Annotated in this window: 58 protein-coding genes and 2 pseudogenes (2 of these 60 only partly in view); 34 read left to right on the top strand and 26 right to left on the bottom strand. The window is 60.8% G+C overall.

The window, feature by feature from the left end; genetic code table 11:
• The 3 genes in view from gmtX to greB (ACWKWE_RS01090) are tightly spaced (at most 29 nt apart) and all read left to right on the top strand, a layout consistent with a single transcriptional unit that may run on beyond the window.
• A protein-coding gene (gene gmtX, locus ACWKWE_RS01100; protein WP_483849330.1) for a gamma-mobile-trio protein GmtX crosses the window boundary here: on the top strand, window positions 1-177 show its 3' end. It extends 297 nt beyond the left edge of the window; 177 of the gene's 474 nt are visible here — the last part of the coding sequence; its start codon lies off the left edge, out of view; the stop codon is at window positions 175-177.
• Window positions 178-200: 23 nt separating this feature from the next.
• Entirely contained in the window at window positions 201-341 is a 141-nt protein-coding gene (locus tag ACWKWE_RS01095; RefSeq protein WP_483849962.1) for a hypothetical protein, read from the top strand.
• 29 nt (window positions 342-370) lie between these two features.
• Window positions 371-874, top strand: coding sequence for a transcription elongation factor GreB (gene greB, locus ACWKWE_RS01090; protein ID WP_483849329.1), 504 nt, complete (start codon window positions 371-373; stop codon window positions 872-874).
• Window positions 875-1,019: 145 nt separating this feature from the next.
• On the opposite strand, the pseudogene greB (ACWKWE_RS01085) reads toward greB (ACWKWE_RS01090), so the two are convergent.
• The 5 genes and pseudogenes from greB (ACWKWE_RS01085) to ACWKWE_RS01065 all read right to left on the bottom strand — a co-directional run.
• Window positions 1,020-1,166 (bottom strand): annotated as a pseudogene (gene greB / locus ACWKWE_RS01085) (transcription elongation factor GreB); the annotation flags it as partial.
• Between the two features lie 79 nt (window positions 1,167-1,245).
• On the bottom strand, window positions 1,246-2,037 hold the full coding sequence (locus ACWKWE_RS01080) for an ABC transporter ATP-binding protein (RefSeq protein ID WP_166595449.1): 792 nt from the start codon (window positions 2,035-2,037) through the stop codon (window positions 1,246-1,248).
• Between the two features lie 17 nt (window positions 2,038-2,054).
• A complete protein-coding gene (locus ACWKWE_RS01075; RefSeq protein WP_166595448.1) occupies window positions 2,055-2,792 on the bottom strand; it encodes an ABC transporter permease in 738 nt (245 codons plus the stop codon).
• A 13-nt stretch (window positions 2,793-2,805) separates the two neighbouring features.
• Entirely contained in the window at window positions 2,806-3,525 is a 720-nt protein-coding gene (locus ACWKWE_RS01070) for an ABC transporter permease (RefSeq protein ID WP_341964234.1), read from the bottom strand.
• A gap of 282 nt (window positions 3,526-3,807) precedes the next feature.
• Window positions 3,808-4,704: a LysR substrate-binding domain-containing protein gene (locus tag ACWKWE_RS01065; protein WP_166595446.1), complete on the bottom strand. Its 897-nt coding sequence runs from the start codon at window positions 4,702-4,704 to the stop codon at window positions 3,808-3,810.
• Window positions 4,705-4,839: 135 nt separating this feature from the next.
• On the opposite strand from ACWKWE_RS01065, the gene ACWKWE_RS01060 reads away from it, so the two are divergent.
• From ACWKWE_RS01060 to proP, 3 genes are all read left to right on the top strand, one after another.
• The gene (locus ACWKWE_RS01060; protein WP_166595445.1) at window positions 4,840-5,655 is read left to right on the top strand and encodes a HalD/BesD family halogenase; all 816 of its coding nucleotides are present in this window, start codon (window positions 4,840-4,842) and stop codon (window positions 5,653-5,655) included.
• 71 nt (window positions 5,656-5,726) lie between these two features.
• Window positions 5,727-6,584, top strand: a complete 858-nt coding sequence (locus ACWKWE_RS01055; RefSeq protein WP_166595444.1) for a transporter substrate-binding domain-containing protein — start codon at window positions 5,727-5,729, stop codon at window positions 6,582-6,584.
• Between the two features lie 524 nt (window positions 6,585-7,108).
• On the top strand, window positions 7,109-8,614 hold the full coding sequence (proP, locus tag ACWKWE_RS01050) for a glycine betaine/L-proline transporter ProP (protein WP_166595443.1): 1,506 nt from the start codon (window positions 7,109-7,111) through the stop codon (window positions 8,612-8,614).
• A 10-nt stretch (window positions 8,615-8,624) separates the two neighbouring features.
• Here proP and ACWKWE_RS01045 read toward each other — a convergent pair whose 3' ends face one another.
• The 5 genes from ACWKWE_RS01045 to ACWKWE_RS01025 form a co-directional block, all read right to left on the bottom strand.
• Window positions 8,625-9,866 (bottom strand): CaiB/BaiF CoA transferase family protein, encoded by a 1,242-nt coding sequence (locus ACWKWE_RS01045; protein ID WP_483849328.1) that lies wholly within the window; start codon window positions 9,864-9,866, stop codon window positions 8,625-8,627.
• A gap of 19 nt (window positions 9,867-9,885) precedes the next feature.
• On the bottom strand, window positions 9,886-11,202 hold the full coding sequence (locus ACWKWE_RS01040) for an MFS transporter (protein WP_166595441.1): 1,317 nt from the start codon (window positions 11,200-11,202) through the stop codon (window positions 9,886-9,888).
• 70 nt (window positions 11,203-11,272) lie between these two features.
• Complete coding sequence (locus ACWKWE_RS01035) at window positions 11,273-12,262, bottom strand: acyl-CoA dehydrogenase family protein (RefSeq protein WP_483849327.1); 990 nt, start codon at window positions 12,260-12,262, stop codon at window positions 11,273-11,275.
• Window positions 12,263-12,271: 9 nt separating this feature from the next.
• Window positions 12,272-13,414: an acyl-CoA dehydrogenase family protein gene (locus ACWKWE_RS01030; protein ID WP_483849326.1), complete on the bottom strand. Its 1,143-nt coding sequence runs from the start codon at window positions 13,412-13,414 to the stop codon at window positions 12,272-12,274.
• 10 nt (window positions 13,415-13,424) lie between these two features.
• Window positions 13,425-13,889 carry a MaoC family dehydratase gene (locus tag ACWKWE_RS01025; protein ID WP_483849325.1) on the bottom strand — a complete coding sequence of 155 codons (465 nt, stop codon included), beginning with the start codon at window positions 13,887-13,889 and terminating at the stop codon, window positions 13,425-13,427.
• Between the two features lie 104 nt (window positions 13,890-13,993).
• Here ACWKWE_RS01025 and ACWKWE_RS01020 point away from each other — a divergent pair, with 104 nt between their 5' ends.
• The gene (locus ACWKWE_RS01020) at window positions 13,994-14,905 is read left to right on the top strand and encodes a LysR family transcriptional regulator (RefSeq protein ID WP_483849324.1); all 912 of its coding nucleotides are present in this window, start codon (window positions 13,994-13,996) and stop codon (window positions 14,903-14,905) included.
• Window positions 14,906-15,074: 169 nt separating this feature from the next.
• Window positions 15,075-16,814 (top strand): dipeptidase, encoded by a 1,740-nt coding sequence (locus ACWKWE_RS01015; protein WP_483849323.1) that lies wholly within the window; start codon window positions 15,075-15,077, stop codon window positions 16,812-16,814.
• A 427-nt stretch (window positions 16,815-17,241) separates the two neighbouring features.
• Here ACWKWE_RS01015 and ACWKWE_RS01010 read toward each other — a convergent pair whose 3' ends face one another.
• Window positions 17,242-17,601, bottom strand: a complete 360-nt coding sequence (locus tag ACWKWE_RS01010; RefSeq protein WP_483849322.1) for a MerR family transcriptional regulator — start codon at window positions 17,599-17,601, stop codon at window positions 17,242-17,244.
• A gap of 75 nt (window positions 17,602-17,676) precedes the next feature.
• On the opposite strand from ACWKWE_RS01010, the gene ACWKWE_RS01005 reads away from it, so the two are divergent.
• The 7 genes from ACWKWE_RS01005 to ACWKWE_RS00975 all read left to right on the top strand — a co-directional run bounded on the left by ACWKWE_RS01005 (window position 17,677) and on the right by ACWKWE_RS00975 (window position 23,161).
• Window positions 17,677-18,093, top strand: coding sequence for a hypothetical protein (locus ACWKWE_RS01005; protein ID WP_483849321.1), 417 nt, complete (start codon window positions 17,677-17,679; stop codon window positions 18,091-18,093).
• A gap of 151 nt (window positions 18,094-18,244) precedes the next feature.
• On the top strand, window positions 18,245-18,379 hold the full coding sequence (locus ACWKWE_RS01000) for a hypothetical protein (protein ID WP_483849320.1): 135 nt from the start codon (window positions 18,245-18,247) through the stop codon (window positions 18,377-18,379).
• A 130-nt stretch (window positions 18,380-18,509) separates the two neighbouring features.
• A complete protein-coding gene (locus ACWKWE_RS00995) occupies window positions 18,510-19,580 on the top strand; it encodes a helix-turn-helix transcriptional regulator (RefSeq protein WP_483849319.1) in 1,071 nt (356 codons plus the stop codon).
• Window positions 19,577-21,100 (top strand): hypothetical protein, encoded by a 1,524-nt coding sequence (locus ACWKWE_RS00990; protein WP_483849318.1) that lies wholly within the window; start codon window positions 19,577-19,579, stop codon window positions 21,098-21,100. The genes ACWKWE_RS00995 and ACWKWE_RS00990 overlap by 4 nt, the downstream gene beginning before the upstream one ends.
• Window positions 21,101-21,148: 48 nt before the next feature.
• Window positions 21,149-21,727 (top strand): hypothetical protein, encoded by a 579-nt coding sequence (locus ACWKWE_RS00985; RefSeq protein WP_483849317.1) that lies wholly within the window; start codon window positions 21,149-21,151, stop codon window positions 21,725-21,727.
• Between the two features lie 10 nt (window positions 21,728-21,737).
• On the top strand, window positions 21,738-22,763 hold the full coding sequence (locus ACWKWE_RS00980) for a hypothetical protein (RefSeq protein WP_483849316.1): 1,026 nt from the start codon (window positions 21,738-21,740) through the stop codon (window positions 22,761-22,763).
• 86 nt (window positions 22,764-22,849) lie between these two features.
• Window positions 22,850-23,161 carry a YkgJ family cysteine cluster protein gene (locus ACWKWE_RS00975; RefSeq protein WP_483849315.1) on the top strand — a complete coding sequence of 104 codons (312 nt, stop codon included), beginning with the start codon at window positions 22,850-22,852 and terminating at the stop codon, window positions 23,159-23,161.
• A gap of 79 nt (window positions 23,162-23,240) precedes the next feature.
• Here the strand turns inward: ACWKWE_RS00975 and ACWKWE_RS00970 are convergent, their stop codons facing one another.
• From ACWKWE_RS00970 to ACWKWE_RS00950, 5 genes are all read right to left on the bottom strand, one after another.
• Window positions 23,241-23,972, bottom strand: a complete 732-nt coding sequence (locus ACWKWE_RS00970) for a class II aldolase and adducin N-terminal domain-containing protein (RefSeq protein ID WP_483849314.1) — start codon at window positions 23,970-23,972, stop codon at window positions 23,241-23,243.
• 61 nt (window positions 23,973-24,033) lie between these two features.
• Window positions 24,034-24,867, bottom strand: a complete 834-nt coding sequence (locus tag ACWKWE_RS00965) for an ABC transporter substrate-binding protein (protein WP_166595428.1) — start codon at window positions 24,865-24,867, stop codon at window positions 24,034-24,036.
• A gap of 27 nt (window positions 24,868-24,894) precedes the next feature.
• Window positions 24,895-25,767 (bottom strand): phytanoyl-CoA dioxygenase family protein, encoded by an 873-nt coding sequence (locus ACWKWE_RS00960; RefSeq protein ID WP_483849313.1) that lies wholly within the window; start codon window positions 25,765-25,767, stop codon window positions 24,895-24,897.
• A 37-nt stretch (window positions 25,768-25,804) separates the two neighbouring features.
• On the bottom strand, window positions 25,805-27,328 hold the full coding sequence (locus ACWKWE_RS00955; RefSeq protein WP_483849312.1) for an amino acid ABC transporter permease/ATP-binding protein: 1,524 nt from the start codon (window positions 27,326-27,328) through the stop codon (window positions 25,805-25,807).
• A 415-nt stretch (window positions 27,329-27,743) separates the two neighbouring features.
• A complete protein-coding gene (locus ACWKWE_RS00950) occupies window positions 27,744-28,718 on the bottom strand; it encodes a LysR family transcriptional regulator (RefSeq protein ID WP_483849311.1) in 975 nt (324 codons plus the stop codon).
• A 318-nt stretch (window positions 28,719-29,036) separates the two neighbouring features.
• On the opposite strand from ACWKWE_RS00950, the gene ACWKWE_RS00945 reads away from it, so the two are divergent.
• The 6 genes from ACWKWE_RS00945 (at window position 29,037) to ACWKWE_RS00920 (ending at window position 33,545) form a co-directional block, all read left to right on the top strand.
• Window positions 29,037-30,287 (top strand): flavin-containing monooxygenase, encoded by a 1,251-nt coding sequence (locus ACWKWE_RS00945; RefSeq protein WP_483849310.1) that lies wholly within the window; start codon window positions 29,037-29,039, stop codon window positions 30,285-30,287.
• Between the two features lie 192 nt (window positions 30,288-30,479).
• Entirely contained in the window at window positions 30,480-30,905 is a 426-nt protein-coding gene (locus ACWKWE_RS00940) for a RidA family protein (protein WP_341964221.1), read from the top strand.
• A 31-nt stretch (window positions 30,906-30,936) separates the two neighbouring features.
• Window positions 30,937-31,371: a TOBE domain-containing protein gene (locus ACWKWE_RS00935; protein WP_166595422.1), complete on the top strand. Its 435-nt coding sequence runs from the start codon at window positions 30,937-30,939 to the stop codon at window positions 31,369-31,371.
• Between the two features lie 66 nt (window positions 31,372-31,437).
• Window positions 31,438-32,445, top strand: a complete 1,008-nt coding sequence (locus ACWKWE_RS00930) for an NAD(P)H-quinone oxidoreductase (RefSeq protein WP_483849309.1) — start codon at window positions 31,438-31,440, stop codon at window positions 32,443-32,445.
• A gap of 14 nt (window positions 32,446-32,459) precedes the next feature.
• Window positions 32,460-33,074, top strand: coding sequence for a glutathione S-transferase (locus ACWKWE_RS00925; protein WP_483849308.1), 615 nt, complete (start codon window positions 32,460-32,462; stop codon window positions 33,072-33,074).
• A 15-nt stretch (window positions 33,075-33,089) separates the two neighbouring features.
• Window positions 33,090-33,545 (top strand): type II 3-dehydroquinate dehydratase, encoded by a 456-nt coding sequence (locus ACWKWE_RS00920; protein WP_166595420.1) that lies wholly within the window; start codon window positions 33,090-33,092, stop codon window positions 33,543-33,545.
• On the opposite strand, the gene ACWKWE_RS00915 is transcribed toward ACWKWE_RS00920, so the two are convergent.
• Genes ACWKWE_RS00915 through kaiC form a run of 4 tightly spaced genes read right to left on the bottom strand, consistent with a single transcriptional unit; the run spans window position 33,542 to window position 37,546 of the window.
• Entirely contained in the window at window positions 33,542-35,173 is a 1,632-nt protein-coding gene (locus ACWKWE_RS00915; protein ID WP_483849307.1) for a response regulator, read from the bottom strand. The two genes, ACWKWE_RS00920 and ACWKWE_RS00915, sit on opposite strands and share 4 nt — an antisense overlap.
• Window positions 35,170-35,466, bottom strand: a complete 297-nt coding sequence (locus ACWKWE_RS00910; RefSeq protein WP_166595418.1) for a circadian clock KaiB family protein — start codon at window positions 35,464-35,466, stop codon at window positions 35,170-35,172. The genes ACWKWE_RS00915 and ACWKWE_RS00910 overlap by 4 nt, the downstream gene beginning before the upstream one ends.
• Window positions 35,467-35,501: 35 nt before the next feature.
• Entirely contained in the window at window positions 35,502-35,834 is a 333-nt protein-coding gene (locus ACWKWE_RS00905; protein ID WP_483849306.1) for a circadian clock KaiB family protein, read from the bottom strand.
• The gene (kaiC, locus tag ACWKWE_RS00900; protein WP_483849305.1) at window positions 35,831-37,546 is read right to left on the bottom strand and encodes a circadian clock protein KaiC; all 1,716 of its coding nucleotides are present in this window, start codon (window positions 37,544-37,546) and stop codon (window positions 35,831-35,833) included. Before kaiC ends, ACWKWE_RS00905 begins: the two co-directional genes overlap by 4 nt.
• 373 nt (window positions 37,547-37,919) lie before the next feature.
• Between kaiC and ACWKWE_RS00895 the strand changes: the two are divergent.
• The 3 genes and pseudogenes from ACWKWE_RS00895 to ACWKWE_RS00885 all read left to right on the top strand — a co-directional run.
• Window positions 37,920-39,977: pseudogene (locus ACWKWE_RS00895) on the top strand (ATP-binding protein); the annotation flags it as partial.
• Between the two features lie 93 nt (window positions 39,978-40,070).
• Entirely contained in the window at window positions 40,071-40,490 is a 420-nt protein-coding gene (locus ACWKWE_RS00890) for a GNAT family N-acetyltransferase (RefSeq protein ID WP_483849304.1), read from the top strand.
• A gap of 99 nt (window positions 40,491-40,589) precedes the next feature.
• Window positions 40,590-40,928 (top strand): hypothetical protein, encoded by a 339-nt coding sequence (locus ACWKWE_RS00885; protein ID WP_166595413.1) that lies wholly within the window; start codon window positions 40,590-40,592, stop codon window positions 40,926-40,928.
• 76 nt (window positions 40,929-41,004) lie between these two features.
• On the opposite strand, the gene ACWKWE_RS00880 is transcribed toward ACWKWE_RS00885, so the two are convergent.
• From ACWKWE_RS00880 to ACWKWE_RS00860, 5 genes are all read right to left on the bottom strand, one after another.
• Entirely contained in the window at window positions 41,005-41,712 is a 708-nt protein-coding gene (locus ACWKWE_RS00880; protein WP_218576169.1) for a peptidoglycan-binding domain-containing protein, read from the bottom strand.
• 427 nt (window positions 41,713-42,139) lie between these two features.
• On the bottom strand, window positions 42,140-43,474 hold the full coding sequence (locus ACWKWE_RS00875; protein ID WP_483849303.1) for an MFS transporter: 1,335 nt from the start codon (window positions 43,472-43,474) through the stop codon (window positions 42,140-42,142).
• Window positions 43,475-43,563: 89 nt separating this feature from the next.
• A complete protein-coding gene (locus ACWKWE_RS00870) occupies window positions 43,564-44,409 on the bottom strand; it encodes an NAD(P)-dependent oxidoreductase (protein ID WP_483849302.1) in 846 nt (281 codons plus the stop codon).
• 11 nt (window positions 44,410-44,420) lie between these two features.
• Window positions 44,421-45,422, bottom strand: a complete 1,002-nt coding sequence (locus tag ACWKWE_RS00865; RefSeq protein ID WP_483849301.1) for a transketolase family protein — start codon at window positions 45,420-45,422, stop codon at window positions 44,421-44,423.
• 1 nt (window position 45,423) lies between these two features.
• A complete protein-coding gene (locus ACWKWE_RS00860; protein ID WP_483849300.1) occupies window positions 45,424-46,308 on the bottom strand; it encodes a transketolase in 885 nt (294 codons plus the stop codon).
• A gap of 189 nt (window positions 46,309-46,497) precedes the next feature.
• On the opposite strand from ACWKWE_RS00860, the gene ACWKWE_RS00855 reads away from it, so the two are divergent.
• The 9 genes from ACWKWE_RS00855 (at window position 46,498) to csgH (ending at window position 54,649) form a co-directional block, all read left to right on the top strand.
• Entirely contained in the window at window positions 46,498-47,382 is an 885-nt protein-coding gene (locus tag ACWKWE_RS00855) for a LysR substrate-binding domain-containing protein (RefSeq protein ID WP_483849299.1), read from the top strand.
• Between the two features lie 230 nt (window positions 47,383-47,612).
• The gene (locus ACWKWE_RS00850) at window positions 47,613-48,302 is read left to right on the top strand and encodes a GNAT family N-acetyltransferase (protein ID WP_483849298.1); all 690 of its coding nucleotides are present in this window, start codon (window positions 47,613-47,615) and stop codon (window positions 48,300-48,302) included.
• Window positions 48,303-48,425: 123 nt separating this feature from the next.
• A complete protein-coding gene (locus ACWKWE_RS00845) occupies window positions 48,426-50,144 on the top strand; it encodes an ATP-binding protein (protein ID WP_483849297.1) in 1,719 nt (572 codons plus the stop codon).
• A gap of 447 nt (window positions 50,145-50,591) precedes the next feature.
• A complete protein-coding gene (locus tag ACWKWE_RS00840) occupies window positions 50,592-51,035 on the top strand; it encodes a CsgE family curli-type amyloid fiber assembly protein (protein ID WP_166595406.1) in 444 nt (147 codons plus the stop codon).
• 12 nt (window positions 51,036-51,047) lie between these two features.
• Window positions 51,048-51,470 (top strand): curli assembly protein CsgF, encoded by a 423-nt coding sequence (locus ACWKWE_RS00835; RefSeq protein WP_483849296.1) that lies wholly within the window; start codon window positions 51,048-51,050, stop codon window positions 51,468-51,470.
• Between the two features lie 145 nt (window positions 51,471-51,615).
• Window positions 51,616-52,893, top strand: coding sequence for a hypothetical protein (locus ACWKWE_RS00830; RefSeq protein WP_483849295.1), 1,278 nt, complete (start codon window positions 51,616-51,618; stop codon window positions 52,891-52,893).
• A 49-nt stretch (window positions 52,894-52,942) separates the two neighbouring features.
• Window positions 52,943-53,842: a CsgG/HfaB family protein gene (locus tag ACWKWE_RS00825; protein WP_166595403.1), complete on the top strand. Its 900-nt coding sequence runs from the start codon at window positions 52,943-52,945 to the stop codon at window positions 53,840-53,842.
• Entirely contained in the window at window positions 53,826-54,338 is a 513-nt protein-coding gene (locus ACWKWE_RS00820; RefSeq protein ID WP_341964199.1) for a curlin-associated protein, read from the top strand. Before ACWKWE_RS00825 ends, ACWKWE_RS00820 begins: the two co-directional genes overlap by 17 nt.
• A 5-nt stretch (window positions 54,339-54,343) precedes the next feature.
• Complete coding sequence (csgH, locus tag ACWKWE_RS00815; protein ID WP_166595402.1) at window positions 54,344-54,649, top strand: curli-like amyloid fiber formation chaperone CsgH; 306 nt, start codon at window positions 54,344-54,346, stop codon at window positions 54,647-54,649.
• A 3-nt stretch (window positions 54,650-54,652) separates the two neighbouring features.
• On the opposite strand, the gene ACWKWE_RS00810 is transcribed toward csgH, so the two are convergent.
• Window positions 54,653-55,480, bottom strand: a complete 828-nt coding sequence (locus tag ACWKWE_RS00810; RefSeq protein ID WP_483849294.1) for a helix-turn-helix transcriptional regulator — start codon at window positions 55,478-55,480, stop codon at window positions 54,653-54,655.
• A 98-nt stretch (window positions 55,481-55,578) separates the two neighbouring features.
• Here ACWKWE_RS00810 and ACWKWE_RS00805 point away from each other — a divergent pair, with 98 nt between their 5' ends.
• Window positions 55,579-56,335 carry the 5' portion of an SDR family oxidoreductase gene (locus tag ACWKWE_RS00805; protein ID WP_483849293.1) on the top strand. Its footprint extends 131 nt past the window's final position, so only the first 757 of its 888 coding nucleotides appear in the window; the start codon lies at window positions 55,579-55,581; its stop codon lies off the right edge, out of view.

Below are 56,335 nucleotides of genomic sequence, written 5' to 3'. Positions count from 1 at the left end.
CGTAACCCAGCCCCGTCAGATTGGCTGGATGCAATAAAAGATGTAAAAGTTAAATTTCTAGCGCGCGCCATGGAGGCAGAAAATTACCGGCTTCGAGGTCTCTTAAAAGAAATAACTCCTCCCAATCTTGAAATTCGCGTTGATGATCGACCCCGTTTTCAGCCCAAAATAAGTTAACAGAGGTAGAACGCAGGGCTCTTCTGTATTTAATATCGGAAGAATTCAGATTACAATGGGGATTCACATTGGGCAAGCACGGCGATTTGATTGACAAAACAGGATCAAAAATCTTTCGCCCAGGAACACTTGACGCAATGGAGAAAGCTCTCAAGGTAATGTGACAAAATTTAGAATCGAAAATAGGCGAAAAATGGGTACTAATCTAATCACTGAAGCTGGCTATCGATCCTTAAAAGATGAATTGGATTGGCTTTGGCGTGAAGAGCGTCCGGAGATCACTCGAAAGGTTTCTTGGGCGGCGTCTTTGGGCGACCGAAGTGAAAATGCAGATTATCAATACAACAAAAAAAGATTGAGAGAAATAGACCGCCGTGTAAGATACCTCCGAAAGCGAATTGAAGATCTTCGTGTAGTTCCGTACTCGCCGTCTCAGGAAAATAAGATTTACTTTGGCGCCTGGGTAACTATTGCGAATGAGGAAGATGAGAGCAAGAAATTTCGGATTGTAGGCGCCGATGAGATTTACCATCGAAAAGATTTTATCTCTATTGACTCCCCGATGGCACGTGCGTGCATTGGCAAGATTGTAGGGGATGTGATTGTGGTAAGCACTCCAACTGGCAATGCTTATTGGGATGTTTTAGACATTCAGTACAGTGCGGTGGAAGGCGCACCACGTTTCTTAAGACCCTGAAGCGCCTCGAAACCGTTCGGTGCTCGTTGAAATGAGCCTGCGGTGATGAGCGTTATAAATAGTACAACCAATAGTACAGTACTATTATTAAAGTTCACAAATATCAATGAGTTAGTAGAATTAGTATGGATGATTGGGGCACTACTTTCCAATCGGCGTTTTCACTGCGGTCGCCGAGGGACGCCGCCCAGGCCACCTTCTGCGTGATCTCCGGGCGATACACCCGCCACAGATGGTCCAACTCCGCCTTCAAGGCAGTGTGGCCTTCTCTGGTAATGATGTTCGTCGCCATGGCCGGGCCTCTCGTGGGAAAGGCGCTAGCTTACGGCGCTCCTGGCGCCCCAGCAAATGCGCGGGGCGCCAGGCAGCGATCACTCTGCGGCGCGCTGGTTGTGGCTGGCGACGAACTGGCGGAAACGCTCGGTCGGCAAGCCTTCGAACAATTCATCCGGCGTGCCCTGGGCATCAATCAGGCCCTGGGCCATGAACACCACCCGATTCGACACGTGCCGAGCGAAGCCCATTTCATGGGTCACGACCAGCATCGTGCGGCCCTCTTCCGCCAGCGAGCGCATGACCCGTAACACCTCGCCCACCAGTTCAGGATCCAGCGCCGAAGTCGGCTCGTCAAACAGCATCACCTGCGGGTTCATCGCCAGCGCGCGGGCGATCGCCACCCGTTGCTGCTGACCGCCCGACAGGTGCGCCGGGTAATAATCGCGGCGATCGTACAGGCCGACCTTGTGCAGCAGTTGTTCGGCTTCTTCGACGCACTCGGCGCGGGAGCGTTTGAGCACACGCATCGGGCCTTCGATGATGTTCTGCATCACGGTCATGTGCGACCACAGGTTGAAGCTCTGAAAGACCATGCCCAGTTTGCTGCGCATCGCCTCGACCTGCTTGGTGTTGCTGGGCATCAGTCGCCCACTGCCGTTCTGCTTCATCTCGATAACTTCACCGCCCAGCACGATCCGGCCTTCGTCAGGAGATTCCAGCAGGTTGATGCAGCGCAGGAAGGTGCTCTTGCCCGAGCCGCTGGCCCCCAGAATGGAAATCACGTCGCCGCGATGGGCGTCCAGCGAAATCCCCTTGAGCACCTGAACCGAGCCGAACGATTTGCAGATGTTGGTGACCGACAGCGCGGTCTCGATGGTTGAATTCATGACGGGCTCCGCAGTGTTCAAAGGGATGGAGGCGTTTCAGCGGCCGGGGTGGCCACCGGCTGTACAGGGCGTTCGCGCAGGTGCGGCGAGAGTTGGTACTCGATCCACGACATGAAGCGAACGATGAGGAAGTTCAGCACCAGATAAATCACCGCCGCGCAGAGGAACACTTCCATCGTGCGGTAGGTGCGCTGAATGATTTGCTGCGCGACGCCGGTCACGTCCCACACCGTCACCAGGCTGGCAATGGCCGTGGATTTGACCATCAACACCGCTTCGGTCGAATAGGCCGGCAAGGCCTGACGCAAGGTGACCGGACCAATCACCCGGTACAGCAAGGTCCAGCGGCTCATGCCCACGGCCTTGCCCGCTTCGATCTGGCCCTGAGGCACGGCGAGCAGTCCGCCGCGCAAGATTTCAGCGGTGTAACCCGCCGTGCACATCGCCAGCGAGACCACCGCGCAACCATAGGGCGAGCGCAGGATTTCCCACATGAAGCTGCTGCGGATGGCCGAGAACTGGCCCAGGCCGTAATAGATGAGGAACATCTGGATCAGCAGCGGCGTGCCGCGAAACAGCCAGATGTAAAAGCGTGCCGGGTAGCTCAGAAATGGCCAGCGGCTGACGCGCAACGAGACCACGCCCACGGCGAGCAACAGGCCGATGGACAGGCTGGCGAAGAACAGGCTCAGGGTGGTGGGCAACGCCGCCAGCAGCTTGAGCATCGTGTCACTGAGAAAGGCAAAATCGATCATCGTGGTTCCCCTCTCAGGCGTTCGGGTTGCGGCGCTGGGTGCGCTGCACGCGGTTTTCGGCAATGTTGAACAGGCGTCCTGACAGCCCGGTGAGGATCAGGTAACACGCGCCGCCGACGATGTAGAACGTGAAGTATTGGCGCGTGGAACCGGCTGCCACCTGACTGGCGCGCATCAGTTCGACGAGGCCGATCACCGAAATCAGCGCCGAATCCTTGAGGGTCATCTGCCAGACGTTGCCCAGCCCCGGCAGCGCGTAACGCCACACTTGCGGGATCAGCACGCGACGGATGCGCATGCCCTTGGTCATGCCGATGGCCAGCGCGGCTTCAAGTTCGCCCTTCACAATGGCGAGGTAGGCGCCCCGGTAGACTTCCGCCTGATAGGAGCCGGAGATCAGCCCGACCGCCAGCGCGCCGACCAGAAACGGTGGCGTGTCGACGAACCCTTCGCCGCCGAACCAATGGTTGACGGCCCCCATCACGGTGGCGCCGCCGAAGTAGAACAGGTAGATGACCAGCAATTCGGGAATCCCGCGAAACAGGATCGAATAAGCGTCGCCGAGGTAACGCAACGAGCGACGGCGCGAGAGCTTGGCCGCCGCAACGGCACTCCCGGCCACCGCCCCCACCAGCAACGCCGCCAATGTCAGCACCACCGTCATGCCTGCGGCCTTGAGCAAGGCCGCGCCCCACCCGCCGTTACCGAAGCTGAGCAGCTGTAAGAGATCCATAGCGTCATTCCCGCCGCAAACAGTTCAAGGTCCGGTGTCTGGCGACACCCCCAACTCATACATACTTGTCTTTACAAGCATATGCAATTTGATTGCCAGATCGTTTGGGGTCGTTGCCGATCGGGCTGCGACCCCTCTGTTCAGGCGTTTGAAGGGGGATAAGGTTCCATGACAGGGTATGTGGGTATTTTCTTCCGGCTGCGTAGGACGCATCGGTTTGGGGCGGTGGGAAACATCTGGCGCCATTGAAGTGCGTCGGGGTGTAACAGGTGGGTTGGCCCATCACCCCTCCCCCAACACCCCCAAAAAACTCTGCACATTCGCTCGCTTGCGTTTCTCGGTCGGCACAAACGCGCAGTACGGGTGCCCCAGCGGCAGAGAACGCGCAGACAACACGATCAACCGCCCCGCCGCCAGATCAGGCTGGGCGATGAGCTTTTGCCCCAGCGCAATCCCGCACCCGAGCTTTGCCAAGGTGATCGACAGGCTCGACAGCCCGGAGCGTCGGCCCAGTGCCGGGTCCGGCGATGGCTGCCCGACTTCACTCGCGTACCAGTCGCTCCACGTCGGATGTGAGGCGTAATTCGGCCCCCATTGCGTGTGAATGAACAGGCTTTCGTGAATGCGCGTGAGGTCGAATTCGCTGTTGCCGTGGCGATACCACCATTCCGGCGCGCACAGTGGCACGACGTGATCGTGTACCAGCGGAATCGCTTCGAGGCCAGGGTAGTGATAGTCGCCATAGCTGACACGGATATCGACATCGTGCCGGGCCAGGTCCACGGGATCGTCTTCGACCCGCACGTCCACCGACAACTGGGGGTAGCCTTCGAGCAAGGCCGCGAGCTTCGGCGCCAGCCACACTTCGGCCAGGGAGAACGGCACGCTGACGATCAATCGTGTGCGCATTTCCCCTTCCAGAAGGCGAACGGTCATGGCGGCGATGTCATCCAGCGCCCGTGAGGTCTGCGGGAAAATGGCCAGCCCGGCGTCGGTCAGCGACAAGCGATTGCCGCTGCGCACGAAGAGCTTCTTGCCGAAGTATTCCTCCAGATGGCGCACCTGTTGGCTCACCGCTGCGGCGGAAACCCCGAGCTCCTTCCCGGCCGCGACGAAGCTCGCCAACCGCGCCGCCACTTCGAAGGTGCGCACGGCATTCAAGGGTGGCAATCGTTTCATGTGCGTCTTCCCCAAGTTTTTCTAGGGGGAGGCTAACAATTTTTGCCGTTGTTGCGAAGATTTCCCCACGTTAGCTTTAGGCCATACCTCAGCGGCCTTGCGTGAACAGGCCGCCCTTCAACAAGGAGTGCCGACATGAACACTGTCATCAATCTTCAGCGCTACCCGCTCGACCGCGTCGGCAGCGAGGAATGGAACGCACTGGTCGACAAGGCCCGCGCCGAACTGGCCCGCAACGGCATGTTCAGCCTTGAAGGCTTCATTCAGGACGAACACGTCGGACTGGCCGCACGGCAGATTCAACCGACCATGGACGCCGAATCCCACACGCACAAACGCTCGCACAACATCTACTTCAAGCCGGAAATCCCGGAATTGCCCGCCGATCACCCGGCCTTGAAAAAGGTCGAGACGGTCAGCCATACCTTGTGCGGCGATCAGCTCGCCAGCACGGTCGTCACCGAGGTTTACGAATACCCGCCGCTGGTGGCATTCCTCAGCGCGGTGATGGAAAAACCGGCGCTGTACGTCATGGCCGACCCTCTGGCGCGGGTCAATGTGATGAGCTATCGCGAAGGCGAAACCCTGAACTGGCACTTCGACCGTTCGGAGTTCACCACCACGCTGATGCTCCAGGCGCCTGAAGCCGGCGGCGAGTTCGAATACCGCACCGACCTGCGCACGGCGGACGATCCCAATTACGACGGCGTGGCCGACTTGTTGCGTGGAAACGACCCCGAGGTGCAGAAACTGCGTCTCAGCGCTGGCACTCTCAATGTGTTTCGTGGGAAAAATACCGCGCACCGGGTGACGCCGGTACAGGGTCAACGCGAACGGATGGTCGCGGTGTTCTCGTACTACGAAAAGCCTGGCGTGATGTTCAGCGCCGAAGAGCAGATCGGTTTTTATGGGCGTGCGGCCCAGCCAAACACCGAAACCACAGCAGCATAATAAAAACAGACGATTCGCGGCTTTTGATCTAGCTTGACCCTGCCAGTCCTTTCAACCAGATGGGGAAACACATGGGCCACACCTATAACGTCACTAAAAAAATCCTCGCGTGTGCAGCACTGGGCGGCAGCCTGGTTTTCGGCGGAGCGGCTTCCGCCAAGGAATGGACTTCGGTTCGCGTTGCGACCGAGGGCGCCTATGAGCCTTGGAACATCACCCTGCCCAGCGGTGAGATTTCCGGTTTCGAGCCTGAGTTGCTGAAAGACGTCTGCGCCCGCATCAAGCTCGAATGCAAACTGCAAGCGCAAAACTGGGACGGCATGATCGCCGGCCTTAACGCGGGCAAATTCGACGTGCTGATGGACGCCATCGTCATCACCCCCGAGCGTCAGAACGAGATCGCGTTCTCCATCCCTTACGCCAACACTCAGGCCGTGTTCGTCAGCGCCGATCCGAAGATCATCGCCAGCATGCCGAGCAACGAAGTGCTCAAACTGAGCGGCGACCCAACGAAAGACAAAGCCGCCATCGACAAGATGAAAGTGATGCTCAAGGGCAAGACCCTCGGCATCCAGACGGGCACGGCGTACACCAAATTCGTCGAAGACAACTTCACCGGCGTGGCGGACATCCGCACCTACGCCAAGTCCGCCGAGCACCTGCTCGATCTGAACGCCGGTCGCATCGACTTCGCGTTCGACGACGTGACCTTCTTCACCTCCGCCCTCGACACGCCTGATAACGCCGCCGTGAAAATGATCGGCCCGAAAATCGGCGGTGACATCTGGGGCCCGGGCGAAGCGTTGGGCTTCCGCAAGGCGGATAACGACCTGCGCGAGAAGTTCGACGGTGCGCTGAAAGAAGCGCTGGCCGACGGCACCGTAAAACGCCTGTCCGAGAAGTGGTTCAAGGCTGACATTCGTCCTTGAGGCTTCGCAGGACCGGCAGCGCAAGATGCCGGTCCGGTGAAAAAGCTGTGGGAGCGAATTCATTCTGGGCGGCATACCGACGAATGATGGATCAGGCAACAGGGATGTACCGACTGTACGGCCCTCTTCGCGAATAAATTCGCTCCCACAGCTGAACCCGTGCCAGACCCCAAGCTTCGGGGCGGCGCTGGACTTCTGTGGGAGCGAATTCATTCGCGAAAGGTAGGTCAGGCGACAGGGATGTATCGGCTTTACGGCCCCTTCGCGAATGACTTCGCTCCCACAATTTGAACCCGTGTCAGACCCCAAGCTTCGCGGCGGCGCTGGACTTCTGTGGGAGCGAATTCATTCGCGAAAGGCAGGTCAGGCGACAGGGATGTATCGGCTTTACGGCCCCTTTTGGCGAATGAATTCACTCCCCCCGCTGAATTATTTCGTGTCCTCATGTATCTGATCGGTTAGAGCGGTGCCACCACTACGATGGCATCTGCAGGCTAGACCGATTCCGCAACTGAGTGACCCGTATGAAATTAGGCAAGAAAAAAGTCAAACCGATTGGGCTGCAGGACATCACGATTGTCGACGACGCGAAAATGCGTAAGGCGATCACCGCAGCCGCCCTCGGTAACGCCATGGAATGGTTCGACTTCGGCGTGTACGGCTTCGTCGCCTACGTGCTCGGCAAAGTGTTTTTCCCCGGCGCCTCCCCTGGCGTGCAAATGGTTGCCGCGTTGGCGACCTTCTCGGTGCCCTTCCTGATTCGTCCACTGGGTGGCCTGTTTTTCGGCGCGTTGGGTGACAAATACGGCCGACAGAAAGTCCTTGCCGCGACCATCGTCATCATGTCGCTCAGCACCACGGCCATCGGCCTGATCCCCTCCTACGCCTCCATCGGCATCTGGGCGCCGATCCTGCTGTTGCTGGCGAAAATGGCCCAGGGCTTCTCGGTCGGTGGTGAATACACCGGCGCGTCGATCTTCGTTGCCGAGTACGCCCCGGACCGCAAACGCGGCTTCCTCGGCAGCTGGCTGGACTTCGGTTCCATCGCCGGTTTCGTGCTGGGCGCGGGTATTGTAGTGATGATTTCCGCCGTGATCGGCGAAGACAAATTCCAGGAATGGGGCTGGCGCCTGCCGTTCTTCCTCGCCCTGCCGCTGGGCATGCTCGGCCTGTACCTGCGAAACGCCCTCGAAGAAACCCCGGCGTTCCAGCAGCACGTGGAGAAGCTCGAACAGGGTGATCGCGAGGGGCTGTCCCACGGCCCGAAAGTCTCGTTCAAGGAAGTCGCCGTCCAGCACTGGCGCAGCCTGTTGACCTGCATCGGCATCGTGGTCGCGACCAACGTTACGTACTACATGCTACTGACGTACATGCCGAGCTACCTGTCCCACAACCTGCACTACAGCGAAAACCGTGGCGTGCTGATCATCATCGCGATCATGGTCGGCATGCTGTTCGTGCAGCCCCTGATCGGTTTCATCAGCGACAAAATCGGCCGCAAGCCCTTTATCATCGTCGGCAGCATCGCGCTGTTCATCCTGGCGATTCCAGCGTTCATGTTGATCATCAGCGGCAAGATCGGCCTCATCTTCGCCGGATTACTGATCCTTGCTGTGGTGCTCAACTTCTTCATCGGCGTGATGGCGTCCACCCTTCCCGCGATGTTCCCCACGCACATCCGTTACAGCGCGCTGGCCAGTGCGTTCAACGTCTCGGTGCTGATCGCGGGCGTCACCCCCACCCTCGCCGCCTGGCTGGTGGAAACCACCAACAACCTGTACATGCCGGCGTACTACCTGATGGTGGTCGCGGTGATCGGTCTGGTGACCGGCCTGACCATGAAAGAAACCGCCAACAAACCCCTGCGCGGCGCAGCCCCGGCGGCCTCCAACCTTGAAGAAGCCAAAGAGCTGCTGGAGGACTACCACGACAACATCGAACAGAAGATCGAAGACCTCGATCAGCAGATCGCGGAGCTGGAAGCCAAGCGTAAAGAGCTGGTGCAGCAGCATCCGCGGATCAACGAGTAAAGTCCCTCCGCTAGCCCACGACCCCCTCGCGTGCCAGCCGCGCGAGGGTTGGGTCATCCAACTCCAGCGTCCGGCGTAACACATCGTGGGTGTCTCGTGCGAAACCAGGCGGGGCGCGTCGATAACTCGCCGGTGTGGCCGAAAGCTTCGCCGGAAAGCCGATCACTGTCACCTCGGAACCGTCATCGCGACGCATCGTGTGCAACATGTCGCGGGCCTGGACGTGCGGGTCGGCGAGCGCCTGAGCCACGCTGTTGATCGGCCCACCCGGCACCCCGCTCTGGGCCATCCGAGCCAACAGTTCAGCCGCAGGCCACGTCGCGATGCTGTGGGCCAACTGCAGTTCCAGCTCCTTGCGATGCTGACTGCGCCCGGCGTTGTTGCGGTAACGGGGGTCTTCCCCCAGATCGGGGCGTTCGAGTAGCTGGCACAACGCCTGAAATTGCCCGTCGCCCCCGCATGCGACCAGGATGTAATCGTCAGCGGCGGCAAAGTCGCGATACGGCACGACGTTGGGATGAGCGTTGCCCAATCGACCGGGTACTTGCCCACCGACCAGGTAATTCATGCCCTGATTCGCCAGCAACGACACTTGGCAATCGAGCAATGCACAATCGATCGCTTGACCCTCCCCGGTTCGTGTTCGGTGATGCACCGCGGCCAAAATCGAGACCGTCGCGTACAGACCGCAAAACAGATCGCTGGCCGGTATGCCGACTTTCAAGGGGCCCGCGCCGGGCTCGTCATCGCGACGACCAATCACGCTCATCAGCCCGCTCATGCCCTGCACCAGAAAGTCATAGCCGCCCCGAGGGGCATACGGTCCGGTCTGACCGAACCCGGTGATGGAACAGTAAATCAACCGGGGGTTGAGCACCTTGAGGCTCTGATAATCCAGGCCGTACCGGGCGAGCGTGCCGACCTTGAAGTTTTCGATGACGATATCGGCCTTGGCGGCCAGATCGCGAAGGATCTGCGCGCCTTCAGGCTGCGCGAAATCCACGGCGATGGCCTGCTTGTTTCGATTGGTGCAGAAGTAATAAGCGGCATCCCACGGCTTGTCGCCACTTTCCAGGAAGGGCGGGCCCCAGCCACGGGTGTCGTCGCCCCGAGCGGGGTTTTCCACCTTAATCACCTCGGCGCCCAGGTCGCCGAGGATTTGCGTGGTCCACGGACCCGCCAACACGCGGGACAGATCGAGTACCCGCAAACCATCAAGGGCACCCGGTGCAAACAGCGAAGCATCAGTCATCATGTTTTCCTTGAAAAGTTCAGCGCAGGCGTTGGCCTTTGGTTTCCGGCATGCGCCAGAACGCGACGAGGCTGACCAGTGCAGCCGCCGAGACATAAAACAGGAACCAGTCGCCATGCCCTACGCTTTGCAGCCAAGTCATCAAATAGGGGGTGGTGCCGCCGAAAATCGCCACCACCAGGTTGTACGGCAGCCCAATCCCCAAGGCACGGACATCGGTGCTGAACAGCTCGGCTTTCACTGCCGGGGCAATCGCGGAGTACAGGCCGTAGAACAGCAACCCGAACAGCTCCACGGCGAGAATCGTGACGAACGACGCGTTGATCATCGACACCACCGGGTACAGCAACAGCAGGTAGCCGAGGGCAAACAGGATCAATTGCGGTCGTCTGCCGATCCGGTCGGAAAGGAGCCCGAACAGCGGCTGCGACAGCATGAAGATCGCCAGTGCCAGGGTGCTGGCGGCGTAGGCCACCGTCGGCGCCGCGCCCGAGGTGCGGATGGCATGCACCGGGATGTAGCTGACGAACAGGTAGAACGCGAACGCCCCCAGCAGGCTGATGCCGACCATGCGCCGAAGGGCCTGCGGGTGTTCACGCCACAGCGTACGCAGTGGGTGACGCACCACGTGTCCCTGTTTTTTCTGTTGTTGGAAAGCCTCTGGCTCCGCGACTGAGCGACGCAACCAGAGCCCGACGAAGCTGCCAAGGGAACCGATCAGAAACGGGATGCGCCAGCCGTAATCAATCATCTGCTCCTTGCTCAATACCGACGTCAGGAACCAGGCCAATGCCGAAGCGAACAACAGCCCCAACGCGATACTGAAAAACATGAAGCCCGAATAAAAACCCCGTCGGGCCGCCGGTGCGGATTCAGCGAGAAAGGTCGCCGCAGCGCCATATTCCCCGCCCACCGAGACCCCCTGCACCATGCGCGCCAGCACCATCAGAATCGGCGCCGCGATGCCGATGCTCGCGTAGGTGGGCAGCAGTCCAATCAGCAATGACGGCAGCGCCATCATCAAAATCGTCAGCGTAAGTGCCGCACGACGCCCGACCCGATCGTTGAACAGGCCGATCAGCAACCCGCCGACCGGACGCATGCCAAAGCCCACCGCGAACACCCCGAACGTGGCCAGCAACGCCGCTGTTTCATTGTCGGAAGGAAAAAACTGTGGGCCGAAATACAGCGCGAAGGCGGTGTAGATCGACCAGTCGAACCACTCGATGGTGTTGCCGATGCTGCCCGCGACGATGGGTCGCCAGGCGGTCGCCACGGTCAACGGAGCGTCGGTATCGCCCGTCGCGTTCAACACGGTGGATGCGTCATGTGCCATGTGATGAGCCTCAATTGTGATTGTTATCAGGCGTCTTTCATAAAGCGGATGCAGCGGCGCACCGAGATCGTCAGCCGGTCCCGGTCAGTGCGCGCATGAAGTCGAGCATCGGCAGGTCGCTGTCGAGCAGGCGCTGCCCCAAACGCTGTTGCCAATAGCGCTCGCTGCCGAATTGCAGGCGCCAGTCATGCAGGCGTCGCGTGTACAGTTGCAGGTCGTACTCTTCGGTGATGCCGATGGCGCCGTGGACCATGTGACCGATCCCGCCAAGGGTCACCACCGCCTGGCTCGCCCGCGCCTTGGCCAGCGCCGCCAGGTCAGGATCGACCGCCAACCCGCTGCCCCGCAGAGCCAACTGCACGGCCATCCGCGCGGCATACACTTCCTCGGCCAGCACCGACAGCTGCTGTTGAACGGCCTGGAATCGCCCGATGGGCTTGCCGAATTGAGTGCGTTCAGCGGCGTACGCCAAGGACAGTTTCAGGACACGGCTGGCCGCACCGGCGATCAACGCAGCAAAGATCACGGCACCCATGGCCTCCCAGTCATGCCCGCCTCCCAGCTTCCGGGCGTCGGTCGGGAATGAGGTCCACAGCAGGTCGACGCTGAGCCCCGAGCCGGAGCGCTCGGCATCCGTGATCGGCAACACCCATGCGCCATCGTCCAGCAGCACCAGCGCCGATTCCGCCGTGTCACCGAAGGCGACATTGGGACAGCTGACGGATTGCCCTTGGCGATACCCTCGGGCCAATGCAATGCCGCCCATTGGCAGGTCATGCCCTTCCTCGGCCAAGGCCGCCCGCACCCACATCGTGGTGGGCAGGGGCAACGGCAAGGCACACTGGCCGCAGGTCTGCAGGACTTCGGCGACGGTTTCCAGCCCGGCACCCGCGCCGCCCTGGGATTCAGCGACCATCAAGTCGGCAAAGCCGCTGTCGAGCACCGCTTGCCAACCGGTTTCAGTGCCCTGCCCCTGCTCGATGCCTCGTACCCGCTGGCCGTCGAACGTTGCCTCCAGCCACTCGCCGAAGGTATCGGTGATAAAACGATCGATACTCATGTCAAGCTCCTAACGCAAATCCAGGCCGCGCGCGATCACGCCGCGCAAGATTTCCCGAGTGCCGCCGCGCAGTGAAAACGCGGGAGCCACCTGGCATAAATAATCCAGCGTGCGCCTGAGCAACGCGGGTGGGGGTTGGGTGTCGGCACCGATGGCGTCGGCAATCAACAGCGGCACCGACTGTTCGAAGCTGGTGCCTAAGTCCTTGACCAGCGCGGCCTCGATCACCGGGCTATGCCCCGCCGCGAGACGCCCGGTGACCGCCAGAGACAAACCCCGCAGGGTCGTGAGTTCGGCGACAAAACGCCCCAATAAAACCGCGTCTTCTCGCCTGCCCCGCTCCCGCAGCCAGGCCAGCCACGCGTCCAGCAACACCAGACTGGAATACAGCCGCTCCGGCCCGCTGCGCTCGAATGCGAGTTCCGCCGTCACTTGCTCCCAACCCTGCCCTTCGGCCCCGATCAACGCGTCGGCCGACAGATGTACATCGTTGAAGAACACTTCGGCGAAGTGCGAACTGCCCGTGAGGTCACGAATCGGTCGGATATCGATGCCGGGCAACGTCAGGTCAATGATCACTTGGGACAAACCCCGATGGCGATCCTCAGGCGTTCCAGAGGTGCGCACCAGGGCGATCATGAAATCGCTGTGCTGGGCGTAGGTGGTCCAGATCTTCTGGCCGCTGAGCCGCCAACCCTCGCCATCCGGCTGGGCACGGCTGCGCACGCTGGCGAGGTCGGACCCGGCCCCAGGCTCGCTCATCCCGATACAGAAGAACGCCTGTCCCTGGCAGATGCGCGGCAGGTAAAACGCTTTCTGCGCCTCGGTCCCGTAGCGCACGATCAACGGTCCGCTCTGGCGGTCGGCGATCCAATGGGCGGCGACCGGCGCACCCGCGCACAACAATTCTTCGACCACGACGAAGCGCGCGAAGGCATCCAGTTCGGCACCGCCGTAGGCGATGGGCAGCGTCAGCCCCACCCAGCCTCGGGCGGCCAGTGCGCGACTGAAATCGGCATCGAAGCCCTGCCACGTGCGAGCGCGCTGATCGGTCGGGTACGCCGCCATGCGGTCCAGCAAAAAACGCCGCACGTCTTGCCGCAGCGGCTCGTGAACGGAAGGTTCGGCGCAATAATCCAAAGGTTCGAGCATCGCTGATTCCTCAGTCCGGGCGACCGGCTAGCAGGCGCTTGACCGAATACTCCATCACCACCACGGCATGCTGGTTGATCACCGTGACCTGCTGCGTGACCACTGCCCGTTGTAATTTGGACGTCGGGCGAATATCAGTGATCTCCACTACGGCATGCACGCTGTCGCCTACCAGCACCGGTGCCTTGATCACCTGCTGGACTTCCAGCAGGGCCAGGCCGACGTTCTGCAACAGCGTCTGCATGAGAATGCCTTCGATCAGGCTGTAGGTGAGCGCAGAAGGAACCGGCCGCCCGCCTTTGATGGCGCCAGGGTATTCGGCGTCGATGAAGATCACTTCGGTCTGGCCCGTGACGCCGATGAAATGCACCAGATCGGCTTCGGTCAGCGTGCGGCGGAAGGTTCGGAAACGTTGGCCCTTGTCCAGTTCCTGCCAGAACGGACCTTGGCCAAGCAACGGTATGTCGTCATGCATGAGTGGCGTCTCGATGTCGTTTTTATTGAGAAACGAGACTAGCGATGCACCCTTTCCTTTTCTAATATTGTTTTCCAGTCAATTGATAGTGAATCGGTATCAATATGGATATCCGTCAGCTGCGTCAGTTTGTTGTGCTCGCAGAAACCCTTAATTTCCGCAGGGCCGCCGAGCTGCTGCACATCTCTCAACCACCGCTCTCCGTGGCCATCCGCAAGCTGGAAGAAAGCTTTGGCACCGCGCTGTTCGAGCGCTCGACCCGACACGTCAGGCTGACCGAAGCGGGCGTCGCGGCGCTGGAGGACGTGCGCAAGGCGCTGTTTCATCTCGATCAGGCTCAGCGTCACGCCCGAGAAACGGTGGACGGGGTACGCGGACTGCTCACCGTCGGGTGCGTGGGTTCGGCAACCCTGTCGCTCATCCCGCGCATTCTTCCAGACTTCCGCGAGCGCTACCCCGGCGTCGAGTTGGTGCTGCGGGACTACCCGTCCAATCGCATCGTCGAAGAAGTGAAACGCGGCGTGCTCGACATCGGTCTGGTCCGGTCGCCGATCATCGACCGCTATCACGTGTCCAGCGAATTGCTGGAAGCCGATCGTCTGATCGCCGTGGTCCCCGCCAGTCACGAACTCGCCGCTCGGGATCAGGTGGCGTTGGCCGAATTGCGTGATGCGGCGTTCGTGTCGTATTCCCGGGAAGAAGCCACCGGCTTGCATTACGCCGTGAGCAGCGCCTGCCAGGCAGCGGGATTTCTGCCGAGGGTCGTGCAGGAAACCACCCAGATTCAAGCGACGATCAGTCTGGTCGCTGCAGGGCTGGGCGTAGCGCTGGTGCCTTCTCTTCATGGGCGCCGAAGCGTGGACGGCGCGTACTTCTTGGGCCTCACCGACGCGAATCTGGGACCCGATATTGGCCTGTCATTGATCTTCAATGCACAGACCGAAACGCGGATCGCACTGGCGTTCCGGCGAACCTGTCTGGAGGTCATGGGCAAAGAGGCCCCGCAAGGCGTTTAGGGGTTCGCTACTGGCACTCGGTTTTCAAATCTGCGCCACTTCCCCTCGTCCTCGCGACACATCCTTTAACAAAGGTTTCCCCTCCCGCCCCGCGATGTTAGCGTGCAGGCCGTTCTGATCGAACGATCAGGAATCTCTCAAGACTGCCTGCAAAGGAATGCCTTACCTCATGAATGTTTCCCTCAAGCACCTGGCTGCAGCCACGTTGGTGCTGGCGAGCTTTTCGTCATTCAGCCCTGGCGCACTTGCCAATCTCACCGCTCAACAGGGCACCGCGATTCTCTCTTCGTTCAACGATGCATCGGTCAAGGATTTCAGGCAGTTCCTCGACCGTGTCGGCAAGAGCGACCTCGCAAAAACCGACACACTTACGCCCGCCATCACTGGATTTCTCGCCAACAAACCCCTGACCGCTGAGCAGCAGAACGAGATCCACCGTTTGCTCGGCCTGTACGCCCGCGTTAAATACGGCGCGGCGGCCACCGAGACGTTGCGTGAGCTGGTGGCGATCCCCACCGTTCGCCAGGACGGCGTACCACAGCACGAGAACCCCGCGTTCATCGAGATCGCGGCGAAGATCAAAAGCCTCGCCGAATCCTTCCACCTGAATTTCCGCAACATCGACAACCGGGTCTACGAGATTTCCCTCGAAGGCGCGGGCAAGGACGTGGTCGGCATTCACGCCCACGCCGACGTGGTGCCGGTAACGCCGGAGAACTGGGTACTGGAAGACGGCACGCACCTCGACCCGTTCAAGGTCACGCTGATCGGCGACCGCATGTACGGCCGAGGCACCGAGGATGACAAGAACGGCATCGTCGTGGCGCTGTACGCGATGAAGATTATCAAGGAAGAAAAGCTGCCGCTGGCCCGCACGTTCAAGCTGCTGGTGGACACCACGGAAGAAACCGCAGGCGACGCGATTCCCTATTATTTCGAGCGCAACCCGGTGCCGGAATACAACCTCGCGCTGGACGGCAGCTACCCGGTGGTGATCGCCGAGAAAGGTTACGGGACGGTCATGGCGACCTTTCCTCGCCGTGCCGCTGAAGGTCAAGGCGCCGAGGTGACGTCGATGACCGGCGGCATGGCGACGAACCAGATTCCGTCGCGTTCGGTGGCCACCTTCGTCACCGACACACCCGAAGCGCTGGCGGCTGACCTGCAAAAAGCCGGGATCGATTACGTGCAGCACAACGGCGGCAATTTCGACATCAATACCAAGGTCGAGGGCAAGGGTGTCAGCCTGACCGTGACCGGCGTGTCGGCGCATTCCTCCGAGCCGGAATCGGGTGTGAATCCGGTGGCGCGGATGCTGGGTTTCCTCAACAGCCTCGACGGCAAGGTCGCGCTCAAACACAACGCGATCACCGACGCGGCCCGTTATGCGACGGACAACTGGGGGCTCGGTTATCTGGGCGAGAAGTTGGACATTGGTTTTTCGGATGCCTTCATGGGCCCGCTGACGGCTTCGCTGACCTACGTGGCGCAGGACGACAAAGCGTTCAAACTGGCGGTCAACCTGCGCGTGCCGAAGGGCAAGTCGCCGGAAAGCCTCAAGGCCGAGATCGGTAAAAAGCTCGATGCCTGGACCGAGAAAGCGCACATCACTCCGGCGTTCGACGTGTCGATTGCCGAGCCGATGTACCGCAATCCGGAAGGTGAATGGGTCAAAGCGCTGCTGACCGTGGCCAGTGAAAACCTGAACATGGCGCATACATTTGGCACGTCGGCGGGCGCGACCTCGGTCCACGAACTGCCCAACGGCGTGCAATTCGGCCTGGCCCGCCCCGACGTCAAATACACCGGCCACACCGACAGCGAGTTCAAGACCACCGAGCAGTTTTTGTGGGACTTGCAGATCGTGACCGAGATGTTTGGACGGATCGGGCAATTGCCGAAGTTGTGATTCCGTAAACGTCCTGTTTGCCGGCGGCAGCGATCTTGAGTGCGCCACCGCCGGCAAGCCGTGCCGCTACAGAGGCATGGCGTCGGTCACGAAATTCTGGCAATCCACATGACCCTGTAGGGGCGTATTCATTCACGAAGGCGGTAGATCCGCCCCGGATGTGTCACTTGCCAAATCCTTTCGCGAATGAATTCGCTCCCACAGGGAATGGTAGCGTGCCGAAGCCCTTTGAATGATCCACACCCTGCAGCACACCGTGCCGCTAAAAAGTCATCGGTTCAGTCACAAAATCCTGGCAATCCACATCACCCTGTGGGAGCGAATTCATTCGCGAAGACGGTACATCCGACCCGGATGTGTCGCTTGCCAAATCCTTTCGCGAATAAATTCGCTCCCACAGGGATCTGCGGCGTGCCGAAAAACCCTCTCAGTTCGGCGCCAACAACGGACACACCTGCCCTGCCCGTTCCACCAACAACCCGCGCAACACGCTCATCTGCGCGATCCTCGCGTCCAACGCTGCGATCTTTTCGGCGAACAGCTGCGCCAGCACCGGCGCCGACACCGCCTCGCTGTTCCACAAGAGCGGCAAATTTTCACCAATCTCTGCCAGTGAAAACCCCAACTGCTGCGCCAGCTTGATATACCCCACCAACTGCACGGTCTGCTCGGGGTACAGCCGATAACCGTTGGCCGTCCGTTGCGGCTTGATCAACTGCTTCTCTTCGTAAAACCGCAACGCATCCACCGAGACCCCGGTGAGCGCTGCCACTTCGCCAATTCTCATGATGCTCGACGCCCGTATTGACTCTGGACTTAGGACCAGGCTTTAGCCTGCGGGCTCAAACTGTGAGGGATGACGATGGTCAGCGTAAAGCGCAATAAACAGATCGTCCGGGCCAGCGCCGGATATGACTTGGTGGTGACGGCAGGCTTCATGACGCCCTGGACGGCGGCGAGGGTGTTCGAGGGGTTTGCGAAAATGTCCGACACGCTGAGACTGGATCGCCCAATACCGACGCTGGACGTCACGGCCATGCTGCTCGCCAACCTACTCGGCAGCGTGGTGGTGGTCTGGTCCCTGTGGCGCTTGAGACATGCCAGCCGAATCGTGGGCCTCTACGATGCGCTGGCCCGTGGGTTGTTCGCCCTGTGGCAACTGTATGCCGTGGCCCATGGGGCGAGCTTTCTGCTGCTGGGCTTCACCGTGTTCGAGGTCGCGTTCGGGATTGCTCAGAGCTGGCCGGTGCGAGGGAGCAAAGCCTCGAACGAAACATAGGATAAACCGGCTCAAACACGCCAACGGCTTACCTCCGATTCACTCAGCACAAGTTTTTCGTCGGCGCCTACGAAAATTTTTAAACAGCGACACAGGTTGTCGCACCCCTGCCCCAGCATCCGCTCCATCTAATTCCTGCGAGGACATTTGAATGAAAGAACTGACCTGCTTCGCCATAGGGCTGGCCGTCGGCGCACTGCTGATGAAAAAAAGTCGAACAGTCGATGACCTGAAAAAGGAACTGGAGCGTGAACGTTGGCGCAACGACCGTCAGACGAGTGCCTGACATTTTCATATCAAACGTTTTGGGTATTGGCGACTTCTAACCGATAGTGTTAAAAAGCCACCAACGGAATGTTCGCCAAGTCTATGACGTCAGCGAACCAACATCATCAGTGATTGATCGAACGCCTTCCATGTCAGATCCAAAAGACCGATTGTTCCGACACCTGGCCCTTTTGCGGCTGATCCCCCGCGCACCGAAAAGTATTTCCACGACGGAATTACAGGCGCGGCTCAAGGAAGAACGCTTCGACTTCGACCCTCGGACGCTGCAGCGTGATCTGGCTGGTCGACTGGCGCTGGACTTTCCGCTGTTGTGTGATGAGAGCCGCAAACCCTATCGCTGGAGCTTTCCCAAGGACACGCCGCACCTGGAATTTCCTGCGCTGGATACCCCCACCGCGCTGGCGTTCGTTCTGGCACAGGGTCATCTGGACCGTTTGCTACCGCCGAGTGTGGTGAAGCTCCTGACGCCGCATTTTGATCTGGCTCGCCGGCAGCTTCAGGGCTTGCAGCACAACCCACTCGCCCACTGGGTTGATTGCGTCCGTGCACTGCCCAATGGCAAGACGCTGCAACCTGCCGAAGTGGACACGGCTATCTGGTCAGTGGTGGCGGGCGCGCTGCTCGACCGGCGTCAGCTGGATCTCGTTTACCTGAGCCGTAGCAAGGGTCAGCCCAAGTCACTGCGACTGCACCCCACGGGAATGGTCTCGCGCCAATCCATCAGCTATCTGATCGCGGTGGTGGACGGCTATGACGACCCACGCCAGTTCGCCTTGCACCGCATCCAGCAAGCCACCTGCCTTGAAGCACCGGCGCGCGCGTTCCCCGACTTCGTGATCGATGATTATCTGCAAGGCGGCGGCTTCAACAGTTCAGGCCCAACAGGACGTTGCGCACTGGTCGCCGACGTCTCGCCACAAATCGCCTGGCTGCTGAACGAAACGCCCCTGTCAATGGATCAACGTCTGGAACCCATCCCTGGCAGCGACTGGCAACGGGTGCACGCTACCGTTCAGGACGATCAGGAAACGCAATGGTGGCTGTTCGGCCTGGGTGAAAACGCCCGGCTGCATCAGCCGCCGCACTGGGTCGAGGCGATCAAGGCCCGGCTCGCCGACGCCCACGCGTTGTACACATTGCCTCGATCCGACCTCACAACTCCCGTCATCCGCGCCTCTGCCCATCAGGAAATGCCATGAAGCCTCGCGACCTTAATGACACCTACAAAGAAAGCATCGATGCAGCCATCGCCCTGGGGCAGTCCGAATTAGTTGATCGCTTCGGGAGCGCCGCTGCTGAATCCGTGAAGAGCTTCACAGGGGTTGATAACCAGGTCGGGAAAACCCTCAGTAAAGGCTTGAAAGGAATCAGTCTGGAAAAAACTGGCGTCAAGCAGCGGGCAGGATGGGCCGGTGAAGTGGTCAGCACTGGCCGCGAGAACGCGGAAGCCATTATCAACAAATCCAGCCAACGCACTTATCGCAGCGATGATTTGAAGCATTACGGAATCGACAGCGAGAAACGCTACAGGGAGGCTGTGGACCGCGTTCGTGTCGATGAGAAAGGCAAGATCATTTACGAAGCCCAGACTAAGATCGAAGCAAACGGAAATCAGGTTACCAATCAGGTCAGCCACGAAGATCACAAATACAGCAAATACTTTGGCAAGAAACTTGAACTGCCGTCCGAACAGGTCGATGACGCGAAAACCTACTGCCATGAACGCTCAACCGGTTTGAGAAAGCGTGCTTTGGTGGCGGAGGCTAAAGGCAAGCCCGAGTTGGCACAAAAATTTCGCGAACGTGCCGACAGATTCGATCAGCTGGCCGATCAGGACATTGTTGATCTGGGCCTGAGCACTGAAGAAGCGATCGCATTCGCGGAAAACCCGCTGCGTGAAACCCTCAAAGACATCGCCTACACCAGCCACCGCGCAGGCGTCGAGGGCGCCAAATATGGCGCAATCATCGGTGGCAGCATTTCGTTGCTGCAAAATGTACTCACAACAGCGCAGGGCAAACAAGATCTGGGCGACGCCGCCATTGCCGTCGCCACCGACACCGCCAAGGCCGCCGCACTCGGTTACACCACTGCCGCTGTTGGCGCCGCGATCAAAGGCGGGATGCAGCAATCGGGCAATCAGACCTTGCGCAATCTGGCGGGCACCAACGCGCCAGCGATGGCAGTGAATGTCTGCCTGTCGCTTGCCACCTCTATCAAGCGTTACGTCACCGGCGACATCAGTGAATCGCAATTGCTCAGCGAAATCGGCGAAAAGGGTTCAGGCATGCTCGCCAGCAGCATGATGGCGGCGGTCGGCCAAGTGCTGATCCCGATCCCTTTCTTGGGAGCCGCCGTCGGCGGGATGATCGGCTACACGCTCTCCTCCCTGTTCTACCAATGTGCGCTGGACGCCGCCCGCGGCGCGGAATTGTCCCGCGAACAGCTGGCACGTACCCGCCTGATCGAAGCCGCTGCCCGGGATCGCATCGCGGAAGAACAAGCCGCACTGGACGCGTTCACACGCCGCGAAATACCCCAACTGCGAAAAGAAACACAGCACCTGTTCGCCGTAGTGAATGGCAACGGCAATACCACCGCCAACGACGTCGCCAGCGCCATCAACGACTACGCGACGCTGCTGGGCACCACACTGCAATTCAAGACACGCACCGAATTCGACGACTTCATGGACACCGACGGCCCGCTGGTGCTCTAGACCATCCCGCCACTTTGAACACCCCCAGGAAAAAGGACATACCGTTTCATGCTCATCAAACTGCTGTCCGATCCGGACAAAAAACACCTGGTCAGCCTGGCCAAACTGTTGGCGCTGTCTGACAAGCCACTGCTGTGGGACGGCAAGCCGTCGGCTGACATTACGTCCTCGACCAACCTCAATGCACTGTCGATTCAGGAAGGTGAACAGGAGCGCGAGCTGATCGCCGACCTCGAACAATCGGCCGGTATTTCGGCGACCTCGACCTTTTCATCGTGGACATTGCTGGAATCCATCGAGGTAGAGGCGCAGTTACTCGATGCGATCAAGCGATTCCCGCTCGCGAAGGCCGAGCGCCCGGAGTTCCGCGCCGAGGCCGCGACCAGCGTGCTCAAGGATCTGCTGCTGGACAAGAAGTTCGACCAGCCATCCGTGCCCAAGGTCATGCTGTTCGAGCTGATTCTGGTGGCCCTGCGCGATGGGCATATTTCCAGCATCGAGTGGGCGCTGCTGAAAGAATTCCAGCGGCACCATCGCCTTGAAGACTTCATTTTCGATGACCTGCTGGAACGCGCGGAAGTGCTGAACCAGGAAGTCAGCAAAACCCTTTCAATCGTGCTTGAGTAAGGAATTCATCATGCCTCTTCCTCTGATTATCGGCGCCGCCGCCATCGCGGGTATCTACGGTGCAGTCAAAGGCGTCGGTGGCGCCCTGGACCACAGCAACGCGAGCGACCTGAACAACGATGCGCGCTCTAAGGTCAACACCGCCAACGCAGATGTGGAAACACAGCGGATCAAGACCAACGCCACCCTCGAAGACTACGGCCAACGCAAACTGCGCGCGTTCAATGGCGTAGTGGCGGACTTCATTACAACCTTCGAGCGCATCAAGAACGTCGAGCTGTCTCAAAGCCCCGAGCTGGACAAACTCAACGCAGGTGACTTCACCAACAAGACGCTGACCGGCCTGCGCCAGGACTACAAAGCCTTGCAGGATGCCGGGCTGGGCCTGGGCGCCGGTCTGGGTGGTGGCGCGGCCCTCGCTTTCGGTGCCTATAACGGCACGATGCTGCTGGCCACCGCGAGTACTGGCACGGCGATCTCTTCGCTAGGCGGGGTTGCCGCGACCAACGCCACACTGGCCTGGCTGGGCGGTGGCTCGCTGGCGGCCGGGGGGTATGGCATGGCAGGTGGCATGATGGTGCTCGGCGGGGTCGTCGCAGGACCGGCACTGGCGATCTTCGGCCACGTGCTGGGTAACAAGGGTGAAGAAGCCCTGAACAAAGCCCGCAGCAACATGGAACAGGCGCGCACTATCAGCGCCGAAGCCAAACTGATGGCTGACAAACTGTCGGCCATCGAAACAGTCACGAGCCTGGCCAACACCACGTTCTCCAAGGTCAGCTCGCAGCTGCGTCGTGCCGTTGGAGCGCTGAAAACCGTGATTGAAAAAGAAGGCACTGATTACCGAGAGTTTTCCGACGAGAGTAAAAATGTCGTGTTCGGTTCGGTCAAATTCGCCCAGTTGATCAAAGCCATGATCGACACTGCCATCCTTGATGAGGCCGGTAACCTGGTACTTGCCACGGAAAAACGCATCAAGGACGTTGCCGCGGTCGCCAGTGGCAGCAAACCGGGACTCGACACGCCGGCTGCCTGAGCCGGTTCCATTGTCAACAGACGTGCCCTTGCTGACGCAGGGGTACGCCTGATTCCTCTCATTCGTCCGAAGGTGTCGAGGGTTTGATGTCTACCGCAGGTTCGTTGCCTTCGCCCTTCCCGTGCAACCAATGCGGTCTGTGCTGTCAGCGTGTCCATCATTCCGACGAGACACGCTATCTGGATCGCGGAGACGGCATCTGCAGGCACTACGATGTCGCGCAAAAAAACTGCGGCGTCTATGACGAACGCCCGGACATCTGCCGAGTTGATCGGCAATACAAACAACGCTTCGCCCAGCACTACAGCTGGGACGATTTCGTGACCCTCAATACAGCCGTGTGCGCCCACTTGCAGCAGGAAGCACAACAGGTTTTGCTCTGGAAAAGCAGCGAATGACCCCTCACCTTCTATAGCAGCACGGCTTGCAGACGGATGAGGCAGAATCATCTGGCGGTACAACGCTCGGCTCTCCCACTCAATCGACCAACGACCCATCCATCTCAATCATCAGCGCTTTCATCTCTTCAAAATGCCGCCGAGAAAAATCGGTGATTTTCTCCCAGCCTTTCGCCGTCTTTTCCGCCACGTCATCCGACAGCACCCGCAACGGCTGGCCGGTGGACAGAGCAGTCACGTAGATCTGGCAGGCGCGCTCCAGGGTCCAGATATCGTCGAATGCTTCTCCGATGTTCGGGGCGATGACCATGACGCCGTGGTTACCCATCAGCAGGCGGCGTTTGCCGTCGAGCAGACCGGCGAGGCGCGCGCCTTCGGCTTCGGTGTCGGCCATGCCGCCGTACATGTCGTCCACGGCGATGCGGTTGAAATAGCGGGCGGTGTTCTGGTCGATCGGCAGCACTTGAGGTTTGGCCAGACAGGCCACGGCGGTGGTGTAGACCGGGTGCAGATGCAGCACCGCGCGGGCTTCCGGCAGGCGCTGGTGAATCTGTCCGTGGATCGACCACGCGGTCGAATCGACGTCGGGATGCTCGGCGCTGGCGGGGTCATCGGCGTTCAGCAGCAACAGGTCGCTGGCGCGAATGCGGGAGAAGTGTTTCCACTTCGGGTTGATCAGGAATTGCTTGCCATCGGCCGAGACGGCGGCGCTGAAATGGTTGGCGACCGCTTCGTGCATGCCCAAGTGGGCGACGATGCGAAAGGTCGCGGCCAGGTCGATGCGCGCCTGCTCTTCGAGTGATAACGCCATGAATCAGGTCTCCACAGGGCGTGGCCGCATCAAAGGATGCGGCTCACGCGACAGGCTCGTGTCAGGGTTTCGGCATCAGTGCCGCGATGTCTTCGTCGGTCGGGGCTTCGAAGTTGTACTTCTTCAGCAACGCCGCGTATTCCGGGGTGGCGCGGTACTTGGCCAATGCATCCACCAACGCCGTCTTGATCTGGTCGTTGCCCTTCTTCACGCCGAAGCCGTTGAGCACCGGGTAGATCAGGGTGTCGGAGGAAATCACCACGCGGGTGCCGAGCTTGTCCACCACGCCACGGGCCACGGCGGCGTCGGTGATTTGCGCTTCGACGGCGTGGGCGAGCATCGCCTGGGTGGTCTGCGGGTCGGTGGCGTATTCGCTGATCGCGATCGGCTGCAGGCCGTTTTTCACGCAGTATTCATCGGAGAGTTTGTGCATCTGCTGCAACCACGACGTGGCGGCCATGGAGCCGATCTTGTGGCCGCAGAAGTCTTCCGGACGCTTGGGCTGATAGGCGCTGCCTTTGACTGCCAGGATCGACTCGCCGCTTTTCAGGTAAGGGATCATGTCGATGACTTTCACCCGCTCGCCGGTGATGTACATCGACGAGTTGGTGACGTCGAAACGACCGCCCTGGAGACCCGTGATCAGGTTCGGGAAGCGCGTGTCGAGGGTTTCCACCTTGCGCCCCATGACCTTGCCCAACCCGTCCATCAGCTCGATGTCGAAGCCGGCAGGACGGTTGTTGTCCATGTACTCATACGGGAAAAACGTCACATCGGAACCGGCAATGATCTTGCCATCCTGCTGGAAGGCCGAGGCCGCCAACGAGGTCATCGCAACCGCTGCGCCAACCAGGCTCAGGGCAATAGGGCGAACAATCTGGTGCAACGCTGTCATGGTGAATCCCCGCAAGGTTAAGAGAAGTTAGGCAGTGGCTCGGTCTTGCCCGGCCTGTTGCACGAAGAAAGAAGCGCCACGGGGTTTCTGCGGCAACCGCATATGGTTGGCCGTGGAACGCACGAGGCCACTTTCCTGACCGGCCACCATCAGGCCGGCGTGCTCACTGGGCAGAGGGTTTTCGCCGAATGGCAGCGCGTCTTCAGCGGCGTAAACACCGATGAACAGGGTGCGCGGCAGTTCGGTCTCGTTAGGGCTTGAAGCGTGCAGCAAACGGGTGTGCATGAAGCAGACGGAACCCGCCGGGCCGAAGCAGGCCACGGGCGTCTGGCAGTGCTCGTCGACGACCTCGTCGTCCACGGCACCGGTGAACCGCTGGTCATGCCAGTGGGACCACAGCGGCCCCTTGTGGCTGCCGGGGATCACGTTCAACGGGCCGTTTTCCGGGGTCACTTCACTGACCATCAACAACGCGGTGACGATGTCGTCGTTGCTGTGGGGCGTGAACAAAAAGTCCTGGTGCCACTTCACCTGGGTCGCGGTGTGGGGCAGCTTCGAATTGATCTTGCTGTGGTGAAAGCGCGTGCCGTTGCCGCCGATCAATTGCGCAGCGATTTGCGCCATCCGCGATTGCAGCGCGGCCTGGAAATAGGCCGCCGAAATCTCGGTCGGCGAGCTGACACGACGCAGCGACGGGTGATCCGCACGGTGGTCGCCTTCGAGGTCGAAACGCGCCCGACCGTCGATGGTTTCACCCCAGCCCTGTTCATGACTGCGGCTCTCTTCCACCCATTGGTCAAAGTCGTGCTGCAACGCCGCCACTTCGTCCGCCGAGAGGACCCCTTCCACCACCAGAACGCCGTCGCGGTGGAACTGCTCAATCTGCGCTTGCTCGATCATCTGCTTACCTTTCTTCAAATGTGGACGATGGGGGAAATCACGCCAGCGAGACATCCTTGAGGAATGCGTCGACGCGTGGGTTATGGCCGTTGCGCAGCATCTGGGGCTCGTCGTCGCACACCACGCGGCCCTTCTCCATGAAGACGATCCGGTCGGACACCTTGAAGGCGAAGTTCATTTCGTGGGTGACGATCACCATGGTGATGCCTTCCTGGGCGAGGGCTTCGATGACCTGCAGCACCTCGTTGACTTTTTCCGGGTCGAGCGCGGAGGTCGGCTCGTCGAACAGCATGATCTGCGGGCGCATCATCAAGGCCCGGGCAATCGCCACGCGCTGCTGCTGACCACCCGACAACTGGCTCGGGTATTTCCAGGCGTGGTCGAGCATGCCGACTTTGTGCAGCAAGGCATAGGCCTGCTGCTTGAGGTCATCGAGGCGACCCAGGCGGTGGTAACGCGGTGCCATGAGCAGGTTGTCGAGCACGGTCAGGTGCGGGAACAGGTTGAAGCTCTGGAACACCATGCCGATGTTCAACCGGTGCTCGGCGTGCTCCACGTATTGCGGCTTTTGCGCGCCCTGTTTGTTCAGGTGAATGAACGGTTGGCCGTTGATCTGGATGTCGCCGTTGTCGATCTGCTCAAGGCCATTGAGCAGGCGAATCAGCGTGGTCTTGCCGGAACCGGACGGGCCGATCACCGACACCACTTCCCCGGGCTGAATCTTCAGGCTGACCGCCCCCAGCACTTCGACGTTGTTGTAGGCCTTGTGCAACCGGTTGGCCTGCAACGCCGGAGCTTGCAAACCCGTGGTGATCGGGCGTTGCACGGATTCACGTTGCTGCGTGGCGAGGGCCAGCACGGCGGCATCGGGGACGCGAGACACGTTGCGCTGGTTGACGTCGAGGTATGTCTCCAGCCGCTTGAGCAGGAAGTCGAACACGGTGACGATCAGCACGTAATAGAACGCCACCGCCGCCATGGTCTCCATCACCAGAAAATTCTGCGAATACAGGCGCTGACCGACCATGAGAATTTCAGTCAGCGAGATCACCGACACCAGCGAACTGAGCTTGACGATGGAGATATATTCGTTGGCCAGCGACGGCAACGCGACCCGCAATGCCTGAGGGATCACCACCCGCCATTGGGTGCCGAGAAAGCGCAGCCCGAGGGCCCGTGCGGCTTCGGTCTGACCCTTGTGAATCGACAGCAACCCGCCGCGATGAATCTCCGCCACGTATGCCGTTTCACACATCACCATCGCCAGCAAGCCGGCCCAGAAAGGGTCGCCCAGGACTACAGACGCCGAGGGAAAGGCCTGCGGGATGTTGTAGACGAAGATCAGCAGCACCAGCAGCGGCACACTGCGGAACAGCCAGATGTAGGCGCGGGCCGGGGTGCTGAGCAACGGGCGCTTGGATTGTTTGGCCAGCGCCACGAAAAATCCGAGGCCGATACTGACGAGCCAGGTCACGAAACTCAGCTTGATGACGGTCCACGTCGCACGCCAGAACTCGGCATCGAAAAGCAAACCAAACATGTAATTCCAGTCGAATGTCATCGTCGCCGCGCTCTACAAAAAAATCAGAAAGTCCAACCGGGCGTCTCGCTCGACCCCGTCTCACGGCTGCACCGTTGAAACGAGATTCGGGGAGAGACGCGCTAACGGTCAATTAGGATTAACCGGACCAGTGAGTAGGCAGATCCGATGCAGCCGTGCGATCAAAAAACGCGCGATGGAACGCACTCGATCAGCGTGCACCGGAAACGCCCCGCAATGGCGCATCACTCAGGCCGCCCTCCGGCGGGCGCCACATTTCAGTGCGGCGTGTCCGTGATCGTCCCTGGGCTCATCCTGTGCCTGCAGTCTGCAGGCGCGGTGGCGTCGGTTAAATTCGTTTCTGGCTTGGAACTGGGGCGAGAAAATCCGAAGCAGCGGAGGCGTCGCGGGATGATCGACCGTGGTGCGCGGTCGATCACTCGGCGTCGGCGGCGGCCCGCACGGCGTGGGGGTCGAAGAAGCTTGGCGCGGCCATTCCGGGGATGTATTGGTCCGACACGAACATCCGGCAACGCTCGATGAAAGCCGACACCACGCGGGACGGCTGCGCGTTGCTGGCAGTGGCGTAACCCAGCTGCAAGGCGTGCTGTTCACCGGCCAGGCGGATGCGGATCAGGCGCTTGCCGTCCTGGGAAATGTTGCCTTTAGGCCGGGCGTTGGCAATGCTGTAGCCGATGCCGTTGCCCACCAGCGCGCGCACGGTTTCGAGGTTGCTGGAGCGCATCACGATGTTCGGCGTGACGCCTGCGGGAATGAACAGACTGAGGAAATATTCCCGGCTCCACGGGATGTCCAGCAGCACCATCGGATAGGGTTCGAGGTCCTGGATGCCCACCGCCGAGACATTGGCCAAGGGGTGGTGTTCACCGACCATCACGTACGGCGGCAGCTTCGCCAGCGGCTGGAAATCGATGCCTTCACTGGCGATCAAATCGTAGGTCAACGCGATGTCGATTTCCGAGCTGCGCAGCTTGTCCAGCAGCTGTTCATGGTCGCCTTCGACCTGGCTGATGCGCACGCCGGGAAACGCCCGGCCAAAGCCGAACACCAGCTCGGGGGTGATCATCGGTGCCAGCGAATGCATGCAGCCGACGCGCAATGGCCCGCGCACGGTGTTCAAGGATTCCGACGCGATCGTATAAAGGTTGCTCATCTGTTCGAGGATGAGTTTGGCCTCTTGCATCACCTGCCGCCCCACGGCCGTCAGCGAGATGCCTTGGGCGTGGTGCCGGACGAACAACTGAATGCCCAGCTCGGCTTCCATGTGGGTGATGGCGGCCGAAATGGACGGCGACGACACGTGAATGCGCTCCGACGCGGCGCTGATACTGCCCGCTTCCCCGGATGCGACAAAGTACTCCAACTGACGTTGAGTAATACGACTGAGCATCACGCCCTCCGCGATGTTGACGACAGGGCGCAGGATTGCTCGGCCCCTCGACTGACTGCATTTGCACGCTTCATGCCGGGTCGTTGGTGACCCCGACAGCATGCGACGAAGTGCCATCATCCAGTGCGGGGTGCCGAAGCAGGGTTCGGTTTTTCCTAAGCTCTACGTTCAAAAAGCAGAATTCCTATACGACAGCCCCTTGATCACACTGCCCTCGCAGATGGACGACGTCTGCAAGGCGCCTGTGCCTTCTCGACACGCTGTCGGTGCCCAGGCATCGGCCCAACCGATCAAGGTCGCTCTCTTTAGGAAGTTCACATGTCAGTCGAAAAAATCAACACCTTGGTGGTCGGCGCAGGCCAGGCGGGTGTCGCCATGAGCGAGCATCTCTCGCTGATGGAAGTGCCGCACATCGTCCTGGAGCGCAACCGCATCGCCGAACGCTGGCGCTCCGAGCGCTGGGACTCGCTGGTCGCCAACGGCCCGGCCTGGCACGATCGTTTTCCGAGCCTGAAATTCAGCGACGTGTCGCCGGAAGCCTTCCCGCCGAAAGAGCGCATGGCCGACTATTTCGAAGACTACGTGGCCATGCTCAAGGCCCCGGTGCGCACCGGCGTCGAGGTGTTGAAAGTCGAGCGCCACGTCGGCCGCCCCGGCTTCAAGGTGACCACCTCCCAAGGCGTGATCGAAGCCAACAACGTGGTGGCCGCGACCGGCCCGTTCCAGCGCCCTGCCGTACCGAACATCGTGCCCGAGACCGCCAAGGTTCAGCAGTTGCATTCCTCCAGCTACAAAAACCCGGGCCAGTTGGCCGAGGGTGCCGTGCTGGTGGTGGGTGCCGGTGCTTCCGGCTCGCAGATCGCCGAAGAACTGCAAAAGGCCGGCAAGACCGTCTACCTCTCGGTGGGTGAACACTACCGCCCTCCCCGCGCTTACCGTGGCCGCGATTACTGCTGGTGGCTGGGCGCGCTGGGCCTGTGGGACGAAGTGCGGATCACGCCGAAGAAGAAGCACGTGGCGTTTGCGGTCAGCGGTTATGAAGGCGGCAAAACCGTGGACTTCCGTCGTCTGGCGCACCAAGGGATCAACCTGGTGGGGCTGACGAAAGCCTTCGACAACGGCGTGATGAGCTTCGAACCGGGCCTGGCCACCAACGTGGCCGAAGGCGACCGCGCGTACTTCGACGTGCTGCGCGATGCCGATGCGTACATCGAACAGAACGGCCTGCCGTTCCCGCCGGAGCCCGACGCCTGGGAATTGCTGCCCGACCCGGACTGCCTGATCAACCCGATCCTCAACCTCGATCTGGAAGCCGCAGGCATCACCACGATTCTCTGGGCCACCGGTTTCAAATTCGACTTCAGCTGGTTGCAGGTCAACGCCTTCGATGACAAGGGCGAACCCTTCCACAAGCGCGGCATCTGCGCGGAAAGCGGGATCTATTTCCTCGGCCTGCCGAACCTGGTGAACCGCGCGTCCTCGTTCATCTACGGCGTGTGGCACGACGCAAAATACATCGCCGACCACATCGTCCTGCAGAACGGCTACATGACCTACGAACGCTCCTGAGACTGAATGGCCGGCCGGCGCTGACCCACGAAACGTCCCGCCGGATAAGGGTTTACAGGCCCTTCGGTTTTTCCTAATCACTGCCCCACGCAAATGCTGGTTTCGCCCTATGGGGGGCAGTGTGAAGCTGGGGCCATTCACGGTTTTCACTCGATCTATTTCAACGAGCGCTATTTCAACGAGAGCTACGCCATGCCTACCCACACTCGCATCCGCATGTTCAACACCAAAGAGACCTACCCCAATCAGTCGCTGGACAACGACCTGTGCCAGGCCGTGCGCGCTGGCAACACGGTGTACGTCCGGGGCCAGATCGGCACCGACTTCGCGGGCAATCTCGTGGGTCTGGGCGACCCACGGGCACAGGCCGAACAGGCGATGAAAAACGTCAAGCAACTGCTGGAAGAGGCCGGTTCGGACCTCTCGCACATCGTCAAGACCACCACCTACCTGATCGACCCGCGCTACCGCGAGCCGGTGTACCGCGAAGTCGGCAAGTGGCTCAAGGGTGTGTTCCCGATCTCCACCGGCCTGGTGATTTCCGGGTTGGGCCAGCCGGAATGGCTGATGGAAATCGACGTCATCGCCGTGATCCCGGACGACTGGACCGCCGCCTGACTCCTGCGTTTCCTCGCCACCGGAGCCTCCCATGGCCAGCCCACACAACACGCCATTTGCAACACCGACGATGCCTGCCCTCAATGGCGTCAACCGGCTCTTCGGGCGTTACCAAAGCCGTGACGACGGGGCCGTGCTGACGTTCGGCGGCGCGTTGTTACGGGTGCCAGTCGAGCGGGTGCAGGCCGAGGTCGGCGAACGCCTGATGATCTCTCTGCGCCCCGAGAGCATCCGCCTCGACGCACTGGGGCCAGACACCCTGCTCAGCGCTACCGTCATCGCCCACGTGACTCACGGCGACCACGTCGAGATTCAGGTGGACGTTCCAGCACTGGGATCGAATCTGTTCGTGCGCCATTCGGGTCACGACGCCCTGAGCCGTTGGCCCGTGGGCGCAGCGGCCGGGTTGAGTTTTGACGTTCAGGGGCTCACGGCGGTGGCCGCCGAACTCCCCTCTTCTCTTTGATTTCGGATTTTCCATGACAGCCTTTGCCTGCATCGCTCAACGCGCTCGTTCTACGGAGCGTCACTCATGAACGCCTTGCCCGACACCCTCCGGGCCGTGATCGCCCGCGAGCCCGGCGGGCCTGAGGTATTGACCCTAGTCGAACGTCCGATGACGCAGCCGGGCGCAGGCGAGGTCTTGATAAGGGTGGCCGCAGCGGGCGTGAACCGCCCCGACCTGATGCAACGCAGCGGCATGCCCCTCCCACCGGGGATCACGGACGTGCTGGGGCTGGAAGTGTCGGGCACCGTCGTCGCGCTCGGCAGCGATGTCGTCGGGGTGGCTGTGGGGGATCGGGTCATGGCGCTCTTGAACGGCGGTGGCTACGCGGAATTTTGCGTCGCACGGGCGGATCAGTGCCTCCCCGTTCCTGCCGAGTTGTCGCTGGTCGATGCCGCTGGCGTGCCTGAAGCCGCGTTTACGGTGTGGCACAACCTGTTCGAATTGGGTGGGTTGCAGGCAGGCGACACGGTATTGATTCATGGCGCCGCCAGTGGTGTCGGCAGTTTTGCGGTGCAATGCGCCCACGCCGCCGGTGCGCGGGTCATTGCCACGGCGGGCGGTGCGGACAAGGTCGCGATGCTGGAGGCCTTGGGCGTCTGGCGAGCGGTGGATCGCCACACCGAGGATTTCGTCGCGGTGATCGAAGCCTGCACCGAGGGCCGTGGCGTCGACGTGGTCCTCGATAACGTCGGCGGGCCTTACGTGGCGCGCAACCTTCAGGCCATGGCCATGGGTGGTCGTCACGTCAGCCTGTCGTTCCTGCAAGGCGCGAAAGTGGAAGTGGACTTGCAAACGGTGATGCGCAAGGGCCTGAGCCTGACCTCGTCCACCTTGCGCCCCAAAAGCCCCGAGGAAAAGGCGCGGCTGGCCGCATGCATTCGTGAGCACGTGTTGCTCTGGCTCGCGTCCGGGCAGGTCAGGCCGCAGATCCATGGGCGCCTGCCCCTTGATCAGGCGGCCGACGCCCATCGGTTGCTGGAGAGCAACGCCAATCTGGGCAAGGTGTTGTTGATCATCGACGCACCGTCATGACCCGAGAGGCTTCGATGTTCAAACTGTATTACGCCTCGACCTCGCCCTACGTGCGCAAGGTGATGGTGGTCGCTCATTGCCTGGGGCTGGACGGGCAGATCGAACGCCTCGATTCGACGGCGCACCCGGTCAATCGTGATGAGCGCATCGCCGTGTTCAACCCGCTGGCGAAAGTACCCGCCCTGCAAACCGCTGACGGCCTGTCGCTCTACGACAGCCGGGTGATCTGCGAATACTTGAACGATCATGCCGGGGGCACGTTGTTTCCCCAGGAAGGCGACCGGCGCTGGGTCAGCCTGACCCGACAGGCGCTGGGCGATGGTTTGCTGGACGCCGCCCTGCTCGCCCGCTACGAGACCGTCGCACGGCCACCGGACAAGCAATGGGATCGCTGGCTCGACGGGCAACTGACCAAGGTCCGCGCCGTGCTCGCGGACGTTGAAACCCACGCCGCTCAGTTCAGCCGTACAACTGACGACATCGGGCTGATCACCCTGGGCTGCGGACTCGGCTATCTGGATTTCCGTTTCCCGCACCTGGACTGGCGAGCGGCGCACCCTGCGACCGCTGACTGGTTCGCCACGTTCGATCAACACCCGGCCATGCGCGCCACCTGCCCTTTCGAATAACGCCCCGGAGTCACCATGCCTTACACCGTATTTTTCCTGAACGGCCCCAACGCCAACCTGTACGGGCTGGACACGTCCGGCACCTACGGCACGGAAAGCTTCGCCAGCATCGAAGCCGGCTGCCAGAAACACGCTGACGCGCTGAGCCTGACCCTCGAATTTCGCCAGAGCAATCACGAAGGCGTGCTGGTGGACTGGATTCAGGAAGCCCGTCTGCGCGCCGACGCGGTGATCATCAACGCGGCGGGGCTGACCTACAGCTCGATTCCGATTCTGGACGCCCTGCTCGCGTTCGACGGCCCGATCATCGAGGCGCACATGAGCAACATCTGGAAGCGCGAAAGCTTTCGGCATCACTCGTACGTGTCGAAGGCCGCCACCGGCGTGATCGCCGGGCTGGGCGCGCTGGGTTACCGGATGGCGTTGACGGCGGTGGCGGAGTTGCTAAAAGGTAAAGCGAAACGTGTTTAGTGCTGCACCATCGCCTGCAGCGTGGCCTTCAACCCGTCGAGGGTGAACGGCTTGCGCAACAGCGCGGTGTTGGTGTTCATCACAGGCCGCAGTTGGTCGGTGTCGGAATAGCCGCTGACAAACACAATAGGCTTGAGGGCGTCCAAGCGGTGGATTTCCAGTGCGACTTGGGCGCCATTCATGCCAGGCATGGCGAAGTCGAGAATCACCAGGTCGAACGCCTGTTGCCCGATGGCGTCGAGCCCGGCGGGACCACTGGCGGCTTCAACCACCTCGTGGCCCAACATGTCGAGCATGTCCACCAGGGTCCGGCGCACCTCGTCATCGTCATCGACCACCAGAATCTTCAGGTCACCTGCCGCGTCGGCCAATGCCGATGGCAGGTGTTCCTCAGGCATTCTCGCATCGTCCACGCACGGAAAGGCCAGGCAAATGCTCGTGCCCTTGCCCAGCTCCGATTCAATGCTGACGGCACCGCTGGACTGCTGCACGATGCTCTCGACCTGAGCCAGGCCCAGCCCTGTGCCCTGCCCTACGTCCTTGGTGGTGAAGAACGGGTTGAAGGCGTTGAGGCGCGTCTGCTCGCTCATGCCCGCGCCGGTGTCAACGACGCGCACTTCCAGAAAACCGGATGCGGACGACAGGAATTCATGGCGTTGCAGGTGCCGTGTGCCGATCAGCAACTGGCCCGAACCGCCCATGGCATCTCGGCCATTGATCGCCAGATTGAGGATCGCCAGTTCGAGCTGCACCGGGTCGGTGAGGACGTGGCTGTCGGTCACGTCGAGTTCGAACACCAGCTTGATGCCCTGTCCCAAGGTCGTGATGAGCAGGTCCGACATGCCGTGAATCACGGCATTGACCGAGCAGACTTTCAATTCCAGTTTCTGCGAGCGAGAGAACGCCAGCAGTTGCGACGTCAGCTTGGCGCCCCGGTCTGCCACCCTCAAGCCGCTTTCCGCCCAGCGCGTGACTTTCTCCGAATCCGGACGACGGATGATCAGGTCGAAGCTGCCTTGAATGGCCTGCAACAGATTGTTGAAGTCGTGGGCGAGACCACCGGTCAACTGCCCCAGTGCTTCCATTTTTTGCGACTGATGCAGGCGGGCCTCCATCAGTTTTTGATCGGTCAGGTCGGTGATCACCCCGCAGAAGATTGCCTCCCCGGAAAAGTCGTCCGGCAGTTTGCTGAACGACAGATGACCGGGAAACACCGTGAGATCGGGGCGATGGAACGACGCCGCACGGCGGATCGCCTTGTCGGCGTCGGCGCGGAGGTAGGTGCTGAAATGCTCGGCGTCGGCGTCCTGCAGATAATCCTGCAACACCCGGCCGAAAATCTGTTCGAGGGGCGCGCCAATGATCTCACTGAAGCGCTGGTTGGCATAAAGAATCGTGCCGTCAGCGGAAATCGACACGGCGCCCTCCTGCATCTGTTCGACGAGCAGGCGGTAGGGCTTGTCGGCGTTGTCGAGGGTGTAGACGGTCTCGCCCAGTTCGCCCTGAATGAACAATGCATCGACGCTGCCGGTCCTGATCGCCTCCAGCACGTCGTCGGCCTCCTGTAAGCGACGGCTCAGAAGTTCGATGTACTGGGCATCCGTCATGCCGACGGGCCGGGCGATCACGATGCGCTCTCAGTGCCCGGGGCAATCCCCAGGAACAGCTTCAGTTTTTCCACGTCCGACAAATCACCGATCAACCGCCGGCTGAAATCAGGGTCGAGTTTCATCAGGGTCGGCACCGCGACGATGCGGTCGTCCCGCGCCGCGCCGCTGTCCTGATAAATGTCGATGACTTCGAGCACATAGCGCCCGGCCAGGTACTTCTCACACACGGCCTTGAGCTGATGCACGGCAAAGGAAGACCGGGACGTATTGCCCGAGATATACAGCTTGAGGTGTTGGACGGGCGTCTGCATGAGATGCCCCTCCTCCTCCTCCGGGGGTGCGCCGTTCACGCGCGGTTCTGCCGAGGACGGATATCGAGTCCGACCAATACCTTTTCCGTGTTGGACAAATCGCCGATGATTTTCACCAGCGGCGTCGGCAGGTGCCGCACCAGGGTCGGCAATGCCAGAATCTGGTCACCGGCCGCCAGTTGCGGATGCTCTCGTAAATCGATGACCTCGATGCTGTATATCCCGGCGAGGTAGGTTTCGCAAATCTTCTTCAGATTGTTCAGCGCGATCATGGATTTCGGCGTCTGGCCCGCAACGTACAGGCGCAACGCGTAGTGACCGGTGTCGCCGGGTTGTTCGGGGTCGATGGCTTGTGGGTCGTTACTCACTCGGTGAACCCCCGAACGGACGCCAGCGTCTTGCGGGTCCGATCTTCAGCGCTGGCCTGGTTGGCCTCGTCGCTGGAGAGGAAGGCTTCGTCCAGGTCCTGGGTTTCGAGCTGAGCCTGCATTGCGGCGATCTGCCGTTCCAGCTCAGCCCGCTTTTTGATGACCTCCCGCTTGCGCCGTTCGACCGCTTCGATCCGGGCGTCTTCCGCACGCTGTTCGAACGCTTCCTGACGCAACCGCGCCGTGCCGGTCAACACGCCGTTCGGACCGATGTAGGGCTGCAACAGGTTGATCCCGTCATGGCCGATCTGGTATTCGCGCACTTGGTTCGAGTGGCCCATGCCCCGGGACTTCAGCACGAACAGCAAGCGGTTGTGCTCGCCATCGGCCTCGATGTTGGTCAAGGAAATCCAGGTGTCCATCAGCGAGGAAATCTCGCGCTCAAGGCCCGGAGAGCGCACCGCGACATCGGCGAGGCTGCAGAAAATGGCGGTGATGCCACGGGACTTGAGCAGGTCGACCAGACGCAGCAACGTCGCGTGCACCTCGGACTCCGGCCCACGGAACGCCGAAATCGGATCGATGACGACGGCGTGAGGCTGAAAGGTCTTGATCTCGCGGTGCATGCGCGCCAAGTGCACTTCGAGCCCGTACAGGCTTGGCCGCGCCGATTCGATCTTCAACAGGCCGCTGTCCTGATAGCCGGCCAGATCGATGCCGACCGACTGCATGTTGCGCAGCAACTGGTTGGCGGACTCTTCAAAGGAGAAATACAGGCAGCGCTCGCCACGGGCGCAGCAGGCGTCAACGAAGCTGGCGGCGAAGGTTGTCTTGCCCGTGCCCGCGAGGCCAGACACCAATACGCTGGCGCCTTTGTAATAACCGCCGCGGGACATCATCGAGTCGAGGCCACGAATGCCGGTGGCGACGATGTCCTGAGGGGCTTGATGATTCAAACCGGCAGCGGTGATCGGCAGGACCGTGAAGCCATGCTCGTCGATGAAGAACGGGTATTCGTTAGTGCCGTGGGCCGAACCGCGGTACTTCACAACGCGCAGACGCCGGGTGGTGATTTGGTCGACCACACGGTTATCGAGCAGGATTACGCAATCCGAGACGTATTCTTCAATGCCGTAGCGGGTCAGCTGACCGTCACCGCGCTCGCCAGTGATGATGGTCGTAACGCCCCGCTCCTTCAGCCAATAGAACAGGCGGCGCAGTTCGGAACGCAGGATTGCGGTGTCTTTGAAACTGGAGAACAGCGCTTCGATGGTGTCGAGGACCACGCGCTTGGCGCCGATGCTGTCGATGGCGTAACCGAGGCGCAGGAACAGGCCTTCGAGGTCATAGTCGCCGGTTTCTTCGATTTCGCTGCGATCGACATAGATATGGTCGATGGCAATTTTCTTGTCGTCGACCAGGGTTTGCAGGTCGAAGCCCAGGGAATCGACGTTCTGCACCAGGTCGCTGGCGCGCTCTTCGAAGCTCATGAACACGCCGTTTTCGCCGTGGTCGGTCACGCCTTTCACGAGAAACGTCATGCCGAAGAGCGTCTTGCCGCACCCCGCAGCACCGCACACCAGCGTCGGTCGGCCCTGGGGAATGCCGCCTAATAAAATATCGTCCAGCCCCTCGATGCCCGTGGCGGCTTTTGCCAGCTGCGGGTTCGAGGAGGAAGGGTTCGACGCTTCAGGCTTAAAGGATGTATTCAATCGCTACTACTCGGAATGCTTGACCGTTTGGCACCGGAAGCAGCGAGGAGTTCGGTGCCTTTGGGTGGTTTGTACATAAAGACTACGTTGTACAGGATTTCGGGGGGACGGCGCCATCGCTGACGCCCGATCGATGGCAGATTTTGAAGGAACCCCTGGCCACCGTCCCGCTCCAAAAACATCAACGCAGGCCACGGTCTGCGGGGCCCGGCGCTAGTGCAAGTTATCGCCGTTTCTGATCTGATGGCGCCTCGGGGTGCGCTGTCACTGATCACCACAGGAAAATCGCCATGTGTCATGGGAGGCCGCGTTGAACGACCAGACTCGGGAAGAGTTGGCCGCTGAAGTCACACGACTGCGCAGCGAACTGGCGCAGGTGCGCGGCGCCGAGGCTGCGTTGCGGCAGAACGCCGAACGCTCCAGCACGATCCTTGAAACCATTGAAGCCGCTTTCGCCATTGTCGAGGTCAAGTTCGACGCCGACGACCTTCCCGTGGATTACCGTTTCGTCGAGGCCAACCCCGCGTTCGAGCAGCAGGCGGGGGTCAACCTGCGAGGCAAATGGGTCACCGAATTCGCGCCGAACCTCGAACGCTTCTGGTTCGAGACCTACGGCCACGTGGCCAAGACCGGCGAGCCTGCCAATTTCGAGAGCTACGCCGAGGCGTTCGAGCGCTGGTTCGACGTGCGGGCGATTCGAGTGGGGGATCCGGCGGAGCGTCAGATCGCGATTTTCTTCAGCGATGTTACCGAACGGCGCCGCGCCCAGGAACGCCTGTCGATCAGCGAGGCCATTGCCCGGGAAAACATCGAGCGCGTGCAATTGGCACTGGCAGCCGGAGCCATCATCGGCACCTGGCACTGGCACCTGCCCTCTGATCGGTTTGCCGTGGACGAAGCCTTCGCCCGGGCGTTCGGCCTCGACCCAACGCTGGGGCGTGAAGGCCTGAGCCTGGAGCAAGTCATCGCCACCGTTCACCCCGAAGACCGGGAAGGCTTGAAGGTCGCCATCACCGCCGCGATTGCCCGGGGCGGGGCCTACGCTCACCAGTACCGCGTGCGCCGCGCCGACGGCGTCTATTACTGGCTTGAAGCCAACGGCCGCGTCGAGCTGGCGGAAGACGGCACGCCGCTGCGTTTCCCCGGTGTGCTGATCGACGTCGAAGAGCGCCGCTCGGTGGAAAACGAGCGTGACAAAGCCACGGCGGCATTGCGGGCGCTGAACGACACGCTGGAGCAGCGGGTCGTCGAACGCACTGCCGACCTCATGCAAGCCGAAGAAAAACTGCGGCAGTCGCAGAAAATGGAAGCGGTCGGCCAACTCACCGGCGGGATCGCCCACGACTTCAACAACCTGCTGGCCGGGATTTCCGGGTCGCTGGAACTGATGAGCAGCCGGATTCTTCAGGGCCGCTTCAACGACGTCGAGAAATACATCATTGCGGCCCAGGCCGCGACCCGCAGGGCGGCTGCCCTCACCCATCGGCTGTTGGCGTTCTCTCGCCGCCAGACCCTCGACCCGCGCCCCACGGACGTCAACGCGCTGGTATTGGGGATCACTGAAATGATCCAGCGGACTGTCGGCCCGGCCATTCAGCTACAAACCCTCGGGGCGCCGCAGTTGTGGGCCACGCGGGTGGACGCCGGCCAACTGGAAAACGCCCTGTTGAACCTCTGCATCAACGCCCGGGATGCGATGCCCCAAGGCGGCACGATTACCCTCGAAACCTCCAACCAGTGGCTGGACGCCGACGTCGCCGCCGCCCACGACATTCCGCCCGGTCCCTACGTGTCGCTGTCGGTCACGGACACCGGCACCGGCATGACGCCCGAGGTGATGTCCAAGGCGTTCGACCCCTTCTTCACCACCAAGCCCATCGGTCAAGGCACCGGCCTGGGCCTGTCGATGATCTACGGTTTCGCCAAGCAGTCAGGCGGGCAGGTCCGGGCGTATTCGGAGGTCGGGAAAGGCTCGACACTGTGCATCTTCCTCCCCCGTTACAACGGTGACGCGGTGACGGAAGAAAACCAGGCCTGTGATCCGCAAAGCCCTGCCTGTGCAGCCAGCGAGACCGTGCTGGTGGTGGACGATGAACCAACCGTGCGCATGTTGCTGATGGATGTCCTCGCCGATCAGGGCTACACGGTGATGGAGGCCGCTGACAGTGTGGCGGGGCTGAAACTGTTGCGCTCGGATGTGCACATTGACCTGCTGATTACTGATGTCGGCTTGCCGGGCGGCATGAATGGCCGGCAGATGGCCGACGCGGGGCGGGAAGTCCGGCCCGATCTGAAAACCCTGTTCATCACCGGTTATGCGGAAAATGTGGCCCTCGGCAACGGCGATCTGGGGGCCGGCATGTGGGTGCTGACCAAGCCGTTTGCCGTGGACGCACTGACGTCGCGGGTGCGTGAGCTGATGAACAGCTGACAGGGCTTTTATCGAACAGAGGCTAATGACCTGATGGGATTTGCTGATTCGACACCTTCCGTTTCCCTTCGCCGGGCACGACCCGACGACGCGATGGGGATTGCATCACTGGTAGACGAGGCCTATTCGCCCTACATCCCGCGCATTGGCCGCAAGCCGGGGCCGATGCTCGACGATTATGCGCAGGTGATCGAGGAATCCGTGGTGTACGTCTGCGAGGACGACACCGGGATCACCGGCGTGCTGGTGGTGCAACCGGAAGACACCGACCTGTTGCTGGTCAATGTCGCGGTCGCCAACCGCTGCAAGGGCCAGGGCATCGGCAAGCAGCTAATGAGCTATTGCGAAGATTGCGCCCGTGCGCTGGGCTGCCTGGGGATTCGGCTGTACACCCACGAATTGATGACTGAAAACCTCGCGATCTACAGCAAGCTCGGCTACCGGGAAACCCATCGGGCAACGCAGCAAGGCTTCGCGCGGGTGTTCATGCGCAAGCCGCTCGGTATTTCCTGACTCTTTACTCAATTTTTACGGAGTCTGGACGTTCGTTTACACGGATCGGGTGTTTCATACACACATGGCGAACCCAAACACATCGCCTGAGGAGACACCATGATTTCGAAGATGACTAAAGCCTTGATCCTGTCCGGTTGCCTGGTCGCTGCGGGTGCAGCCTCCGCAAGTGAACGCGATGTGGTCGTGCCCGTCATCGCCGGGGCGGCAGTCGGTGCAGTGCTGGCCACCGTGCTCAGCGGTTCCGGCCATGACCACCACCGTCCCGAGTATCGTGATTACCGCCCACAGCCTCGCTATCAGCCGGTGTATCAACCCGTGGCCTATGTGCCGGTGCAGCGAGTGGAATACCGTCGCTTCGCCCCGCCGCCACCGCATGGGTATTACGGTCGGGGTTATGACCGTCACTATGACCATCGTGGGGACGGTCGCTGGTAACACTGCTCTCGTAGCCCCTCGTGCCATGACGTTGGCACGGGGGGCTGCGACGTGAAGGGCTGACCCTGGCTGGCAATCAAGGCCACTGGATCTTCAACGCCCGAGCAGTCGCCGGGCCGACAATGCCGTCCGCCACCAGACGGTTCATCGTCTGGAACGCGATCACCGCCGCCGTTGTATGCGGGCCGTATTCTCCGTCGATCTTGCCCGGATCGATGCCCAACGCCTTCAGACGCTGTTGAACCTCTTTGACCTTTGCATTTTTGACCGGCGTGTCTTCCAGCCGGACAAATGCGGGTTGCACCTGAGCACGCAAGGTCCTTTGATCGCTGTTGTAGCTGACACCGGGAACCCGGCAGATGAAATCCCAGACCCTGCCCCCCACATTTCCCGCCCGTACGCCCAATCGGGTACCTGCCGCCTCCATGGTTTTACCCAAGCCGTCGGAAATCGCCACGTGACCCATCTGGCCTGGAAGCGGAGGTTTGCGAATCAGGACAACCCCGGCCGTCAGCCGAGCGTCCGACTCATCGCTGGGGAGCAGCGTGCCGTTTTTCGCATCCCTGACCCAGGCCCCGGAATAGGCCTCGGTGGTCGCAGGGTTGCCGTTGTTGTCGATACAGCCATACAACACGCCGAGTTTCTGGTAGAGCACCCACGAGACAAACTCTGCGCAATCCCAAGGACCGCTCCAACGCGGGTTGTCTTTCGGGACCAGTACGTTGGCGTACTTCTGGCCCTCTTTGGTGGCAGCAAGCGCGTATACATCATTTCCAGTGACCATGGACTTCTCCTGTTCGCGTTTTGGATGAGCGAAGCACTAAGGCGGGCGATACTCACCGAACACAGAGAACCAGCGATCAACTAAAAACTCACGACCTTGCCAGGTCGAACATCAGAAGAGCCCTCGTTCAACATAGGCAAATTTCTGACTTTGGCAACATCCACCGCGACGGCCTATCAGCAGGAAAGGCATGCATGGACGCATCCGTTCGCCTGCGGCGTCCCTCGGCGCGAACGGAAGAAGAGCGTGATCACCTTCAAGGTTGTTCAACAGAATTCCTCCACAGCCGTCACCGTTGAAGACCCGACAGTGAAGGTCGAGCTTGAACATGGGCAGAATGCATTCGTAACGGCCTCATTCAACCGCTTCAGACAGAGCGGGGCCGAACCCTCGTCAGGTGCGGCCCCGCTGTGCACGCTTCCTTTTGTTACTGCAACGCTTGACTACCCACCGGTGCCTTGTGCACCGCGGGCGGCAGATCCTTCGCCACCGCCGGTGCCGTCTCCCGCATTTTCACCGCGCACGCCGTCGAGACCACGCCCAGCAAACTGAACAGAATCGCAGGCCCCATCCACCCCACTTGCGAATACAGCGCCGTGGCGATGAACGGCAGCGTACCGGCCACCAGCGACGCGCAGTTGTACCCCAGCGAGATACCGGACGACCGCACGTTGGCCGGGAACTGCTCGGTGAACCAGCTGGCCTCGACCGCGAAGATCGGGTCGTGGCTGAGGATCAGCGCCATGGCCACCGCGACAATGATCAGCGGCACGATCCCGGTGTTGATCATCATGAACATCGGGATGCCGAACACGATGGTGAACAGCGAGCCGATCAGGAACACCGGTTTACGCCCGATCCGGTCGCTCAACGCGCCGTAGAACAGATGGCTGCCCAGGCCGATGGCCGAGCCGATCATCGTGCCCCACAGCACGTTCTGTTTCGTGGCGATGCCGGAGAGGACCACGTAAGACAGCATGAAGCTGGTCGCAAGGTAATAACCGCCGGTCTCGGCCAGACGCAGACCCGCAATTTGCAGCACTTTGCGCCAGTCCTCACGAATCACTTGCAGCGCGGGCTGTTTGACCAGGGTGTTTTCAGCCTTGGCCTTTTCGAACTCTGGCGACTCACTGACGCTCAGACGAATCCACATGCCGACGGCCACCATCACGACCGACGCCAGGAACGGCGCGCGCCACACCCAGTCGCCTTCGAACAGCACCGCCGACAGCAGGAATGCGCCGTTGGCCATCAGCAGCCCCAGCGGAATGCCGATCTGCGGCACCGCGCCGAAGAAACCGCGACGGTGGGCCGGGGCATGTTCACAGGCCATCAGCACCGCGCCGCCCCACTCCGCACCGAACCCGATGCCCTGAATCATCCGCAACAGAATCAGCAAGATCGGGGCGATGACCCCGGCCTGCGCATAGGTCGGTAACGCACCGATCAACACCGTCGCGCCGCCCATGGCCAACAATGACCAGAGCAACACCGTCTTGCGACCCAGCCGATCACCGAAATGCCCCGCCAGATAGCCGCCCAGCGGGCGCATGAAGAAACCCACGGCCATGGTGGCGAACGCCGCGAGGATGCCGACGATGGGCTCGGTGGTGTGGAAAAATACTTGGCCAAACCAGCCGGCCGCCGCCGTGCCATAGATGAAGAAGTCATAACTTTCCACGGCCGAACCGACCATGGAAGCGAAGGAGACTTTTCCGGCTTTGCTGTCTGTCTGGCTTGACGCCGTTGTGGATCTGCTCATGGCAAACTCCGAACTTTTATTGTTGTTGTAGCGGGCAGATCACGAACCTGCCCTGAAGTGTTGGAACGTCGTTACATCTGTATCGGGCGTCAGTCCCAGGTCTCGATGACCCGGCTGTCGTCCCGCTTGCCCAACCCGGCTTCAAAAGCCTGGCTGAAACGGGCGTGGGCAATGTCGAGCAACGGCACGACAGCACCACAGCTCTGGGCTTCCGAGGCCACAAGGCCGCTGTCCTTGACGAAAATGTCGACCATGCTCGTCACGCGGGTGTCAGTGCCTTCGAGCATGCGCGGGCCTCGGTCGGACAACATCCACGAGCCGCCCGCGCCCTTTTGCACCAGATCCAGCACCCGCGCCGGGTCAAGGCCCAGCGAACGTGAAAGGCTGAGCGCTTCGGCGGCGGCCACAAGGTGCACCGAACACAGGTGCTGGTTGACGACCTTGATCGCCTGCCCGTCGCCGATATGCGTGCCCGCGTCGCGCACTTCACCCATGCTCCGCAGCACCGGTTCGACGCGCTCGACAGCGGCCAGAGGCCCCGACGCAAAAATCAGCAGGCTGCCGGTTTCCGCCCGCGCCACGCCACCGGTGACCGGCGCGTCCACCACCTGCACGCCTTTCTCCAGCAAGCGCACGGATTGCTCACGCACCGAGGCCGGGCCGACCGTGCTCATGACCACCCAATGCTGACCGGGCTTCAGCTCGGTGCACTGGCTGACCAACGCATCCAGCTGCGCGGGGGTGGCGACCATGACCACCACCACGTCGGCATCGATTGCCACGCGCCAGTCAGCGCTCGATTCAATGCCGTGGGTCAACGCGAGGGCGCGGTTCGCTTCGCTCAATTCGACGCCGACAACGCCATGCCCCGCCTTTTGAATCTGCCGGGCCATGGGCAGGCCGATGGCGCCCAGACCAATGAATGCAACGTTCATCTGCGCGCTCCTCATGCCAGCCACTGACGGATGTTGGTCGCCATGACTTGAGTGGAAATCCCGTAGCGGTCATGCAACGTCGGCAGGGCACCGGCGTCGAGGTAGGCGTCCGGCAAGGCGATCTGCTGGAAGGCCGGGCTGACCCGCGCTTTCAACAGGGCGAGCGCCACGGCTTCCCCCAGACCGCCGACGGTGCTGTGGTTTTCCGCGACGATCACCAGACGCCCGCTGCGGCGGCACTGCTCGATGATGGTGGCTTCGTCCAGTGGTTTGATGGTCGGCACGTGCAACACCGCCACATCAGCGCTGCCGTCGCCCAGCAGCTCAGCGACTTCCAGGGCGCGCATGGTCATGATGCCGCTGGAAATGATCAGAACGTCCTTGCCATCGCGCAGCAACTTGGCCTTGCCCAGCTCAAACTTATAGTCGTACTGGTCCAGCACCATCGGCACCTTGCCGCGCAGCAGGCGCATGTAGACCGGGCCGTTGTATTCAGCAATGGCGGCCACGGCTTGCGCGGTGTCCAGCGCGTCGCACGGGTCGATGACGGTCAGGCCAGGCACGGCGCGCATCAGCGCCAGGTCGTCGGTCGCCTGGTGGCTCGGGCCGTAACCGGTGGTCAGGCCCGGCAGCGCGGCGCAAATCTTGACGTTGAGGTTTTCCTCGGCGATTACCTGATGAATGAAGTCATAAGCGCGACGGGTGGCGAACACCGCGTAGGTGGTGGCGAACGGGATCATGCCCTCTTTCGCCATGCCCCCTGCTGCGGCCATCAGCAGCTGTTCGGCCATGCCCATTTGCAGGTGACGCTCGGGGAACTCACGACCGAAGATGTGCAAGTCGGTGTATTTCGACAGGTCGGCGGTCATGCCGACGATGCGGGAATCTTTCTGCGCGGCAGCGACCAATGCGTGACCGAACGGTGCGGCTTCGGTGCGCTGCCCTTCGCTGGCAATCGAGGCAATCATCGCCGAGGTGGTCAGGCGCGGTTTGTTCATGGTTGGCGTATCCATTTCAGCGTTTCTCCGATTCCAGATGGGACTGGTAGCTGGCATCCAGAACCTTGATCGCGGCCTGCCATTCATCAGGCTCGACGCGAATGAAGTGGTTCTTTTCGCGCACTTCAAGGAAGTCCACGCCTTTGCCCATCAGGGTGTCGAACAGGATCACGCGGGGTTTCGCCTCTTTCAGCGCCATGGCTTCATCAAAGGCAGCGATGACCGCAGCCAAGTCATTGCCATCGATACGTTGCACGTGCCAGCCGAACGCCTGCCATTTGTCGACCAGGGGTTCGAAATCGAGGATCTCGTGGGAGTTGCCGTCGGCCTGCTGTTTATTAAGGTCGACCAGCGCGATCAGGTTGCCCAGCTTGTGGTGAGCCGCAGACATGGCGGCTTCCCAGGTCGAGCCTTCGTCCAGTTCGCCGTCGGACATCGAGTTGAAGACCCACGCCGGGTTGCCTTTCATGCGCAGCCCCAGCGCCATGCCGACGCCAATGGGCAAGCCCTGGCCCAGCGAACCACCGGAAATTTCCATCCCCGGCGTGTAGCTCGCCATGCCGGACATCGGCAGACGGCTGTCGTCGGAACCGTAGGTTTCCAGCTCGCTTTCGGGAATGATTTGCGCCTCGATCAACGCGGCGTAGAGGGCGATTGCGTAGTGCCCGTGGGACAGCAGGAAGCGGTCGCGGCCTTCCCACAGTGGATCGTTGGGCTTGACGTTCATGGCGTGACAGTAAGCGGTGGCGAGGACATCGGCCCAGCCCAGCGCTTGCCCGACATAACCCTGACCCTGGACTTCGCCCATGCGCAGGGCGAAACGACGGATGCGCCACGCATGATGCGCGACACGCTGCAGCGGCGACGTGGCCACGGCGGCGCCTTGAGGAATTGTTGTCATTATGGGTGCCTGCTTATTTTTATCGGTTCACGATTCAGAGCAGGAAGCAGGCTATCGACTGGTGTTTCGAATTCATCAAAGGGCCTGCGTCCGACTTGCAATCAAGCTAACATCGAGAAATAAGCCCCTACAAAAGACATTTTTACAGCAATGAATGAACAGAATTCACTAATACAACAACTGCGCAGAGTGCCGCTGTCTTCCCTGCGGGTCTTCGAATCGGCGGGACGCACCGGCTCGTTCATTCAGGCCGCACAAGAGCTTGGGATTTCGCCAAGCGCGGTCAGTCATTCCATCCGCAAGCTGGAAGAGTCCATCGACATCCAGCTGTTCGAGCGCACCACCCGTGAAGTCAACCTGACACCGAAGGGCCGGTTGCTGATGGAGCATGTGCAGCGCGGGCTCGACGAAATGCAGCGCGGTTTCATGCTGGCCAAGACCGAGGAACCGCCGCCCCTGCGCCTGCACACCGCCCCCAGTTTCGGCATGCAATGGTTGATGCCACGACTGTCGCGCTTCGTGCAGGCGTACCCGTCCATCGACCTGCGGTTCTCCGCCAGCACCGATTACGCGCAATTCGAAAACGATGATTTCGACCTGGACATCGTCTACGGCGAACCGCGCTCCAACCTCATCGAAAAAATCCCGCTGGCCGTGGAGCACCTGACGCCGCTGTGCAGCCCCGAACTGGCGGCCAGCATCCGCACGCCCCAGGACTTGTACGAACACCGTTTGATTCAGTGCGATGTGCAAATGCTGCAATGGAAAGGCTGGTTCGAGGCCAACCACCTCATGTCACCGCACCATTACGCCCTGCGCTTCGACCGCAGCATCATGGCCATTGCGGCCGCCACCAGCGGCATGGGCGTGGTGCTGGAATCGACCCTGCTGGCCCAGACCGAACTGGAAAAAGGCACGCTGGTCGCCCCGCTCCGCGCCGTGACCCACGACATTCAATACATCGGGCACTACCTCGTTTACCCGAAACGGCGGACCCGGCATGAGGCAGCGGAAGTGTTCAAAAAGTGGTTGTTGGATGAGTTGGGGTTGCGGCCTGTCGGGGCGGGGCCGTGAACTCGCTGCCCCGCCGTCACCTGATCGCGCCGTGGCCGGGAACCTGTGGGAGCGAATTCATTCGCGAAAGAGAGCTCAGGCGATGGAGATGCTGTGGATGTACCCACCCTTCGCGGGTGAATTCCCTCCCACAGGATTGCTCTTATCATTTCATGGTGTGAAACTGCCCGAATCCGCTGATAACAGACAAACAGTGGCCCACACCCATCCGACCTGACGACTCGTTCCTCATGCACAATGCCTACGCCACGCTCGACAACCCCACCTGGCATGCATTGAATACCCTCCAGCGCCATCTCGGCGAAAGGGACGCGTTGAGTGGCCGTTACTTGCCAGACGTCGCGCCTTTCGCCTCGGTCGTCGAACCTTCACCAGAAGCGTTCGCAGCGCTGCACGACCTGATTCCTCACGACGGCCAGGTGGCGATCCAGACCCTGTCGCCTTTGCCCACCCTGCACAATCTGCTCGTGAGCGAGATCGGCACCCTTGTGCAGATGATCGCTCCCGGCGCCCCGCTGACCTCCGACGACACCGACCTGCAACCGCTGGGGATGGCGGATATTCCGGACATGCTGCAACTCACCGCCAGCGCCCGTCCTGGCCCGTTCGGTCCGCGCACGATCGAAATGGGCCGCTATCTGGGCGTCCGCGACAATGGCCGGTTGATCGCCATGGCCGGCGAGCGCATGCGCCTCGACGGATTCACGGAAATCAGCGCCGTGTGCGTGGACGAGGCGTATCGCGGGCGGCAACTGGCGGGGCGCATGATGAACGCTCTTCGTCGCGACATTCTCTCCCGTGGCGCCACTCCGTTTCTGCATGTCCTCAGCAGCAACGTTTCAGCCATCGCCTTATATGAACGACTGGGCTTCGAAAGACGGCAGGTTTTTTTTCTGTCGGGCCTGCGACGCGCGGTGTAAGCCCGGGAGAAACGGGCGCTCACTGAACGTTAAAGCGCCCGATGGCTGGCCACAGGCTATTCCCGCTCGACGTTGTGTGATATTTACTCGCCCGCTCAACTGTCCACGCAGAGAATACCCTTCATGTCCTACCGCGCACCCCAGGACCTGGCCCTGAGTCTGGCGCTTTCCGCCCTGCTCGATGCTCAGGTCAGCGCGGGTCATTACGCCACCGACGAGGAGGCTCGACGTGCCGCTCTGCGCATCATGCAGGCCAATGACGCGGCCCGGCGCGACGTGGCGGCCGAGGCGCAGGGCGAAACCGCACTGTACGACTCCATGGACTTCACTCGACTGGCCCTGTCGGCCGTGCGCGGGGTCGGGGTATGGACCTATGAAGTGTCCAACGATTGCTTCTATTGCGATGAAGGCATCAGCGAGCTCTACGGCATCGATCCGCTTCAGGGGGCGGCGGGCATCAAACGCACGGACTTTCTCGCCAACGTCCACCCCGACGATCTGGTGGCCTTGCGCAAGACCATGGCAGGCGGCCTGGTCAACAGCGGCGACCTGGAACTCGAATACCGCATCCTGCACCCGAACGGCGCGATTCGCTGGGTGCTGTCCCGAGGGCACACCTATTTCAACAACGCGGGCGACCCCGTGCGCCGCACCGGTGTGGGTGTGGAAATGACCGCTCAACGGCTGCTGGAACAACAGCTGCGACAGAGCCAGAAAATGGAGGCTGTGGGTCAGTTGACCGGCGGCTTGGCCCACGACTTCAACAACCTGCTGACCGGGATCATGGGCAGCCTTGAAATGCTCCGGCTACGCATCGGTCAGGGCCGGTTGAATGACACCGAGCGTTATTTCGAGGCCGCCCAGGGTGCCTCGCGACGGGCCTCCGCGCTCACTCATCGTCTGCTGGCGTTCTCCCGGCGTCAGACGCTGGAGCCGACGTCCACCGACGTCAATGCGCTGATCCACGGCATGCTGGAGCTGATCCGCAGCACCATCGGGCCAGCCGTGCATATCGACATCCAGAACACCGCTGACCTGTGGCTGACCCAGGTGGACCCGAACCAGCTGGAAAACGCCCTTCTCAACCTCTGTATCAACGCCCGAGACGCCATGGTGTCGGGCGGCACGCTGACCATCGCCACCGGCAATCGCAACCTGACGTCCAAGGCCGCGGCAGACCTGGAGCTGCCCGTCGGCGAATACCTGACGCTGAGCGTCAGCGATACCGGCAGTGGCATGAGCGGTGACGTGATGGCCCATGCCTTCGACCCCTTCTTTACCACCAAGCCCACTGGCAAAGGGACCGGGCTGGGCCTGTCGATGATCTACGGGTTCGTGCGCCAGTCCGGTGGCAGCATTCACATTGAATCGTGCATGGACGTGGGCACCATTATGACGCTCTACCTGCCGAGGTCCACGCTCAACGTTGCAAGCGTGTCGCCGCCGACCGCTGTGTCCGGCGCACTGGCCGGGTTGGGGGAAACCGTGCTGGTGATCGACGATGAACCGACCGTGCGCATGTTGATCGCCGAAGTGCTGGAAGACCTGGGCTACACCGCCCTGGATGCGGAGGACGGTGCGCAAGGTCTTCAGGTGCTGCAATCGAACCAGCGCATTGACCTGCTGGTGACGGACGTGGGTCTGCCAGGCGGTCTCAATGGCCGGCAGGTGGCCGACGCCGGACGCAGCGTGCGCCCGGACTTGAAGGTGCTTTTTATTACCGGCTATGCGCACAACACACTGCTGTGGGAAGAACAACTGGAGCCCGGCATGCACTTGCTGACCAAGCCGTTCACCATGGACGACCTTGCCGCACGCATCAAATGCATTCTGGCGACCTGAAACAGACGCCGACTCCCTGCCGTTTGTCGGCAAAAAATGCCCTGCCCCCCTCGCCCCGCATGCCTCAGGCCCCCTCGGGGCTCCTGACAGTTATAACTTTCGTTATACCGCCACCGCCGCAAAAGTCTCAAAAACGAGACAGAAAACAACGCTCTTAAATAACCGCGCTTAAGTGGGTTACTCCTCCGAAAGATACTTTTTCAGGCGCGCTGTCTGAACCGGCCTTTCCGTGTGACTTTGCAGGACAGCCTCCGCGAAACACGCGGACCCGCACGAAAAACCGACGTCAACTTAGCGACGCGATTAGTCTTTTTAAACCGCACTAGTTAGTCACTCTAATTTTTGGCGCCAATTTATAAATGACATTATTTTTAGTTTCGTGGTGGCGTATTCCCATTATTTGTATTTACACTGTGACCACTCCAACAAACTTTGTATGTGCCTGCCATGAAACACACCACTTTAAGGATAATGATGGTGCTTCCCCTGTGCCTTGCCGCGACGGCATTTGCCGAAGAAAGCGTCAACACAACACCCGCTTTATCTTCTCAGCGTTCTCTCAATCGCGCTGAAGTGGGCGGACTGGTGGTCGGGCAGACAGTGACTCAGAACGGGCATGCGTTTTACGACAGTTTTGCCTCGGCCTGGGCCGAAAAAGATGAAGAAGGTCGTTTTACGGTTTCAGTCACGGAGCGCCCCACCGCACGTCTAGGCAGTCAGATTTTCATCAACTACGGCAATCGCCGGATGCTTCAGGTGGCGCTCCCACCGAACCGCAGCCAGATTGCCGGATTGGGTGCAGACGTGGCGGCTCAAGTGTTCCAGGCCATTCTTGACTACCAATTGGCGCAGTTCTTCGGGGACCCTGACATGGGTCGCGATGAGATCTAAAAGGAGTTAATCATGAACCGCTTGTCTCTTGCTTTCACCAGTCTGCTTTCGCTGTCCGGCCCCTGCGCCAGCGTCCTTGCCAGTGAACTGGTGTACGTCCCGGTCAACCCATCCTTCGGCGGCAACCCGCTCAACGGCCCCGTGCTGTTGAACCAGGCGAACGCACAAAACAAGTTCACCGAGAAGTCGTCTTCCTCGGGATCGACGCAAAGCACGCTGAATCAGTTCAACAGTATGTTGCAAAGCGCGATTCTAAGCCGCGTCTCATCGGCGGTGACATCAAGCATTGTCGGCACCGACGGCAAGTTGACGCCAGGAACCGTTGAAACCACGGACTTCACGATTTCCATCGTCAACTTGTCGCCAGGCTTATTGCAAATAACCACCACCGATAAAACCACCGGCCAAAGTACGTCGTTCCAGATCAACCAATAAGTAACGGTCGCTGTACCGCTTCAGCACTAACGATTTCGCTGTAACGCTCCTGTAAGACGTGTTGTGCCTTGTGCAATAACTCGCGGGCGTCGCTCGCCTGCCATAAACCCAGAAACAACTAAAACATTGAATAAAGGAATTAATCATGCAAGCACGTAAATCCCTTATCGCCCTCGCAGTACTGGCTTCTGTCTCAGGCGCAGCTTTCGCTGGCAACGGCACCGTCAACAGCTACCAGGACGGTAGCTTCAACGGTGCCAACATTGAACAGAGCGGTGCGATCAACTCCACCACTACCCTTAACCAGACTGGCAACCGTAACGTTGCCGGTACCGAAGCCAGCAAAGTGCTTCAGGCGTCCCGTGACAGCAACCTGACCATCCTGCAGAGCAATGCCTACAACACGGCCTACGCTACCCAGCGTGGCGGTGTCCAGAACAACGCAGCCATCGAGCAGGTTGGCAAAACCAACTTCAACTCGGACAACAAGCAGACCGCTACCCTGACCCAGGACGGTAGCTACAACACCGGCTACATCTCCCAGAAAAACAACCTGGGCCAACAAAACAGCGCCACCCTGAACCAGGACGGTTCCGGTCATACGGCCGAGCTCCGTCAGGAAGGCAATAACAAGGCAGTGGCCAACGTCAAGCAGTACAACAATGACAACCGCGCCTACGTCACTCAGAAGAACAACACGGATGCCACCGGCACCGTCACTCAGCGCGGCAACAACAACACGTCGAACCTGACCCAGACTGGCAGCTACAAAGTCACCGCTACCATCAGTCAGGACGGCGGCTACAACCAGGCCACCACCACCCAAGAGAACGGTACCCGCGACTCGACGGCTGACCTGACCCAGAACGGCAATGGCCACACCGGTTCGATTCTGCAGAACGACACCTGGACCACCCATGCCACGCTGACCCAGAACGGCAACAACAGCACCGGCACGATCTACCAGAACGTCGCTGATGGTTCCTCCGCGACACTGTCGCAGACTGGCAGCAACAACACCGGCGCGCTGACTCAGAAAAACTCGTTCGACGGCAGCATCCAAGCGACCCAAAACGGATCGTACAACCGCGTCGTAGCCAATCAAACCTACGGCTACGATCTGTCCGCGAAAATCACCCAGACCGGTGACGGCAACGCCACCACCAGCAACCAGACCGGTAGTAAAAACCGCCTGGTCGCCACGCAGGACGGCTACGAGAACAGCATCCTCAGCAACCAGGCTGGCGTTAACAACCTGGCTGAGCTGACTCAGCAAGCCGGCGGCCACAACTCGATCGACCTCAACCAGACTGCTTCGGCGTTCAGCAACACCGCTCGCGTTACTCAGTCCGGCAACTACCTGACCGCCAACGTCACCCAGACCGGCGGCCTGAACAACAACGTTGTGATCAATCAGCACTAATCCAGGTCGTACCCGCCGGTTCGCCGGCGGGTTTTTTCGGAGTTTTATCATGCGCGCCCGCACGATTTCATTGATGATTTTCGCCGCTGTAGTCCTGAGTGGTTGTGCCACTTCGCGCCCGGCGGGCACCATTTCTCCGGCGACCATTTCGCCGCCCACCCAATCCACCCGCGACCTCGCCAACCTGCCGCTTCCAGCAGGTCAGATTCCAGTGGCGGTGTACGGCATGCGTGACCAGACCGGCCAGTACAAGCCTTCGCCGGACAGTTCTTTTTCCACGTCAGTGACTCAGGGCGCCGCGTCGCTTCTGGTCGGGGCGTTACGCGATTCGCGCTGGTTCAAACCGGTGGAACGCGAAAACCTGCAAGACCTTCTGACCGAACGCAAGATCGTTCGAGCGCTGGAGCAGCCATCGGACCGGGCACAGACTCAACTGCCTCCGCTGCGTCCGGCCAACATGATCATCGAAGGCGCCATCGTCGCCTACGAAAGCAACGTGCGCACCGGCGGTTTCGGCGTGCGTTACCTGGGCATCGGCCCGTCGGACATTTACCGCCAGGATCAGGTGACCATCAACCTGCGAGCAGTGGACATCCGCACCGGCGACGTGATCCAGAGCATCACCACCACCAAGACCGTGTTTTCTATCCAGCTGGATTTCGGCGTCTTCAAGTTCGTGTCGCTGCGTCACCTGCTGGAAGTGGAAACCGGCCTTTCACGCAACGAACCGGTTCAGCAGTGCGTGCGTGAAGCCATCGAAGCGGGCCTGATTCACCTGATTGCCCAAGGTGCCCGCGACGGCAGCTGGTCCCTGAAAAACCCGGACGACCTGAAAAAGCCCCTGCTTGCGGGCTACCTGAAGGCGTATGACGAGCAGACGATGAATACGCCAATTACCTCTGCGGAGCAGACCAAGCTCTTGGGAGATTCAAGTGCGCAACCACAATAAATATGCGCTGCTGACCTTCGCTGCCTTACTGACCCTTGGCAGTACGCTGTGTTCGGCCGCCGACCTGGTGTCCGAGGCCCGCTACTCCGGCCTTGGTGTGTCGGGCAGCCGGGTTGACCTGAGCCAGATCGGCTCCTACAACCGCGCCACTGTCGATCAAAGTGGCCAACGCCAGCGTCTGGTGGAAATCCAGACGGGCCAGGCCAACGCGGCGACCATTAACCAGAGCGGCGCCTACAATGCCGCGTATGCCCAGCAGAACGGCTACAACAACGTTATGACCCTGGAGCAGAGCGGGCGCTACAACCAGGCGGCCATCGCGCAGGTGGGCACCGGCAACCAGGCCAACGTCGTGCAAAGCGGCGCCTATAATCAGGCGTACGTCGGGCAGTATGGCCAGAACAACCAGGCCAACGTCACCCAAAGCGGGTTTGGTGGCGTGGTCAGTGTCCAGCAGTTCGGCAGCAACATGAACGCTACAGTCACGCAGAAGTGAGACCCATGATCGACTTATCGCAATTGGTCGTCGCCATTGATACCCACCGTGAAGGGGCGGCTGTGCTGATTCGTCCGCACATCGAAAACCCGACGCCCTTGACCCTGCGTTACCGCATGGCGATCAGCCAACGCAGCGCCGCGGGCACCTCCAGCATCAGCCAGCAGGGCGATATCCAGACCGGCGCCAGCACCTCTCTCGTGCGCCTGAGCATTCCACCGGAAGCCGCCTGCAACATTCACCTGGAACTCTTCCAGGACGGCGTATTGGTCAAATCCCTCGACAAGAACTGCGACGAAACCACGAGCTGACGCTTAATCATTCCCCTTCAGTAACACCCGGATCTTGTCGGTATCCTCAGCAGTGGCAGGGTTGTAAATAACCATGCCGAGGTCCGGCCTGCCATCCACGGCAAATCCCGAATACTCCAGCGCGATCAAGCCCATCGTCGGATGATGCAGCCGCTTGCTGCCTTCACCGTGTACCCGCACATCGTTGTCCCGCCAGAACCGCGCAAAGTCAGCGCTCAACACGCACAGCTCCTCGGCCAGTTTGCTGACCTCCGACGCCGCCCCCGCTCGAATCGCATCCGCGCGAAACGCCGCCACCACGAACCTCGCCATGCTCTCCCAATCCTCCTGCCGTTCGCGCACGCCCTGCCGACAGAACATCAGGCGCAGAATGTTGCGCTCCTTCACCGGCAGCAGGCTGTAATCGGTGAATACAACAGCCGCCGCACGATTCCAGGCCAGTACATCCCAAGTGGCCGTCTTGATGATCGCGGGGCTGAACTCAAGGGTGTCCAAGAGGCGCTGCAAACGCGGCGTCACGCCTTCAGGCGCCCGGTAAATCACTTCGGGCGGGTGGCCGAACGCGAGCATGAACAAGTGTTCGCGCTCAGGTTCGGTCATCAACAGGCTTTGGGCGATGCGGTTCAACACCTCGGTGGACGGCGCGCCACCCCTGCCCTGTTCCAGCCAGGTGTACCAAGTGGCGCTGATGTTGGCGCGCTGCGCGACCTCCTCGCGACGCAATCCCGGCGTGCGCCTGCGCGCATTGGAAAAGCCGAAACTCGCCGGGTCGAGCCGCCCCCGGCAATCCTTCAAATACGCACCCAGCAATTGAACCGACTGATCTGACATAGCGAGCCTGTTAGTGTGTATACCCTGATAACGTCACGTCTTTAACTGGATACAGACTACGCGCAGGCTGGTGTTTTCAGCAAAGCGAGAGTGACCCCATGCGCGTATTTCTCACCGGCTCCACAGGTTTCATCGGCACCCAGGTCACGCGGGAATTGCTCGACGCAGGCCATGACGTGCTGGGTCTGACCCGCTCCGATCAGGGTGAACGTGCGTTGCGTGCCGTAGGCGCCGTCGCTTACCGAGGCGACATCGAAGACCTCGACAGCCTGCGCAAAGGCGCCGAACAATGCGACGCGGTGATCCACACCGCCTTCGATCACGATTTCACTCACTTCGTCGAAAATTGCCAGAAGGATGGCCGCGTCATCACGGCGTTAGGCGCTGCGCTGGAAGGTTCGCCGCGGCCATTGATCATCACCTCCGGCACCGCCATGGGCTGCCCCGCCCCCGGCCAGCCTGCGGACGAAGACCATTTCGACCCGGCCCATCCCCATCCACGCACCGCCTCGGAACTGGCCGGCCACGCACTGAGCGAGCGGGGTATCAATGTGGTGGTCATGCGCTTGTCGCAAATCCACAACCCGGTGAAACAGGGCCTGGTCACCTACCTCATCGACTTGGCGCGGCAGAAAGGCGTGTCGGCTTACGTCAGTGAAGGAAACGAACGGTGGTCCGCCGCACACCTTGCCGACACGGCCCACCTCTACCGCCTGGCCCTGGAAAAACACGCGCCCGGCGCCCGCTACAACGCCACCGCCGAACAGGCCATTGCCTTCCGCGACATTGCGCAGGTGATTGGCGAAGGGCTGGGCGTGCCGGCCGTTTCCCTGAGCCCTGAACAGGCGGCAGGGC

The sequence above is a fragment of the Pseudomonas salicis genome (assembly GCF_057128705.1).
This window is presented reverse-complemented; position numbering and strand designations above follow the sequence as displayed.

Coding starts and splice junctions, on each gene's coding strand:
- ACWKWE_RS01025 (WP_483849325.1), bottom strand. CDS start 13,889: ATGCATGACGACATACCGTTGCTTGGCCAAGGTCCGTTCTGGCAGGAA.
- ACWKWE_RS00985 (WP_483849317.1), top strand. CDS start 21,149: ATGCTCATCAAACTGCTGTCCGATCCGGACAAAAAACACCTGGTCAGC.
- ACWKWE_RS00945 (WP_483849310.1), top strand. CDS start 29,037: ATGTCAGTCGAAAAAATCAACACCTTGGTGGTCGGCGCAGGCCAGGCG.
- ACWKWE_RS00965 (WP_166595428.1), bottom strand. CDS start 24,867: ATGACAGCGTTGCACCAGATTGTTCGCCCTATTGCCCTGAGCCTGGTT.
- ACWKWE_RS00955 (WP_483849312.1), bottom strand. CDS start 27,328: ATGACATTCGACTGGAATTACATGTTTGGTTTGCTTTTCGATGCCGAG.
- ACWKWE_RS00990 (WP_483849318.1), top strand. CDS start 19,577: ATGAAGCCTCGCGACCTTAATGACACCTACAAAGAAAGCATCGATGCA.
- ACWKWE_RS01055 (WP_166595444.1), top strand. CDS start 5,727: ATGGGCCACACCTATAACGTCACTAAAAAAATCCTCGCGTGTGCAGCA.
- ACWKWE_RS00865 (WP_483849301.1), bottom strand. CDS start 45,422: ATGGATACGCCAACCATGAACAAACCGCGCCTGACCACCTCGGCGATG.
- ACWKWE_RS00890 (WP_483849304.1), top strand. CDS start 40,071: ATGGGGATTGCATCACTGGTAGACGAGGCCTATTCGCCCTACATCCCG.
- ACWKWE_RS01020 (WP_483849324.1), top strand. CDS start 13,994: ATGGATATCCGTCAGCTGCGTCAGTTTGTTGTGCTCGCAGAAACCCTT.
- ACWKWE_RS00810 (WP_483849294.1), bottom strand. CDS start 55,480: ATGTCAGATCAGTCGGTTCAATTGCTGGGTGCGTATTTGAAGGATTGC.
- ACWKWE_RS01045 (WP_483849328.1), bottom strand. CDS start 9,866: ATGACTGATGCTTCGCTGTTTGCACCGGGTGCCCTTGATGGTTTGCGG.
- ACWKWE_RS01000 (WP_483849320.1), top strand. CDS start 18,245: ATGAAAGAACTGACCTGCTTCGCCATAGGGCTGGCCGTCGGCGCACTG.
- ACWKWE_RS01075 (WP_166595448.1), bottom strand. CDS start 2,792: ATGATCGATTTTGCCTTTCTCAGTGACACGATGCTCAAGCTGCTGGCG.
- ACWKWE_RS00920 (WP_166595420.1), top strand. CDS start 33,090: ATGCCTTACACCGTATTTTTCCTGAACGGCCCCAACGCCAACCTGTAC.
- ACWKWE_RS00995 (WP_483849319.1), top strand. CDS start 18,510: ATGTCAGATCCAAAAGACCGATTGTTCCGACACCTGGCCCTTTTGCGG.
- csgH (WP_166595402.1), top strand. CDS start 54,344: ATGATCGACTTATCGCAATTGGTCGTCGCCATTGATACCCACCGTGAA.
- ACWKWE_RS00940 (WP_341964221.1), top strand. CDS start 30,480: ATGCCTACCCACACTCGCATCCGCATGTTCAACACCAAAGAGACCTAC.
- ACWKWE_RS00925 (WP_483849308.1), top strand. CDS start 32,460: ATGTTCAAACTGTATTACGCCTCGACCTCGCCCTACGTGCGCAAGGTG.
- ACWKWE_RS00870 (WP_483849302.1), bottom strand. CDS start 44,409: ATGAACGTTGCATTCATTGGTCTGGGCGCCATCGGCCTGCCCATGGCC.
- ACWKWE_RS01010 (WP_483849322.1), bottom strand. CDS start 17,601: ATGAGAATTGGCGAAGTGGCAGCGCTCACCGGGGTCTCGGTGGATGCG.
- ACWKWE_RS00875 (WP_483849303.1), bottom strand. CDS start 43,474: ATGAGCAGATCCACAACGGCGTCAAGCCAGACAGACAGCAAAGCCGGA.
- ACWKWE_RS01040 (WP_166595441.1), bottom strand. CDS start 11,202: ATGGCACATGACGCATCCACCGTGTTGAACGCGACGGGCGATACCGAC.
- ACWKWE_RS00980 (WP_483849316.1), top strand. CDS start 21,738: ATGCCTCTTCCTCTGATTATCGGCGCCGCCGCCATCGCGGGTATCTAC.
- ACWKWE_RS00885 (WP_166595413.1), top strand. CDS start 40,590: ATGATTTCGAAGATGACTAAAGCCTTGATCCTGTCCGGTTGCCTGGTC.
- ACWKWE_RS00830 (WP_483849295.1), top strand. CDS start 51,616: ATGCAAGCACGTAAATCCCTTATCGCCCTCGCAGTACTGGCTTCTGTC.
- greB (WP_483849329.1), top strand. CDS start 371: ATGGGTACTAATCTAATCACTGAAGCTGGCTATCGATCCTTAAAAGAT.
- ACWKWE_RS01035 (WP_483849327.1), bottom strand. CDS start 12,262: ATGAGTATCGATCGTTTTATCACCGATACCTTCGGCGAGTGGCTGGAG.
- ACWKWE_RS00880 (WP_218576169.1), bottom strand. CDS start 41,712: ATGGTCACTGGAAATGATGTATACGCGCTTGCTGCCACCAAAGAGGGC.
- ACWKWE_RS01070 (WP_341964234.1), bottom strand. CDS start 3,525: ATGGATCTCTTACAGCTGCTCAGCTTCGGTAACGGCGGGTGGGGCGCG.
- ACWKWE_RS01005 (WP_483849321.1), top strand. CDS start 17,677: ATGGTCAGCGTAAAGCGCAATAAACAGATCGTCCGGGCCAGCGCCGGA.
- ACWKWE_RS01030 (WP_483849326.1), bottom strand. CDS start 13,414: ATGCTCGAACCTTTGGATTATTGCGCCGAACCTTCCGTTCACGAGCCG.
- ACWKWE_RS00960 (WP_483849313.1), bottom strand. CDS start 25,767: ATGATCGAGCAAGCGCAGATTGAGCAGTTCCACCGCGACGGCGTTCTG.
- ACWKWE_RS00930 (WP_483849309.1), top strand. CDS start 31,438: ATGAACGCCTTGCCCGACACCCTCCGGGCCGTGATCGCCCGCGAGCCC.
- ACWKWE_RS01060 (WP_166595445.1), top strand. CDS start 4,840: ATGAACACTGTCATCAATCTTCAGCGCTACCCGCTCGACCGCGTCGGC.
- ACWKWE_RS00835 (WP_483849296.1), top strand. CDS start 51,048: ATGAACCGCTTGTCTCTTGCTTTCACCAGTCTGCTTTCGCTGTCCGGC.
- ACWKWE_RS00825 (WP_166595403.1), top strand. CDS start 52,943: ATGCGCGCCCGCACGATTTCATTGATGATTTTCGCCGCTGTAGTCCTG.
- ACWKWE_RS00910 (WP_166595418.1), bottom strand. CDS start 35,466: ATGCAGACGCCCGTCCAACACCTCAAGCTGTATATCTCGGGCAATACG.
- ACWKWE_RS00850 (WP_483849298.1), top strand. CDS start 47,613: ATGCACAATGCCTACGCCACGCTCGACAACCCCACCTGGCATGCATTG.
- proP (WP_166595443.1), top strand. CDS start 7,109: ATGAAATTAGGCAAGAAAAAAGTCAAACCGATTGGGCTGCAGGACATC.
- ACWKWE_RS00840 (WP_166595406.1), top strand. CDS start 50,592: ATGAAACACACCACTTTAAGGATAATGATGGTGCTTCCCCTGTGCCTT.
- ACWKWE_RS00950 (WP_483849311.1), bottom strand. CDS start 28,718: ATGCTCAGTCGTATTACTCAACGTCAGTTGGAGTACTTTGTCGCATCC.
- ACWKWE_RS00975 (WP_483849315.1), top strand. CDS start 22,850: ATGTCTACCGCAGGTTCGTTGCCTTCGCCCTTCCCGTGCAACCAATGC.
- ACWKWE_RS01080 (WP_166595449.1), bottom strand. CDS start 2,037: ATGAATTCAACCATCGAGACCGCGCTGTCGGTCACCAACATCTGCAAA.
- ACWKWE_RS00845 (WP_483849297.1), top strand. CDS start 48,426: ATGTCCTACCGCGCACCCCAGGACCTGGCCCTGAGTCTGGCGCTTTCC.
- ACWKWE_RS00860 (WP_483849300.1), bottom strand. CDS start 46,308: ATGACAACAATTCCTCAAGGCGCCGCCGTGGCCACGTCGCCGCTGCAG.
- ACWKWE_RS00970 (WP_483849314.1), bottom strand. CDS start 23,972: ATGGCGTTATCACTCGAAGAGCAGGCGCGCATCGACCTGGCCGCGACC.
- ACWKWE_RS00935 (WP_166595422.1), top strand. CDS start 30,937: ATGGCCAGCCCACACAACACGCCATTTGCAACACCGACGATGCCTGCC.
- ACWKWE_RS01065 (WP_166595446.1), bottom strand. CDS start 4,704: ATGAAACGATTGCCACCCTTGAATGCCGTGCGCACCTTCGAAGTGGCG.
- ACWKWE_RS01015 (WP_483849323.1), top strand. CDS start 15,075: ATGAATGTTTCCCTCAAGCACCTGGCTGCAGCCACGTTGGTGCTGGCG.